Origin of the sequence: Thioclava electrotropha (assembly GCF_002085925.2) — a bacterium.
Lineage (GTDB): Bacteria > Pseudomonadota > Alphaproteobacteria > Rhodobacterales > Rhodobacteraceae > Thioclava > Thioclava electrotropha.
This window is the reverse complement of sequence record NZ_CP053562.1, coordinates 3,185,260-3,242,930: the sequence shown is the minus strand read 5'-3', so window position 1 is coordinate 3,242,930 and position 57,671 is coordinate 3,185,260. Positions and strand designations below refer to the sequence as shown.

Below are 57,671 nucleotides of genomic sequence, written 5' to 3'. Positions count from 1 at the left end.
CCGAAGGCACGCTCAGAGGCTGCTAAGAAGAAGGAGACCACGGGGCATCGCGCCTTGGGCGAGAGCCCCGGCTGCGGTGAGTTGAATATGCTTAACCCGTGTCATGAGGGGCACTATAGGCGCCGAGTAATAAATGAAAAGCAAAAAAGGAACCGCTCGCGGCGGGGGCGCGTAGCCTTTGGGCGCATATGACGGAGGACAAGGTGGCGGGTCAGGCAATCGTGATCGGAGATACCGGCGGGATCGGCGCGGCGATCCGGGCCGAGTTGGAGACGCGCGGCTTCGCGGTGACGGGGGTGTCGCGGTCGCGCGATGGATTCGATGTGACGGATGAGCGTTCGGTCGAGGCGGGTCTGCGCGGGATCGCCGGGCCGGTCGATCTGATCTTTGTGGCTTCCGGCGCGCTTGGCACGCCGGAAAAGGCGCTGTCGCAGCTGACGCCCGAGGAAATGCAGACCCAGTTTGCCGTGAATGCGATGGGTCCGGCGCTGGTGCTGAAACACGCGGCGGGCCTGTTGCCCCGCGACAGGCCCGCGCGGTTTGCGGCGCTCTCGGCGCGGGTCGGCTCGATCGGGGATAACGGTTTGGGCGGCTGGTATAGCTATCGGACCTCGAAAGCGGCCCTGAACCAGCTGCTGCACGGCGCGGCGATCGAACTGGGGCGCTCTCACAAGCAGCTCGTTATCGCGGCCCTGCATCCCGGCACGGTCGACACACCCTTTACCGCCGATTACCCGCGCGACAAGCTCGCCCCTGAAGACGCCGCGCGCCGGTTGCTCGACGTGCTGGACGGGCTGACGCCCGCGCAATCGGGCGGATTTTACGATCACGCAGGCAAGGAGATCCCATGGTAACCCGAAACGCCATCGTCACCGGCGCCGCACGCGGGATCGGCCGCGCGATCACCGAGGCGCTGCTGGATCGCGGCTGGCAGGTCGCGGCGCTCGATTTGGATATCGATCCGTTGGAGGCACGCGAAGGCTTGGAGGCGATCCGCTGCGATCTTGGGAGCGAGGATGACATTCGCGCCGCCGTCGCGGAGGCCGGGTTCGAGACGCTCGATCTCTTGGTGAATAATGGCGGTCCGGCCAATCCCGAATGCGGACCGCTGGAGGAGCTGACGCTGGAGGCGTGGCACAGGTGGATCGATCCGCATCTCACCGGCACGTTCCTGATGACGCGTGAGGCTCTGCCCGCCTTGCGCAAGGGGCAGGGGGCGGTGGTCAACATGGCGTCGACCCGCGCGCTGCAATCCGAGCCCGACACCTTCGCTTACGCGGCGGCGAAGGGCGGCGTCACGTCGCTGACCCATGCGATGGCGGTGAGCCTTGGCCCGGAAGTTCGGGTCAACGCCATCGCGCCCGGCTGGATCAATTCGAGCGGCGAGGCCCTGAGCGAAGAGGATCACGCGCAGCATCCGGTGGGCCGGGTCGGCACGCCGAAGGACATTGCCGAGGCCGTCCTCTACCTCGCGGATGCGGGCTTCGTGACGGGGCAGGTGATGGTCGTCGACGGCGGTATGACGCGGAAGATGATCTATGACTAAGCTGATCGCGGTGCTGGGCGACCAGCTCAGCCATGATGGCGCGGCTTTGCGCTGTGGCGACAAGGAAGCGGATGTGGTCGTGATGGCCGAGGTGCGCGAGGAAGCCACCTATACCGGCCATCACAAGCAGAAGCTGGCGCTGACCTTCGCCGCCATGCGCCGCTTCGCCGACGAGTTGGAGCGCGACGGCTGGCAGGTTCGCTATACGAAGCTGACCGACGACGACAACGCGGGCTCGCTGGTGGGCGAATTCGCCCGCCGCGCCGAGGAGGAGGGGGCCGAGGAGGTCGTGACGCTCGCCCCCGGCGAATGGCGGCTGCGGCAGGCCTTCGAGAGCGCGCCGTTGAAAATCCGGCAACTGCCCGACGACCGCTTCATCTGCTCCGAAAAACGCTTCGCCGACTGGGCCGAGGGGCGCAAGGAATTGCGCATGGAATGGTTCTACCGCGAGATGCGCCGCGAGACGGGCCTTTTGATGGAGGGCGACGATCCGGCGGGTGGTGAGTGGAACTTCGACAAGGAGAACCGAAAGCCCGCCCAGCCCGACCTGTTCCGTGAACCCGCGCCGACCTTCCGCAAGGATGCGCTGGTGCAGGAGGTGCTCGAGATGGTCGAGGCGGAATTTCCGGACAATTTCGGATCGCTCGACGAATTCAACTGGCCGGTCAGCCGCGCGCAGGCCGAACGCGCGCTGGAGTATTTCATCGCCCATAACCTGCGCGATTTCGGCACCTATCAGGATGCGATGCTGGCCGAGGACCGGCTGCTGCATCACTCGATCCTGTCGTCGAGCATCAATCTCGGGCTGCTCTCTCCGCTGGAGGTCTGCAAGGCCGCGGAAGAGGCCTACAAGGCCGGCGATGCGCCGATCAATTCGGTGGAAGGCTTCATCCGGCAGATCCTCGGCTGGCGCGAATATATGCGCGGGATCTACTTCCTTGAGGGGCCCGATTACACCTCGCGCAATGCGCTCAACCACAAGCGCGATCTGCCGTGGTTCTACTGGTCGGGCGAGACCGACATGGCCTGTATGAAGGCCGCGATAGGGCAGACCCGCGATCTGGCCTATGCGCATCACATCCAGCGTCTGATGGTCACAGGCAATTTTGCGCTGCTGGCCGGGATCGACCCGCGCCAAGTGCAGGATTGGTATCTCGCGGTCTATATCGACGCCTATGAATGGGTGGAGGCGCCCAATACGGCTGGGATGAGCCAGTTCGCGGATGGCGGGGTGGTGGCCTCGAAGCCCTACATTTCCTCGGGTGCCTATATCGACAAGATGTCGGATTACTGCGCGGGCTGCGCCTATGACGTGAAGGCGAAGGACGGCGAGAAAGCGTGCCCGTTCAACAGCTTGTACTGGCATTTCCTCGACCGGCATCGCGACCGGTTCGAGGGCAATCCGCGCATGGGGCTGGTCTATCGCAACTGGGACAAGCAGCAGAAAGAGACCCGCGAGGCCAAGCTGAAGACAGCGGAGGCGGTGCTCGCAAAGCTCGACAGGGGCGAGGCGCTGTAAGCCAGCCTAGAAGAGCGGATCAGTTCGCGGAAGGCTCCGCCGTGGCCGGTTCGTTCGCCGGGGCCGGCGGGGTCTCGGCGCTGGCATCGGGCGTCGGCTGGGTCGCAGGCGCGCTGGTGTCCTGCAGCTTGTCATTCGACCATTCGCCGCTCGCGACATTCCCGGAGGCATAGGTCATCGTGCCTTGCCCCTCGCGTTTGCCATTCGAGAAGCTGCCCACATAGGTGTCGCCATTGGCATAGGTCGCGCGGCCTTGCCCGTCGATCGCGCCGTTGCGCCACTCGCCCTCATAGGTGAAACCGTCGGGCATGGTCAGCTTGCCGGTCCCGTCGCGCTGGCCGTTCTTGAACGCGCCCTCATAGGTCGTGCCGTCCGCATAGCGCGCGGTGCCTTGGCCCTCGCGTTGCCCGTTCACCCAGTCGCCTTCGTAGCTGTAGCCGTCCGGGTAGGTCATCTTGCCCTTCCCGTCATTGCGCGCGTTCTTGAACTCGCCCTCATAGACGAGCCCGTTCGCGTAGCGCGCGGTGCCGGTGCCCTGAATGACGCCATGCGCCCAGCCGCCCTCGTAGCTGGAGCCGTCGGGATAGGTGATCTTGCCCTGACCGTCGGGCAGGTCGTTCTTGAAGCTGCCCTCATAGACCGAGCCGTCGGGGTACTGCACCTTGCCCTGACCCTCGATGCGGCCCTCTTTCCATTGGCCGGTATAGACATAGCCGTCCTTGCCGCGGAACGTGCCGGTGCCGTGGCGCTTGTCGAGCAGGAATTCCCCCTCATAGGTGTCGCCATTGGCATAGGTGACCTTGCCCGCGCCGTGGCGCTTGCCGTTGACCATCTGGCCTTCGTAGACATCGCCATTGGGTTGGGTCAGCTTGCCGCGACCGTTCATCTGCCCGGCCTTCCAGTCGCCGACATAGGTCAGCCCGTCCGCCATGGTGAGCGTGCCGGTGCCGTCGCGCTGGCCATGCGCCATCTGGCCCTCATAGGTGGAGCCGTCGGGATAGGTAATCTTGCCGTTGCCCTGCTTGACGCCGCCCAGCCAGTCGCCCTCGTAGCGATAGCCGTTCGCGCTCTCCAGCGTGCCCTTGCCGTCATGCATCGCGTTGCGGAACTGGCCCTCATAGACCGAGCCGTTGGCGTAATGCGCGGTGCCGGTGCCGGTGATCTGACCGTTGAGCCAGTCGCCCTCATAGGTGCCGCCATCGGCGAAGGTGATCTTGCCCTTGCCGTTGGGTTTGCCGTGGTCGAACTCGCCCTCGTAGATCGAGCCATTGGGGAAGCGCGCGCGGCCCTTGCCCTTGATCTCGCCCATCACCCATTGGCCTTCGTATTCGTAGCCCGAGGGCAGCTTGTAGCTGCCATAGCCGTCCTGCTTGCCATCGGTGAAGGTGCCCTCATAGAGGCCGCCGTCATCGTATTGCTTGGTGATGACCTCTTGCGCCGGCGCGATCTGCGCGGTCCAGCCGATCAGAACTGCCAATGTCGCGATGCGAAGCTGCGCGCCTGCCATGCGTGCCCCCTGATGGTGCTGCCTGTGCTCCGGTCTCGCGAGCGCGTGGATTCGCGCTCTGCCGTGCTTGGGGAAAGGTTAATTGCGCGGGGGTAGCCTGACAAGCGGGCAGGGCGGTCCGTGTCGGGGGCGCGGAGGGGAAGGGTAGGTAAATGCAGGGCAGCCATCCCCTTTTCACCCCATCGTTTTCTGCTAAATGAGGGGCAATAACAGCCCGAGGACGCTTATGGCCGATCGTTTCCGCCTCACCATGGCCCAGCTCAACCCCACCGTGGGCGCGCTGGAGGCCAATGCCGAGAAGGCCTTCGCCGCTTGGGAAGAGGGTAAGCGCGCGGGCGCCGACATGGTCGTGCTGCCCGAGATGTTCCTGACCGGCTACCAGACGCAGGACCTGATCGCGAAGCCCGCTTTCGTGCGCGACGCGGTTGCCGCGATGGAGGCGCTTGGCGCGCGGATCACCGATGGTCCGGCGCTGGGCATCGGCGGGCCCTACTGGACCGAGCAGGGGCAGTATAACGCCTATTGGGTCTGGAAAGACGGAGCGCTGGTCGCGCGGATGTTGAAGCACGATCTGCCGCATCACGGGATTTTCGACGAGTATCGCATCTACGATACCGGTCAGATTTCCGGGCCCTACGCGATCAACGGCGTGCGGATCGGGACGCCGATTTGCGAGGATGCGTGGCACCCGGATGTGGCCGAGACGCTGGCCGAGACCGGGGCCGAGATCCTGATCGTGCCGAACGGCTCGCCCTATCACCGGGGCAAACTCGACGTGCGGATGACCCATATGGTCGCGCGCGTGGTCGAGACCGGGCTGCCGCTGGCTTATCTCAATTCGGTCGGTGGGCAGGACGATCAGGTCTTCGACGGGGCGAGCTTCGTGCTGAACCGTCACGGCCAACTAGCCGCGCAATTCGCGCCCTTCGACGAGATCATCGACCATGTCGATTTCGAGCGTGACGGCGAGGGCTGGGCCTGCGTCGCGGGCCGTGACGATCCGCAGCCTTCGGAATGGGAGCAGGATTACCGCGCGATGGTCGAAAGCCTTGGCGATTACCTGCGCAAGTCGGGCTTCTCCAAGGTCGTGCTCGGCCTGTCGGGCGGGATCGACTCCGCGCTGGTCGCGACGATCGCGGCGGATGCGCTGGGGCCGGAGGCCGTGCATTGCGTGATGCTGCCCTCGGAATACACCTCGCAGGGCTCGCTCGATCACGCCGCCGATCTGGCAAAGCGGCAGGGGATGCGTCTCGACACGGTGCGGATCGACGGGGCGCGCGATGCGGTCTCGGATGCGCTCGCCCATCTGATGGAGGGCACCGAGCCCGACGTGACCGAGGAAAACATCCAATCGCGCCTGCGCGGTGTGATGCTGATGGCGCTGTCGAACAAGTTCGGCGAGATGCTTCTGACCACCGGTAACAAATCCGAGATGGCCGTGGGCTATGCCACGATCTATGGTGACATGGCCGGCGGCTACAATCCGATCAAGGATCTCTACAAGACCCGCGTTTTCGAGACCTGCCGCTGGCGCAACGCCAACTACCGCGACTGGATGAAGGGCCCCGAAGGCGAGGTGATCCCGCGCGAGATCATCGACAAGCCGCCCTCCGCAGAGCTACGGCCCGACCAGAAGGACGAGGACAGCCTGCCGCCCTATCCGGTGCTCGACGGCATCCTCGAAGGGCTGGTGGAGCGCGACGCTTCGGTCGCCGATCTCGTGGCCGAGGGCTACGAGCGCGAGACGATCAAGAAGGTCGAGCATCTGCTCTATATCTCGGAGTGGAAACGCCACCAGTCGGCGCCGGGCACGCGCCTGTCGAGCAAGGCGTTCTGGCTGGATCGCCGTTATCCGATCGTCAATCGCTGGCGCGATCACGGCTGAGCGCGGCGTTCGAGCTACCGCTCAGTTTGCGTCGCTCCACGTCAGGCGGGCGACGCGCGGTCGGGTGACGATGAAATTGTCGAACGAGATCGCGTCGTGAAAGCCGACGAAATGCTTGGTCGGATCCTCGCCGATTGACGTCAGATAGGCCTTGTACGCTTCAGAAAGCTTGAAGGGGAGGTCATAAGCGTAGGAGGTCTCCACGATGAGCGCCTGGTCGCCCGCCGCGAGGACCGGAATGCGATCCGCCTCGAGATCGAGCGCCTCCTGCGTGTAGCTTTGCGCCAAACCGGTCGCAAAGGAATCGTCCAACTTCACCTTTTTTGCGTCGCTGCCTTCGGTGGGATCGTTGCAGGCGTGGTTCAAATCCTGCGGATCGTCCCAGCAACTCACCAAGGTTACACGCATCCAGCTGCGCGAAGGGTCGCTATTGCCGGTCGCAAAATCGTAGACCTGCTTGATGCCTGCGACGAATTTCGGGCCGATTGGATCCCGTTCGCGCGAGATCAGGTCCGAGACCGTTACATTGGCCCGTGTCGCGGCACCGCGAATTTTGAACACGTCATACATTTCGATCGACAGGATCAGCCAGCCCGACAGCATGATGAAGGCCATCAGCCCTTCGATCGGGATGGATCCGGTCTCGTCGTCGCGGAAGCGGCGGAGCAAATTGCGCATCTTTGCCATGACCATCGCTCAGGTCCCTCCTGCAGCAGAGGCGACTGCCGGTTCGATCACGATCGCGGTCGTTGCCACCAAGGCATAATCGCCATCCGCGCCGACCGGCGATGCTTCGAGGAAGGCTTGTGCAATGAAATCTTCCAGCAGCATCGGCTTTTCGCGCAGGCAGACACGCACGAGGATCAATTGATCCGGGGCGGCGGATTCCAGCGTGCCGGCAGGCGGTGGCTTGGTTACGTCCGAGAAATCCTCGCAGCGCACCGGGTGATTGGCGATCGAGGAGGTCCAGTTCGTCTTGTCGACCTGGAACATCTCGACCGAAACCCGGTTCATGCAGCTGCTCCCGAAGAAGCCCGCCTGTTTGCAGATTTCGTGGCGCAGCGTTTTCTCGTCGATGCTGGAGTAGTTCCCGATGCGGATGATCCGGCTCGTGGCTTCGGTCGCGCGGGTCAGCAGGGTCTGCTTGATGAAGATCACGCCCAGCTCGATGCCGGCGAACATGAAGAAGATCAGGAACACGATCCAGAGCAGGGCGGGGATCGTCACCGCGCCGTCCTCCGCCTTCAGGAAGGCTCGTTTATGTGTCAGCCTCAGTGCCATGCTCTGCGCTCTCCGGTCAGTTCGTCAGGCGCAGGGTAGAGATCTGCGTCGCGATCGAGGAAAACGCATCCGCGAGATTGGCGGAGTCGACGTCGTACTGGTAGCTCGGACCCGAACTGCAATCGGCGAGCGCCGTCTTGCCACTCTGGGGCGCATCCACGGCCACAGTGAAGACGATGATATCCTTGCTTTTCCCGGCCTGGCACACGTCGTGCAGGTTTTTGTCCTTCTCCGAGAACATCGAGGAGATCGCCATCTCGTCGTAGATCGAAGCCACGGATTCTTGCGGGTCTAGGCGCTGACGCGGCGGCAGAAGGAAGGTCTGGATCACATATTGCAGCGTCCATCCTTTGCTCCAGACGGTGCGCCAGTCGATCACATGCAGATCACGATGCTCGAACTTGTGTACATCTTCGCAGACCTCCTTCCACTTCCAGCCGTGCCGTTCATAATGGCATTCCTGCGTGGTCGTGTAGGCACCGATGTCCTCCGGTGCGTACCAATTGCGATCCGCGAAGGAATAATAGGGGGGCTCGCCCAGATTCGCGCGGTCCTGCGAGAACCAGTACATGTGCGACATCGTCGTGCTGTCGTCATTGAAGGCCGTCGAACTGTCGACAGAGAACAGGCCGGAATCGCCCGTCCGATACTGCATCCGCATCGAGAAGGTGCGTGTGTTCTGACCGTCGGTCATCAGGATCATCACCTTCATCGAGCGTTCGTCGATGCTCTGACCGGTCGCGGGATAGGGCAGGGGGCGGTCGTCCACATCAGCGGAGATCGTCCCGTTTTGGACCAGAGCAGCCGAGACCGGTTTGGCCGAAGGGTCGAGCAGCGCGAAGCCCCAGCGGGCGCCGATGTCGATCGCTGTGTCACCTCCTGCACGCAGCGACGCAATCTTGTTCACGACGTCGTTCTGGTTGTCCTCGAAGGCCATGACGTCGGAATAGCTGTGCTCGTAGCAGTTCTCGCCGGAGTTGCTGAGGTATTTCCGGACATACATGTTCTGGCCGATAAAATCGTAGCTCCAGCCATACATGGTGCGCTGCAGGCCGGTGGTCGGCAGGCTCACGCTGTTGAACCCCTGAAGCTGCACGTCTGCGCAGGTGTTGTAGCTGTGATCGGACGACAGGTTATAGACCGAGGCCAGATCCGGGCCGAGCGAGACCTGCTGATTGTACGGCACGATCGAGATCGAAAGGCGTCCGGGAGGCGCGCCCGGGGGTTGGACATTGTCGAACATCTTGTTGGTGAAATTCGTCGCGGCATCGCGCAGCGAGGCGATCTTCGTCTCGCCGTAATAGGAGCCGGAATCCGTTTGACCCATCGAGCCGGAGACGTCGAGAACCATCGAGATTTCGACATTGCCGATGGATTCCTCGGCTTGGGCGTGGGTGTTCGAGCGGAAGGATTTGACGCCGAAGCCGATCAGGTCGCCGAAGATCGTCGGCATGTCGTCCTGCGCGGTCATTGCCACGCGGCGGTATTCCTTCTGCTGGCCCTCTTCGACCACGGGCTCAATATTGAGATAGTCGAGGCCGCTGGTGGAGAGGTAGTCTTTCGCCACGGTCGCGGGATCGAGCGTCTGATCCAGATTGGCCGCGGCGAGCGCGGCTCGGTCGAGCGAACTTTGGATAAGCGTACGGCGTTCGTCTTGGCGGACGAAATCAATCGCGATGCCGCCAATGACCATCAGCACGATCAAAACCTGCAGGCTGAAGATGAAAACCGCTCCATCCTCATCCTGCGCGAACCGCCCCATTCGGGCGCGCGCGGCTTCGATACGGCGTGCCAAGCCGTTTTGTTCGGTTTTGTCCCTCATCCCCGACCTCCTTCTCCTTGTCCCATGGCCTCGCCGCCAGCGGAGAAAACTCGTAAAAAATCACCGGATGAAACTGCATAATTCCTGAGGCGAAATTAAGGCAAAAACTTGTCTAACTTCATGGAATTGTTGTGCTTTAAATGTGGAATGCCGCAGTGTGTGTGAGATAGTTTCCCAATCGGCCACCAATCTGAGGGGCTTCTGACGCTGGGTGCCGTCTTAGAAACTGAGTCGTTTAAACTAGGTTAACTCGCCTCAAGGGGCGGATTTCTCACCTTCGGCTGACGCGAAGTTCTTGGCGCGCGCGAGGCCGAAAGCTGTGGGTAGCTCCGCGGGTCCTCTCGACTCTGCCGCACATGGAGACAATATAGAGAGCATGAGCCTGCCACCCGGATTTCTCGACGAATTGCGCAGCCGTTCCTCGATCGCTCAGGTCGTGGGGCGCAAGGTCATTTGGGACATGCGCAAGTCGAACCAGGCCAAGGGCGACATGTGGGCGCCGTGCCCCTTTCATCAGGAAAAATCGGCCTCGTTCCATGTCGATGACCGCAAGGGCTATTACTATTGCTTCGGCTGCCACGCGAAAGGCGACGCGCTGAGCTTCGTGCGCGAGACCGAGAATGTCAGCTTCATGGAGGCGGTGGAGATTCTCGCCCGTGAGGCCGGGATGCAGATGCCCGCGCGCGATCCGATGGCGCAGGAGAAAGCCGATCTGCGCACCGAACTGGCCAATGTGATGGAAGAGGCGGTGAAGTATTTCCGCCTCCATCTGAACACGCAGGCCGGGAGCGCCGCGCGCGACTATCTGGCCGGGCGCAGCCTGAACAAGCCCGCCATCGACCGCTTCGAGATCGGCTTTGCCCCGCCCGGTTGGCAGGGGCTGCGCGATGCGCTCAAGGCGAAGGGGATTTCCGACGAATTGATCAAGGGCGCGGGGCTTGCGAAGGACAGCCAGAAGGGGCGCGAACCCTTCGACGTCTTCCGCAACCGTATCATTTTCCCGATCCGCGATCCGCGCGGGCGCTGCATCGCCTTCGGCGGGCGGGCGATGGATTCGAACGATCCGGCGAAATATCTCAACTCGCCCGAGACCGCGCTCTTCGACAAGGGGCGCTCGCTCTATAACCATGGCCCCGCGCGCGAAGCCTGCGGCAAGGGTGCGCCGCTTGTGGTCTGCGAAGGCTATATGGATGTGATTGCCATGGTCGAAGGCGGCTTCGGCGGGGCGGTCGCACCTCTGGGCACCGCGATCACCGAAGATCAGCTGCGCCTGATGTGGCGCATCCATGACGAGCCGATCATCGCGCTCGATGGCGATACGGCGGGTCTGCGCGCGGCGCTGCGGGTGATCGATCTCGCGCTGCCGCTGCTGGAGGCGGGGAAGGGCGTGCGCTTCGCGATCATGCCGCCGGGGCTCGACCCGGATGACGTGATCCGCAAGCAGGGCCGCGAGGCGATGGAGACGATCCTCGCCGAGGCGAAGCCGATGGTCTCGCTGCTGTGGCAACGTGAGACTGAGGGGAAAGTCTTCGACAGTCCCGAGCGCCGGGCGGCCCTGGACAAGAGCCTGCGCGCCGCGATTGCGCGCATTCAGGATCCCTCGATTCGCGGCCATTACGGGGACGAGATCAAACGCCTGCGCTGGGAGCTGTTCGGCACCGGTCCGCAGGCTGGCCCACAGGGCGGCGCGCAAGGATCCCGCGGGGGCTTCACGCCGGGCGGTTTCGGCCCCGGCGGCAAGCGCGGCAAGGGCCGCTTCGGTGCGCCGCCGCCGGCCTTGCCCGAGACGCGCTCCTCGCTTCTGGCGACCGCGCCGAGCGACGTGGCCGAGCATCTGCGCGAAGCGATGATCCTCGGCATCTGCGTCACCCACCCGGCGCTGATCGCCGAATTCGAGGCGGAACTGGAGGCCGTGCCGCTGCGCGATGCAACGCATGATCAGCTGCGCCACCGGATGCTCGCCCATGTCGCCGCGCCCGCCCCGGAAATCGCGAAAAACCTTTACGCAGAAATGGCGACCGACCTTGAAAAACTGTTGAACCTGCCCCATTTGCGCTCTGCCCCTCCGGTTCGCAACGCTGAGAACCTCGATTTGGCGCGGATGTGCCTGACCGAGGAACTGGCTAAGCTGGACGCCGCTCGCGCCGTGCGCGAAGAGGTCGCCGATGCGATGGAGGATCTGGCGGGGCTTGCCGACGAAGGCGTGACATGGCGTCTGGCGCAAGCAGCATCGCTTCGCCATCGCGCAGAGAGATCGAAACTGGAGGACTCCTCCGATATGGGCGAAGATCAAGCGGCGCTGTCCGCGACGCTTCAGGCCATGATCGACGGGGAAATCTGGCGTAAGAAACATTGAGCCGGATGGCTGCGGGCCAACGGATTACGGAAAAGCGAATTGTTGCGGACACATTCAGAATCAACTTTCTGTCCACAGCCCTCGCGCCCCTGTGATTCGCCGCCGCGATTCGATACACAGACGAGATATGATTCGCTTTCGTCATAGCTTGAGCCCAACCAAGCCCTGACCGAGGAGCCCACATGGCCGCCAAAGACATCGACGACAATAAATCCGACACCCCGAGCGACGACGCGACGTCCTTCGATATGAGTCAGGCCGCCGTGAAGCGGATGATCGCCGAGGCGAAGGAACGCGGGTTCATTACCTATGACCAGCTCAACAAGGTGATGCCGCAAGATCAGGTCTCCGGGGACCAGATCGAAGATGTCATGTCGATGCTCTCCGAAATGGGCATCAACGTCATCGAAGCCGAAGAGGCCGATGAGGAAGAAAGCAGCAGCCAGGGCGGCGAAGTCGCGACGACGGCTTCGGGGTCGCGCGAAGTCGCGGTCTCGACCACCAGCTCGGAAACGCTCGATCGTACCGATGACCCGGTGCGGATGTATCTTCGCGAGATGGGCTCGGTCGAGCTGCTGTCGCGCGAGGGCGAAATCGCCATCGCCAAGCGCATCGAGGCTGGTCGCAACACGATGATCGCGGGCCTCTGCGAGAGCCCGCTGACCTTTCAGGCCATCACGATCTGGCGCGACGAACTTCTCAACGAAGAAATTCTGCTGCGCGACGTGATCGACCTCGAGACCACCTTCGGCAACTCGCTCGAAGGGGTCGAAGGCGAAGAAGAAGAAATCGCACCGCCCACCGTCGGAGCCGAGGCGACGACAGAGGGCAGCAAGAAATCCGAAGATAGCGGCAATTCGGAGCCCGAGCTCGACGCGGACGGCAACCCGATCCAATCCGACGATGACGACGAGGACGAAGGCGCGAACCTTTCGCTCGCCGCGATGGAAGCCGCGCTGAAGCCGCGTGTTCTCGAGACGCTCGAACTGATCGCGCGCGACTATGCTCAGCTTGCCGAAATGCAGGACCTGCGGATGTCGGCGACGCTGAACGAGGATGGCTCCTTCTCGGTCACCGAGGAAGCCGCCTATCAGAAACTGCGCTCCGAGATCGTCGAGCTGGTGAACTCGCTTCACCTGCACAACAACCGGATCGAAGCGCTGATCGACCAGCTCTACGGCATCAACCGCAAGATCATGTCGATCGACAGCGGCATGGTGAAGCTCGCCGATCAGGCGCGCATCAACCGTCGCGAGTTCATCGAAGAGTATCGCGGCTACGAACTGGACCCCAGCTGGTCCGAGCGGATGCAGGCGAAGTCGGGCCGCGCTTGGCAGTCCCTGTTCGAGCGTTCCGCCGACAAGGTGGAAGAGCTGCGCGGGGAGATGGCTCAGGTCGGACAGTATGTCGGCGTCGATATTTCCGAATTCCGCCGCATCGTGCAGCAGGTCCAGAAGGGCGAAAAAGAAGCCCGTCAGGCCAAGAAAGAGATGGTCGAGGCGAACCTGCGTCTCGTGATCTCGATCGCGAAGAAATACACCAACCGCGGCCTGCAATTCCTCGATCTCATTCAGGAAGGCAATATAGGCCTCATGAAGGCCGTGGATAAGTTTGAGTATCGCCGCGGCTACAAGTTCTCGACCTATGCGACGTGGTGGATCCGTCAGGCGATCACCCGCTCGATCGCGGATCAGGCGCGCACCATCCGTATCCCGGTCCACATGATCGAGACGATCAACAAGCTGGTCCGCACCGGTCGCCAGATGCTCCACGAGATCGGCCGCGAGCCGACGCCGGAAGAACTGGCCGACAAGCTGCAGATGCCGCTCGAGAAGGTCCGCAAGGTGATGAAGATCGCCAAGGAGCCGATCTCGCTCGAGACGCCGATCGGCGACGAGGAAGACAGCCAGCTTGGCGATTTCATCGAGGACAAGAACGCCGTTCTGCCGCTCGACTCCGCCATTCAGGAGAACCTGAAGGAGACGACGACGCGGGTTCTGGCCTCGCTCACCCCGCGCGAGGAGCGGGTTCTGCGGATGCGCTTCGGCATCGGCATGAACACCGACCACACGCTCGAAGAGGTGGGCCAGCAGTTCTCGGTTACCCGCGAACGTATCCGTCAGATCGAGGCGAAGGCGCTGCGCAAGCTCAAGCACCCGAGCCGGTCGCGCAAGATGCGTTCGTTCCTCGACCAGTAAGCTTGCGAAGTAAAAGAATCGGCGCATAATTCCCTTATTTGGAGGGGATTATGACGTTTAGTTATCGCGAAACTCAGATTGTAAAAGGCATGCTCGAAAGAGGCGATAAGCAGCATGATATCGCGTCTTACTTCGGCGTAAACGGCGGTCGAGTCGCGGAGGTCTCGACTGGAAAATGTGATTATCCTAGTGCGCCAGCTGCTCCAACAGACAAGCTGCCTCCTCCCGGTCCATACGTGGGTGCAAAGACTGTCTTTGAGGTTCGAGGGATTCTTGATGAAGCGATTGAGCTTTTAGAGGGAGCAGGTTCCAATAGCTCTGAAACTCAAGTCGCTTTGGATGCGCTTCGTGAAGCTCACAGAAAATTAGCGTGAAGCACGCAGGAAGCTGGGGAAGAATGATGAAAGCAAAGTTTTTCACGACAGCTTTGATTTTGCTGGTCGCTGGGTCCGTCAGCGCCGCCGAGCGCGCGCAATTCTACATTCCCGACAAGCCCGCCAAGCTGGTCTATCTCTTCACCTGCGAAGGAGAGAGCCAGGAGGCGATCGCCGAGAATTGGGAGAAGGCCAAGGCCGTCTTCGCCAGCGATCATCAGGTAGAGGCTGCGCGTCTGGAGGCGAAAACCACGGCGCAGCGCGAGTCCGGCCATGCCCCGAGCCAAGAGGCGATCGACGCCCATAACGTCGAATTCAACGCGCATAAAGCCGCGGTCGAAGCCGATCTTGCTCCGCTGGGCTGCAAGATGAATGGTCTCGTTCACGTGCCGTGACGGAGGGCGGTCCGCTTGCATTTCTGCGTCAAGGCGGCGGCCCCTAAACCGCATATTTCGCACATTTCTTGAGCATTTCGGGGGGTGGAACGGCTTTTTCGTCCCTCAAGTTGCTGGAAAGTTTGAAATTCCCCTGATCGTGTTATCGTCACCTTACGGACAATTGGGGTGTTCGTTGGGGGGAGTTAAATGCGGCTGCGCAATTACGCGCCAGCCCTGCTGAAACCGTTCAATGACGAGTTAACGCGAAAGTTTCTGTTCGCTTTGCTTTTCGTGGATGCAGTGCTGCTGGCTATTTTCATCACTTACAACGTCTTGGGGCTCAATCATGGCGACGGGCCGATCGCCGAACAGTTCTGGCGGTTCGATATCGGTCTCGACCTCAGTTTTTCCGAGAATTTCGGGTTCTTCAAATGGACCGCGATCATGGTGTTCATGCTCGCGTCGTTCCTGAAAAAGCCGAACGCCATGAGCGTGTTCATATTTGCCGTCTTCGCCATTCTGCTTGCCGATGACAGCAAGCAGTTGCACGAACACGCAGGCCGGTTTCTGAGGGAAGGGGTGTTCGGGCAAGTCATTGCCGATCCGCATGCCGCGCAGACGATCGGAGAGCTTGTGTATTTCGCGGGACAGGGCGTCGTTGTTGTCGCGCTTCTGTGGCTCGCTTATCGCTTCGGGTCGCCGGAGCAGCGCCTCTATGTGCTTCGCTTTTCCGCTTCGATCTCCGGTCTCATCATCTGTGGAGTGGGGTTCGACGCAATCCATAGCGTGTTCGAGGGCGCTCCGCTCTCATGGCTTCTCGGCTTGATCGAAGATGGCGGTGAGATCATCTTCGCCTCCATCGCCTGCGGCTACGGTTTCAGTTACCTGCTCGCGCAGTTCCAGAGTGCGGAGGTTTCCCACGCGTAGTGGCGGCCTAATTCGTGTGGCGCGCGTGGGCAAAAGGCGTTGCCTGTCGTCTTGCGGCGGTCCAAATTGAAGCGACCCAATAACTGGAGATACCATGTTCAAGTTTGCGCCTGTCTTGCTCGCCCCTCTCGTTCTCGCTGCCTGTCAGGTCGGCACGATGCAATCGGGCGCGCCGCGCATGGATCAGGCGGGCACCTGTTTCCTCTATGTGCAAGAAGAGGCGGGCGGCACCTATTCGGTTGTCTCGGGCGTCGGCGACGGCACGCCGCAACCCAAGGCCATGGTCAAGCGCGGGCTGAGCGGCGTGCAGGCTGACGCGGCTTGGGCGAAAGAGCGCAAGATCATGGACATCAACCCCGAATGCCTCGCGATCGTCGCGACGGATCGGTCCGAGGCGCGTCCCGCGCCGAAAAGCTGATGCATCGCCGGTTCGAGATCGCGACATCGGGCCCGGGTCTTTACGAATTCACCGGTGACGTGGCGGCTTGGGTCGCGGGCGCCGATGCGGAGGAGGCGTTGCTCACGCTGTTCATCCGCCACACCTCGGCAAGTCTCGCGATCCAGGAAAATGCCGACCCGGAAGTGCGCAGCGATTTGACTGAATTCTTCCATCGGCTTGTGCCGCCCACGACCGATCCCAGCATGTCTTACCTGACCCATACCTATGAGGGGCCGGACGATATGCCGGCCCATATCAAATCGGCGCTTTTACCCGTCAGCTTGCAGATTCCTGTCATTTCGGGGCGTATGGCGCTCGGAACGTGGCAAGGAATTTACCTTTTCGAACATCGCAGTCGCGCGCACCGTCGCGAGGTCATGGCGCTCCTGCGCTGAGTCTCATTCGCCACAGGCAACCGCCACATCTGGGGTCGAAAGATTTTTCCTACCCAAACCATCGACGCTAGGCTAAGGTCTTGTGGATAAGAGGGGCATGCAGACCCTATCGTGAGGCGGGACAACGAACGGGGGAAAGCGAATGCGCTGCCCATTTTGCGGAAATGTCGATACTCAGGTGAAAGATAGCCGTCCGGCGGAAGATCACGTCGCGATCCGGCGACGTCGGTTCTGCCCGGCCTGCGGCGGTCGTTTCACCACTTACGAGCGCGTCCAGCTGCGCGACCTCGTGGTGATCAAGACCTCCGGCAAGCGTGAGGATTTCGATCGCGACAAGCTTGAACGCTCGATCCGGATCGCGATGCAGAAACGCCCGGTCGAACCGGAGCGGATCGACCAGATGATCTCTGGCATCGTGCGGCGTCTGGAAAGCATGGGCGAGACCGACATCTCCTCGAAGGTGATCGGCGAGATCGTGATGGAGACGCTCGCGCGGATCGACACGGTCGGCTACGTCCGGTTCGCCAGCGTTTACAAGAACTTCCAGGAAGCGGACGACTTCGACAAGTTCGTCTCCGAATTGCGTCCGCCGGGGGCGGGCGATCCCGAGTGACCCAGAACGACCGGCGGTTCATGTCGATGGCCCTGACGCTTGCGCGCCGGGGCCTTGGCAATGTCTGGCCGAACCCGGCCGTCGGCTGCGTGATCGTGAATAAGGGCCGGGTCGTCGGGCGCGGCTGGACCCAGCCGGGCGGGCGGCCCCATGCCGAGGTGCGTGCGCTCGCGCAGGCGGGGGAGGCGGCGCGTGGCGCCACGGCCTATGTCACGCTGGAGCCTTGCGCCCATTACGGCAAGACGCCGCCCTGCGCGATGGCACTGCGCGAGGCCGGGGTGTCGCGTGTCGTCTCGGCGATGGAAGACCCCGATCCGCGGGTCTCAGGCGGCGGTCATGCGATGCTGCGCGACGCGGGGATCGACGTGGAGACCGGGCTCATGGAGGCGGAGGCGCGCGATCTGCAGGCCGGGTTCCTGAGCCGCGTGACCCGCGCGCGTCCGTGGCTCGCGCTGAAGCTTGCGAGCAGTTTCGACGGGCGCATCGCGACCTCGACTGGCGAGAGCCAATGGATCACCGGGCCGCAGTCGCGCGCGCTGGTCCATGCGATGCGCGCAGAGTTCGATGCGGTCATGGTGGGCGGCGGTACCGCACGGGCCGACGATCCGCTGCTGACCGTGCGTAGCTTCACGCCCTTGCGCCAGCCGCTGCGGATCGTGGCCTCGGCGGGGCTGGATTTGCCGCGAAAGCGGCTTGCCGGGTCGCTGGACGTCGCGCCGCTCTGGCTGATCCATGGGGCCGAGGCTCCCGATGAGGCGAAAGACTACTGGCGCGAAGCGGGCGCGGAGCTGATCGAGGTGGCCGAGACGAGCGGCGGCGGTCTCGATCCGCTGGCGCTGATGGAGGCTCTGGCCGGGTTCGGCCTGACCCGCGTGTTCTGTGAAGGCGGCGGCAAGTTCGCGGCCTCTCTGATCAATGCGGGGCTGGTGGACGAGCTGATCGGCTTCACGGCGGGCATGATGCTGGGCGCGGATAGTCGCGCCGGGGTCGGCGATATGGGGCTGAGTGCGCTCGCCTCTGCGCCGCGCTACAAGCTGGTCGAAAGCCGTCCCATCGGCGACGACCTGCTTCACCGTTGGCGGCGCCAGAGCCACGCGTAGGACGCGAACACGCCTTGCAGCTTTGCGCCGGTCCGGTTGAGCGGGCCACGGGGCAGCGCGCGGCCTTCGCTCAGGCGATCCAGCGCGACCTCGACCGGGCAGGGCAACCCGCTGACCGGATCAAGATAGCGCGGATAGGCGATCAGCGCGGCATGGGTGAGCTGCAGCAGATCGGGGTGCGCCGTCCTGCGCGCCGGAACAGGCCCGAGATCGCGCGTCAGCCCCCAGCCTGCATAGAAGGGCGCCCCGAGCGTGGTGACGGCTTTGCCGCGCAAGAGCGCCTCGAAGCCGAGGCCGGAGGTCATCGTCCAGACCTCGTCCACCGCGTCGATCAGCGCAGCGGTGTTGGTCTCGGGCAGGATCATATCGGCGTATTTCTTCGCCACCTCCGCGGGCACCGCGCCGGGACGCAGACCCGCGACGACATCGGGGTGAGGTTTGAATAGGATAACTGCATCGGGGTTTTCGGCCCGGGTCTTCTCCAAAAGCATCGCATTTGTGCAAGTCTCTCCCGCGCCGAGCCGGATTGAGGCATCGTCTTCGACCTGACCGGGCACGAGGATCTTATGGCCCTGGGGCAGTTCGGGAAGCGCGCCGCCCAGATTGTATTTCGTCAGGCCCTCAGTCGTGATCCGTTGGATGAGCTTGCGCGCCCGCACCTCGCCGCCCGGCGGTACGGGCCGCGCGATCAATGCCTCCAGATCGCTGGGCCGGGTCGGGTCGTAGAAGATGCCTGTGCGATCCGCGATCAGCGAGAGCGGCGGGACGAGTTCGGCGCCGAGACCGCGTGAGCGCAGAAACCCGTCTTCGACGCGGATAGGGGCGCGGTCGTCGTCTGGGGCCGCGCGCGTGGCCCAGTAAAGAAAGGGCCGCGTGGGGTCGGGTGTCTCGCTGAACCGCAGCGATCCGTGACGCCCGAAGAACTTGCGCAGATGCGGGCGTTTCCACAGGGACATGCCGCCCGCGACATAGCCCTGCCGATCTTCGCGATAGGCGCGGGTTTCGGCCTCGAGCTGATCCACCGCCTCCTCGAAGCTGCACAGGCGCGTGCGACAGGGATCGAACCAGATCGGCGCGAGGATATGCGACACCGCGAAAATCTGCGCGCGGGTCAGGCTGCGCGATCTGCGGGGTACGGGGTTTTCGTCCTGCGTGAGCCCCCAGCCCCCATAGAACGGTTGGCCGAAGACACGCGGCTTGTGATCTGCGAGGATCGCTTCGTAGCCCATGAGCGACGACACCGTATAGACCGCGATCGCGCCTTCGAGCAGTTTCCATGGCGAGACCGGCGCGTCGTAAATCTCGGAATTCGAGTCGCAGTCTTCCGGACCGTAATGGCCGCCCCGCAGCCCGGCGCGGGTTTCGGGATGGGTCTTGATCAGGATGCGCGCGCCGGGGTTCTCGATCCGCGCATAGGCCAGCATTTCGCGGAATGTGGCGGCGCTCGCCCCGCCATGGGTGATCGAGGCATCGTCTCGTGTCTGGTCGATCACCAGAACATAGCCCGGATCGGGGACGGGCAGGTCCGGGTCGAAATCGTTGTATTTCGAGAGCTCCGAGGTTTTCAGCCGGGCAATCCCGTCGCGGGCCCGCTGCAAGACGGCGCTATCGTCGAGCGGCTCGGTCGCAAGGAGATGTTCGAGCCGCGAGGGCTGGGCGCTGTCGAAATGCACGCCCATCGGGTCGAGGATCAGGCCTAAGGGCGGCGCGCCGGTTCGGCCCGGATGGATCGAGCGCAGAAACGCATCCTCCACCCGGATCAGCGGCACGTCGCGCTTGACGGCCACCGCCTCACCGCGCGCCGCATAGGGCGAGCGGCCCCAGACCATCACGCCATCGTCGGGGCCGGGCAGGCCGAGGCGCGGCGCATGGCCCGCGGCGCGCAAAATCTCGCGCAGGCGCGTCTGGCGCAGCACCCCGCCATTGTAGAAAAAAAGCCGCCGGGGGATCGCCCCGGCGGCCTTCTGGTCTCTGTCGCGGGGCATCAGTTCCCGGCGAGCGTATTGAGCGTGTTGACCGTGCCCAGCGGCTGGGTCAGAGCCGAGAGCGTCTTCTGCCACTGCACGAAGGGCGCCTCGGTGACATAGACCGTGTCTCCGTCGCGGATCGCGAAATCGCGCGCCATGAACATGCCGTTGGGCTGGGTCAGGTCGAGCACGTAGATCATGCGCTGATCGCCGACGAGGTCGGTGCGACCAAGCACCTTCATCGCGATATCGGCCGGCTCGTTGCGCAGCACGAAGACGCCGGTCGGATCGGCGAGGTTCGACTGCAAGCCGCCCACCGTTGCGATGGCCTCCAGCGCCGAAAGCGTCTGGGTCTCGAAGGGCACGCGGGCCTGCTTGCCGGTTGCGCCGAGCGAGGTGAAGGCGCGCTGGTCCTTCTCGACGAGGATCACGTCGCCATTGCGCAGCGCGATGTCCATCTTGGGGTTCTCGTAGAGATCCTTGAGCCAGATCGAGCCCGACATGCCGCCGCGCGTCACGGTGATCTTGGCGACCTCGGGGGGGATCGAAACGCCGCCCGCCTTGGCGATCATCGCCGAAAGCGTCCGGGTCGGCCGCTCGATCGGGTAGACGCCCTGACCGTTGATCGCACCCATGACCGACACCGTCGCGCCATCGCCTGCCACGCGGGTCACGAGAACCTGCGGGTCCGGCGTTTGCGCGTCGAGCTTGGTGGTGATGATGCGGCGCAGCCCGTCGGGCGTGTTGCCAGCGGCTTTGATGCGGCCCGCATAGGGGACGAAGATGAAGCCCGCGCCATCGACCTGTACCTCTTGCAGCTGGGTCGCGTTGGCGCCCTTGCTGGCGAGCAGCCCATCATCGACGTTCTCCCAGATCGTCAGCGAAAGCGTGTCGCCCGGGCGGATCGTATCGGAGCCGATCTGACCGGCATTGATGAAACTGGAGGTAAAGCCGAGCGCCGGTTGCACGGCGGTTGCGCGGGTGACGAAGTCGTTCACCTTGACGACGAAGGCATCGCCCTTGCGCATTACGGAGCCTGCAAAGAGTTCGCGCTTGTTGGGGCCAGAGCGCGGAAGACCACAAGATGCGGTCAAAAGCGTGGCGGAAAGGCCCGTCAAAACGGCCCTACGGGAAGGGGTCATGGTCACTGCTCGAGCTCCTCGTTCGGGATGCTGCTTATCGTTTTGCGACCAAGCTACCGAAGCCTCGGGAAAAAAACGAGAAAAATTATCGTACCACCTGCAACTGTTGCCGTGGGGCCGCGTTGCCTGCGACCAGCGCATCATAGGGATCTTCGGCGGCCAGCATCATGTCGACCACCTGTCGCAGCAGGGCGCGGCGTCCGCGCGCGGAGTAGAAGCCGCCCGGCACCTGGCTCGTTTCCAGAAGGTAGTGACGGTAGTCGCGATAGGCGCGGCTGTCGGGGCGGGCCGGGCTTGCGAAGAAAGCCTCGAGCGGTTGCGCGGAGGTGAATTCCGGCTTGTCGAAGATCGCACGACCCAGCGATTTCAGCGGCAGCCCGCGCCACAGCGCCTGCTGCGCGGCGGTCGAATTGACCGTGACGGCGGAGCGCGCCTGCGCCAGAAGCCCGGCCAGCTTGCCGCCGCGCACGAAATGCACGCGCGACGCCAGGCCATGCGCGCGGGCGGCCTTGCGGATCGTTTCGCGTATCGGGGCGCGCCCGTCTTCGAGCGGATGGGCCTTGAAGACGAGGTGATGATGGGGCGGCGCGCCTTTCGCGAAATTCTCCATCACCAGATCAATGAACTCGGTCTGGCTGGTGAAAGGTGAATGCATCCGGAAGCTGGAATCGTGTTCCAGCTGCAGCAGCACGAGGTGATATGGAAAGCCGCCATGCCGGATGCGCCGCGTCGCGCGTTTACGCTCCAGCATATGCAGCGGCATCAGCAGCAGGCGGCGCAGCCAGAGGCGGAATTCCTGAAACACGGTGATGTCGCGATGCGGGCGGAAGCGGCGATAGGGGCCGGGGCGGAGCATCACGAAGAAATGGTAGAGCGCGCCGTAGAAAACGTGGTGGCGCATATCGCCCCAGCGGGGCGGGGCGTCGGGAAACTCGATCTCGGACTGGGCAAGCGCCGTGCGCATCTGCGCCACCGACATCTCCATCAACCGGGAATGCCCGTTCGAGCCGCCGCGCTCGTAAGTGACCCAGTAGGGGCGGACGTACCCCTCTTCGAAGACATGCACGCACAGGCCCATCGCTTTCGCGATCTCGACAGCCTGCGCATGGATTGGGCGGGTGTCGCCATAGAGCACGAGATCGGTGATGCCTTTCTCGGCGATCAGGTCGCGCAGGTGATCGGCCCAAGCCTCTGGCGGGGCGTCGAAGCGCAGGTAGGAGGCGCGGTCGAACCAGAACACCTCATCCCCGCGGTTGAAGCCCACGCGCCAGACCGTCGCGCCTGCCTGCCGGAGCATCGCGCCAAGCTGATGAAAGAAGGGGCCGTGGGGGCCCTGCAGCATCAGGAAGTGGCGATTTTCGAAACGGTTCATCCAGTCGTGGGTCCTTGGCCTGCCTCCGTGATTGCGCAGGATGCGCGCGAAGTCACGGAGTTTGTGGGGTAATCCCTTAAATATTGGACAATTTTAGGGCAGGCGCTGTGCGGGGCTGCGCAGAGTGTGACGGGACGGCGGGGCGCTCATCTCTTGCGAAGGCGCGCCCTGCGGGCTAGCTAGGGTCCGAAATCTGAGGGGATATGCCATGTTCACCGGGATCGTGACCGATATCGGAGAAATTCTGGAGCTGGAGCAGCGCGGCGATCTACGCGCGCGGATCGGCACAAGCTATGACGTTGGCAGCATCGAGCTGGGCGCGTCGATCGCTTGCGACGGCTGCTGCCTGACCGTGATCGCAACCGGCACCGAGCCGAAAAAATGGTTCGATGTCGAGATCTCAGCCGAGAGCCAGACCAAGACCAATATCGGCGGCCGCGGCAATGACGCGAGCGGCGGCTGGCAGGTGGGTCAGAAGATCAATCTCGAACGCGCGCTGAAAGTGGGTGACGAGCTGGGCGGTCACATCGTGTCGGGCCATGTCGATGGCGTGGCCGAGATCGTCGCGATGGTGGATGAGGGCGACAGCACGCGCTTCACCTTCCGCGCACCGGAGAGCCTCGCGAAATACATCGCGCCGAAAGGCTCTGTCGCGCTGAACGGCACCTCGCTGACCGTGAACGAGGTCGATGGCGCGACGTTCGGCGTCAACATCATCCCGCATACCAAGCAAGTCACCAACTGGGGCCATGCCAAGGCGGGCGACCGGATAAACCTCGAGATCGACACGCTCGCGCGCTATGTCGCGCGGCTGCAGGAGTGGAACGCATGACCACCGACGGCAAACCACTGACCCCGGTCGACAAATCCGGCACCCATGACGTGCCCGGCGAGGTCGAGGAAAGCCTGCGCCACGTGATCGCGCCCGCTGAGGACATTATCGCCGAGGCGAAGGCCGGGCGCATGGTGATCCTCGTCGATCACGAGGATCGCGAGAACGAGGGCGATCTGTATATTCCGGCCGAGAAATGCACCCCCGAAGCGGTGAATTTCATGGCGACCTACGGGCGCGGGCTGATTTGCCTGCCGCTCACCTCGGATCGCGTCGATCAGCTGGGCCTTGCGCCGATGGTGCGTGCCAATTCGATGCGCCACGAGACGGCCTTCACCGTCTCGATCGAGGCGCGCGAGAACATCACCACCGGGATTTCCGCCCATGACCGGGCGCAGACGATCAAGGTGGCAATCGACCCGAGCAAGGGCCCGCAGGATATCGCGTCGCCCGGCCACATCTTCCCGCTGCGTGCGCGCGACGGTGGCGTTCTGGTGCGCGCGGGCCATACCGAAGCCGCCGTGGACGTGGCGCGTCTCGCGGGCCTCAAGCCCGCTGGCGTGATCTGCGAGATCATGGGCGATGACGGTCACATGCTGCGCCTGCCGGGGCTGATCGAGTTCGGCAAGAAACACGGGCTGAAGATCGGCACGATCTCGGATCTGATCGCCTACCGCCGCCGTCACGACAATCTCGTGCGCGAGGGCCTGCGCCAGATGGTCACGTCGAGCCATGGCGGCGAGTGGGAGATGCGTGTCTTCACGGACATGGCCGAGGGCGTCGATCACATCGTTCTGGTGAAGGGCGACATTTCAACGCCCGAGCCGGTTCTGGTGCGCACCCACTCGCTCAACATTCTCGACGACGTGTTGGGCATCGGCCCCGGTCCCGCCGACGAGGTACGCCGCGCGATGGAGATCGTGGCCGAGGAAGGCCGCGGGCTCGTCTGCCTGTTCCGCGACCCGTCGAACCGCCTTCTGCGCGAAGAGGATCAGGGGCCGCGCACGATCAAGCAGATCGGTCTGGGCTCGCAGATCCTGTCCTCGATGGGGTTACATGACATGATCCTTCTCACCGACAATCCGCAGACGAAATATGTGGGCCTCGACGCTTATGGGCTGCGCATCGTCGGCACACGCCCCATCACGGAGTAAGACATGGCCGGAATCTCGCATTACACGCTCGACCTGCCGAAATTCGACAGCGCACCGCGGCTGCTGATCGTGGTCGCACCGTATTACAAGGATATCGCGGACAACCTGATTGCGGGCGCTAAAGCCACGGTCGAAGAAGCAGGGGCCCATGTCGACGTGATCGAGGTGCCCGGCGCCCTGGAAATCCCGACCGCGATCGCGATGGCCGCGCGCATGGCCGATTACGACGGGTTCGTGGCGCTTGGCTGCGTGATCCGTGGCGAGACCACCCATTACGACACCGTCTGCAACGACAGCTCGCGCGGGTTGACGCTGATGGGGCTCGAGGGGATTTGCATCGGCAACGGCATCCTCACGGTCGAAAATTACGAGCAGGCGGCCGTGCGCGCCGACCCTGCCGATCAAAACAAAGGTGGCGGCGCGGCGGCTGCGGCCTTGCATCTCATCTCATTGTCGCGCAAATGGGCGCGCCGGACGAAGGGTATCGGGTTCAAGCCCGCCGAATCCTTCCGTATCGCCGGCGACACTGACGGATCGAACAACGCATGACCGACGACGCCTCCTCCGACGCGCCCCAAGACGCCCCGAAACCGCGCAAGCTCACCCAAGAGGAGAAGCGCCAGATGAAATCCGCCTCGCGTCTTTACGCGGTTCAGGCGCTGTTTCAGATGGAAGCGGCGGGGCAGGGTGCCGACAAGGTGCGCCGCGAGTTCGAGGATTTCCGCTTTGGCGCCGTGGATGAAGACGGCACCGAAATGGCCGAGGGCAATCTCGACCTGTTTCGCCGTCTGATCGACGATGCGGTGACCTGGCAGGCGAAGATCGACCAGGCGACCGACCGTGCGCTGGTCGCGAAATGGCCGATCGACCGGATCGACCCGGTGCTGCGCGCATTGTTCCGCGCGGCCGGGGCCGAGCTGATCACCCCCGCGACGCCGCCGCGTGTCGTCATCACCGAGTTCGTCGACGTGGCCCGCGCCTTCTTCCCCGAAGGCAAAGAGCCGAAATTCGTCAACGCGGTGCTCGATCACATGGCGCGCGCGCTGCAGCCCGACGCGTTCTGAGCGCGCTCACTCGCGACACCATGCCACGGGCAAACACCCGCTTATCTCGCAATTGCCGCCCGTTTCCCTGTTTGAAACTTGGGAATATGCACTAGATTGTGAGGTAAGCAGGAGGATTTTTCATGCCCGAACTGGTCCGGCTCTACATCAAGAACGTCATCATTGGCTTCTTCATCGCGCTCGCCTTCGTTGGCCTTCTTCTCGGCTTCAATGTCGGCAATCTGCGCCACCTGATTTTCACGTCCGATATCGGCTATATCGCGATGGCGCTGCTGGTCGTGTTCAACACGATCGTCTTCTCTGGCGTGCAATTCGCGATCGCGGTCATGCGCATGGCCGAGGATGACGACAGTTCCGGCGGCGGTAAACGCGACGGCATCCCCACCAATATGGCGGCCGAGCATCTGGCGATCCCGGTTCCGGTCGATACGCCCAAGTCGCGCCAGCAGATGCAGCTTCGCCGCTGACCGCATCCGCTTCCCAAGACGACAAAAGCCCCGACCGATCCGGCGGGGCTTTTTGCTGTCTTGCGAAGGGTAGAGTGACGGAAACCGCAGCAGACGTGTAGACGAGAGTTCCCGGAGACCTGAAAAGTCAGGTGGGCGCCAGATACCGAGGCCAGGACCCCGGCAGAGCCAGCTCCCTCAGGAATGGTATAGGCCACTGGAAAAGGGTCTTTCACAGAAAGAGCAGTAACCGTCAGACCCCCAGATAGGGGTGAAATCGGGTTCCGACAAGGGGGGAGAATGAACAGCGCGTCTCGCGCGCCCCAGGTGCGGCGGGTAAGGTCGCGCGTGCCGGGCGACTGGACTTTTGTTCACACTTCGTTCATGTTTGTCCGCATGACGCAGATTCCGCTTTCCGAACTTCAGCCGGGCCAGGTGCTCGCGCGTGGCACGGCCCGCGCGCTGTCCGAGCTGGGGCTCGACAGTTTGCCGGAAATGGTGCTGCGCCCAAGGCTGCGCGCCGATCTGATGGCGATCGACCGGAAGGGCGAAATCTGGATTGTGGAGTGCAAGTCGAGCCGCGCCGATTTCACCTCGGATCGGAAATGGGACGGCTATCTGGAGTGGTGCGACCGCTATTTCTGGGCGGTGGACCAAGATTTCCCCACGGATCTTCTGCCCGAGGGGACGGGGCTTTTCATCGCGGATGGCTACGGGGCCGAGATGATCCGCGAGGCGCCGCTGTCCAAGCTCGCGCCAGCGCGGCGCAAGGCGCTGACGCTCGATTTCGCGCGCGCGTCGGCGCGGCGGTTGCAGCGATTGTGCGATCCGGGCGCGATTCCGCCCGGATTTTAAGGCTCAGCGCTTCTTGCCCTTGCCGCCTTTGCTCATTTCACGCGCAGCTTCCGCGGCTGCCTGCAGTTCTTCGGCGATTTCCATCGCCTCGTCGGGATCGAAATCGAGCGGCAGCTCGACGCCTTCGCCCTCGACATAGATCCGCACCATTCCGAGCGAGGTCGGGCCGATTTGCAGATTCGCGGAGATGTCGCTTTCCTTGTCGATGCTCATCGAAAACTCCTGAGAGGTTGGATGGAAAATGCACCTAACCCCCGCGACGTGCGCAGGCAAGACTTGGTGCGAATTTCTCGTCATCGGACACTTGCATTCCGCGCGCGAGGGGGCTAAATCCCGCGCCAGTGCCGCCTTAGCTCAGTTGGTTAGAGCGCTGGATTGTGGATCCAGAGGTCCCCCGTTCAAGCCGGGGAGGCGGTACCATCCCCCCCCTTCAAATCGGTTATCGGTGGTATTTCGCCTCGCGCGCTGGACTTTTCCGCGCAATGATCAATCTTGTTTTCTCAAACGCAGCGGAGGCTTCATGCCCGTTTACACAGATTACGATTTGCCAGATGCGCTGGTCAGCTATTGCGACAAGTCGAATGTCGCGCTGACCATTGCCGCGGCCGATCGTGAGGATGTGCCGCTTGTCTACGTGAATCAGGCGTTTCTCAATCTGACCGGGTATTCCGCTGAAGAGGTGCTGGGGCAGAACTGTCGCTTCCTGCAGGCGGGTGCCGCGACCGAGGAAGAACGCTCTGCGATGCGGGAGTTCATCGACGACGAGAACATCTCCGCGGGCCGCTTCCGCGTCACCAACAGCCGCGCGAATGGCGAGACCTTCCAGAACTTCGTGTTCATGACGCGTCTGCGCGAACCCAATGGAGAGACGCGCTTGTTTCTCGGGTCGCAGTTCGACCTGACCTCCGCGGCGGAACGTCAGAACGTGAAGGTCGACATCGCTGCGCATGACGAGAGCCTGCTGCGCAATGCCGACGATCTCGCCGCGATGTCGCGCGGATTCGGTCTCGCGATGATCGGCTCCGCCAAGGTGCTGTCGGAGAGCCTCTCCACAATGGCCACGATTATCTACCGCGAGGGCTAAGAATGGCTGCGGCCACGGTTATGTGTTCAGTACTATGTCAAATGTTATTGCAGGGCCCTGAGGCTAGTGACACCGATCTCCGGATGAACTGCAAAGAGAACTATAGAGAAGGGCGCGCAGGCCGCGCCCTTTCGGACGCGCGCTGCGCGGATCGGCGGGCCGTGCAGTGACGGACGCCCCCGAGGATCTATACGTTGTCGGCATCGGCGCCTCCGCCGGTGGGCTTGAAGCGCTTCGCGATCTTCTGGAGCCCGCGCGGGTGGACGATCCAAGCGCCTATGTCGTGGTTCAGCATCTCGATCCGAACCACGAGTCGCTTCTGGCGGAATTGCTCGGCCGGTCGACCTCGCTCGAAGTGTTGCAGGCCGAAGATGGCGCGAAGCTGGAGGCCGGGCATGTCTACACGATCCCGCCGGGTTACGGGCTGGAGGTCGAGAACGGGCGCCTGAAGCTTTCGGAATTCGCCCAGCCCCGCGGTCTGCGCCGTCCGATCGACGATTTCTTCGTGTCGCTGGGCCAGGATCTCGGGCGCCGCGCGGTCTGCGTGATCCTGTCGGGCACCGGCACGGATGGCTCCGTCGGGCTGCGGGCGGTGAAGGAGCATGGCGGTTTCTGCATCGCGCAGGATGCAACGGCGCGTTACGATTCCATGCCGAATTCGGCGGTCGCGACCGGGATGGTCGATGTGGTCAGCGCGCCCTCCGACGTGATCGCGCGGATCACCGAGTTCCGCAATGTCGATCCGGATCAGGTGAACACGGCGCCGCCGGTTTCCGGAACGCTTGATGAGATTTGCGCGGCGCTGAACCGTCTGACGGGGCATGATTTCGCGCAATACAAGCGCTCGACCCTCGAGCGTCGGATTCAGCGCCGGATGCAGGTCGTGGGCATTCTGCACCCGCGCGAATATCTCGAACGGCTCGAGCGCGAAGAGGACGAGCCTCTGGCGCTGCTGGGCGACCTGCTGATCAATGTCACTCGCTTCTTCCGGGACAGCGCGCATTTCGAAGCGCTCAACGAGACGGCGATCAAGCCGATGGTCGAGAAGGCCGATGATGGCGGCGCGCTGCGCATCTGGGTGCCGGGCTGTTCGAGCGGAGAAGAAGCCTACACGCTGGCGATGCTCATCGACCGGGCTATCCATGCGAGCGACAAGGAAATCGATTTCCAGATATTCGCCACCGATATCGACGAGCGGATGCTCGCGATCGCGCGTGAGGGGCGCTATCCGGTCTCGGTCCTGCTCGACCTGCCCGAAAGGTACCGCGATCTCTACACAATCGGGCGCGAGGGCAATTTCCAGATCACCGCCGCGCTGCGTGACCGGGTGCGCTTCTCGCCGCATTCGCTGATCAAGGACCCGCCGTTCTCGCGGCTCGACCTGGTGTCGTGCCGCAACCTGCTGATCTATTTCGGCGAGAAGTTGCAGGCGCGGGCACTGCCGATCTTCCATTACGCGCTCAATCCGGGTGGCGTTCTCTTCCTCGGCCCATCCGAGACGATCGGGCGGCATGAGGAACTTTTCGATCCCATAGATGGCGCGATGCGCATCTTCCGCAGCATAGGGCCCCGGTCTCCTTATCCGACCGAACTGCCGATGCGCTCCGACCCTCATGCGCGACTTGCGCCACTCCGACCGAAGACGACTGACAGAAGAACCAAAGACTGGAACACGACCTTGGCCAGTAATCGTATCCTCGATCTTTATGCGCCCGCGACGCTGAATGTCGATCGCGATGGGGCGATCCTCGCCGCGACGGGGCGCTTGGGCAAGTATCTTGAGATCGACCCGTCCGAGACCGGGCAGGGCTATGCACAATCGCTCGCGCGGGCGGGCCTACGCGAGGCGCTCTCCGCGGTGATCCGCGAGTCGGCGGAGCTTGGCACGCGCAAGATCGTGCGCGACGTCGAGGTGATCTCGGAAACCGGGCGGCAGCGCGTCGATGTGCTGGCCGATCCGCTCTCCGACGATACGCTGCTGATCGTTTTCCGCGACCGTGGCCCGTTCGAAGCGCTGGACGAATATGATTTCGACGAGATCGCGCCGTCTGAAAGCCATGTGCAGGTGCTGGAAGCCGAGTTGCGCGCGACCCGCAACCGCCTGCGCACGACAGTCGAAGAGTTGGAGACCGCCAACGAAGAGCTGAAATCCTCGAACGAGGAAATGATGTCGATGAACGAGGAGTTGCAATCGACGAACGAAGAGCTCGCGACGGTCAATGACGAACTCAAGACCAAGGTTGAGGAACTTTCGACCGCGAATGCCGATCTGCGCAACATCTTTGATTCCAAGCTGCATGCGCTGGTGACGGTCGATCGCAAGCTGCGCCTGCGCAACTTCACCGATGGCGCGAGCGAGATGATCCGCCTGCGCGGCAGTGACCGTGGGCGTCCGCTCGACGACATCCAGAACCTGCTCGACACGCCCGAGGTGATGATCGAACTGATCAATGTGGTCCTTGAGGGCGAGTTGCCGCGGCCGCGCCGGGTCAAGTCCACCGAACTCGGCAAGGTCTGGTCGCTCTCCGCGACGCCGTATCTGAATTCGCGTGGCGAGGTGGAAGGCGCGACGCTCGTCTTCACCGACATCACCGAGGCGTTGCGCCTCGAAACCGAGCTGACGCTGAAGGGCGAGCGGCTGCAACTCGCACTGGAAATCGCGCAGATCGGGGTTTGGTCGATCACTGAGCCCAATGGAGATGTCGAAGTCGACGAGGCTGTCGCAGCCTTCTTCGAATTCGAAGCGGCCGGAACCTATCCGATCGAGCGGTTCTTCGAACGCATCGCAGAGCATGACCGTGAGCGTGTCGAACAAGCGGTGCGCGAGGCCCGCGAGACTGGTTCCGAATTGGAAGTCGATTACGAGCTCGACCTCCCCTCCGGCACGAAGCGCCATCTGCGCGCAACGGGTCGGACGATGGGCGAGGGGAATGAAAACCGCCTGCTTGGGCTCAGCGTCGACATCACCGCGGATGAAGAGGCGGCGCAGATGCGCGAGCTGATGCTGCGCGAGATGAACCACCGGGTGAAGAACCTGTTCTCCATCGTCTCGGGCATGTTGCGCATCGCGGGGCGTTCGGCGGCCAGCCCACGCGAGTTGGTCGAAGATGTCGGCCAGCGGATCAACGCGCTGGCGCGCTCGCATGATCTGGCACGCACCCGAACCTCTGGTGCGGCGATCCCGCTGCGCGAGGTGATCGAGACGACCTTGGCCCCCTATGACGACCCGTCGAAATTCCTAATCGATGGGCCGGAGGTTGATGTGCCGACGCATCACCTGACGGCTCTTGCGCTGATTTTCCACGAATGGAGCACTAACGCCGCAAAATATGGGGTATTAGGGCCGCGAGAGGGTGATCTCGAGATCAAATGGTCGATGGAAAACGACGATACCGTGATACTTTCGTGGAACGAGCGGTACCGTGAAGCGTTGCAACTCGACACGAACAAACAGGGCTTCGGCTCGACGTTGGTCGATATTTCCGCGAGCCAGATATCGGCGCGGGTCGACACGCGTCAGACACCGGAAAGCCGTTGCAACAGGATTATCTTCGCGCATGAAATCGATGGCGACGCTGACTGAGAAAGCACCGAGCGAGGTGCTCCTTGTCGAAGATGAAGCCGTCGTCGCGCTTGATCTTCAGTTCATGCTCGAGGATCTCGGGATGGAGGTCTGGGGGCCGTGCGCCACCGTGCGCGCGGGGCTGGACCTGGTCCGCGATCGTTTGCCGGGCGCTGCGATCCTCGACGTGATGCTGGCCGATGGCGAAGTCTACGAACTGGCCGATCATCTTCACAAGGCGGGCGTGCCGCTGCTGTTCCATTCCGGCCATGCCGAGGCCTCGCAGTTGCGCGAGCGGTATCCCGGCGCGGCGGTCTGCCCGAAGCCCGCGCTTCCCTCGGAGATCGAGTCGAAGCTCGCGAATTGGTTCATTCCGTCTGAGTGAGGTCGTCCAACTGGGATTGATCGATCCGTGCCAGCAGGTCGCGCGTGGCGTGGCTGACATGGTGGTCGCGGTGACGCAGCGCATAGAAGGGCCGCGGCGCGAGGTGCAAATCCCAGTCCTGGACCGTTCCAAGGCTTAGCGACCGCGCGACGACATGGGCCGAGAGAATGGTGATTCCGGCCCCTGCCTCGACCGCGCTCAGCACCGCCTCATTCGAGGGCAGGACCAGCGCCTTTGAGAGCGCGTGCGGCGCAACGCCAAGATCAGCAAGGGCCGCTTCCGCGGTAGAGCGCGTGCCAGAGCCCGGCTCGCGCAGTACCCAACTCGCCTTGCTCAGCGCGCGCGCATCCAGCTTGCCGGGGGGCGGCGCGGCGCTGACCAGCATCAGCCGATCCGCCCCGATCTGAACCCGCTCCAGCTTCGCATCCTCGACATCACCTTCGACCAGCGCGAGGTCGTGCAGGCCCGCGCGCAGACGCTCTGCCGCTTCCTGCGTGTTCCCGATCTCCAGCGTCACCTCGATCCCCGGGCGGGCTTGCCGGAACGCGGCGAGGTAGGGCGGCAGCCAGTAGCCCGCGATGGTCTGGCTGGCGATCAGGCGGATATGCCCGCGTTCGAGGCCGCGGGTCTCGGCCAGCATCGCCTCCGCCTCGGCAAACCGTGCCAGCACCGCGCGCGCCTCGGGCAGAAAGGCGCGGCCCTCCTCGGTCAGCGAAATCCCCCGCCCGATCCGGTCGAACAGCGCGATCTCATGACGCGCCTCGAGCGCCGCAATGGCGGCTGAGGCCGTCGATTGCGTCATGTTCAGCCGGGCGGCGGCGCGGGTCATGTGCTGCTCTTCCGCGACCGCGACGAAAACGCGGAGTTGTTCGGGGGTCATGCGTGTCTCTGGCTCAAATGATCGATAAAGCCGATCATATCGATAAAAACATTTCGTTTGAAGGATGAATTGGCGCGGGCAATTACAGGACAAGACCAGACGATAGGAGGCCGCCGTGCCGCACCATTCGACCCTTGCCTGCAGCCTCACCCGCCCGCGGCTTGCGCTTCGCGCGTTCGCGCCGGGGCTTGGGTTGAGCATCGGCGTCGCCGCGCTCGCGGCCTTGGGCGGTTTTGCTGAGCACGCGCTGTTCGGCGCGGCTTGGCTGGAGCCGCTGGTGTTGGCGATCCTCATCGGTGCGGTGGTACGCTCCCTCTGGACGCCGCCTGCACGGTTCGAAGCCGGTATCCGATTTTCCGCCAAGACGGTGCTGGAGATTGCGATCGTTTTGCTCGGGGCCTCGGTCAGTGCGCAGACGCTTCTGTCGGTGGGGCCGGGGCTTCTGGGCGGCATCGTGGCGGTAGTCGCGCTGATGGTGCCCGCGGCCTACCTGCTGGGGCGGGCCCTGCGCCTGCCGGCCCGCATGGCGCTGCTGATCGCTTGCGGCAATGGCATCTGCGGCAATTCCGCCATCGCCGCCGTCGCCCCGGTGATCGACGCCGATAGCGACGATGTCAGTGCCGCAATCGCGTTCACCGCCGTGCTGGGCGTCGCGGTGGTGCTGTTGCTGCCCGTCGTCGGTCATGTCGGAGGTATGAGCGTGCATGGCTATGGCATCCTGTCTGGGATCACGGTCTACGCGGTGCCGCAGGTTCTGGCGGCCGCAGCGCCGATGGGGGCCGCGGCGATCCAGCTCGGCACGCTGGTGAAGCTGGTGCGCGTCCTGATGCTGGGGCCGATTACGGTGGTTCTGTCGCTTCTCGCGCCGCATCTGCCGACCGACGGGCGCTCTGCCGCGCCGGAGGGACGTGTGCGGCGCGGGCTGATGCCGCCGCTCTTCATTCTCGGGTTCCTCGGGATGATCGTGCTGCGCTCTGCCGGGGCGCTGCCGGAGGCTGCGCTCGTGCCGATGGGGCAGGGGGCGTCCATCCTGACGGTGATCGCGATGGCGGCGCTGGGGCTTGGCGTCGATGCGCGGGCGGTAGCCGCCGCCGGGCCGCGTGTGATCGCGACGGTGACGCTGTCGCTGGTCATGCTGGTGGGCGCTGGTCTCGGTCTTGTGACCTTGCTCGGTGCCTGAGCGCTCGCGCTGAATGCGCAGCGCGATCCCAGCGGCTTTCGCAATTTCGCACGGCCCCCTGTGCGGGCTGCCTCTGTTGATCCTCGCGACCCAGAAGATATGTGGGATGGGACGAAAACGTTAGCAGGCTAACTTTATTCCCGAGGCCCCCATGTCCGACCGCGCCGCCATTACATCCGCGCCCACCGAAGCCGCCCGCCGCGATCGTGCCGAGTTGACCCGCACGATGATGCTGACGGCGCGGTCGGTGCGCGCGATGTTCGATGCGCAGGCACGCGATATGGGCCTGACCTTCGCGCGGGCGCAGGCGATCCTTGCGATCTCCCGCGACGAGGGGCTGAAGCAGACTCAACTGGCCGAGACGCTGGCGATTGAGACGCCGACGCTGAATCGGACGCTCGACGGGCTGGAGAAGCTCGGCTTCGTGGAGCGTCGCGCCGATCCCGACGACAAACGCGTCCGCCAGATCTTTCTGACCGAACATGCCCGCGCAAATGCCTCCGAGATCGAGACCTTCGTCGAGGCGCTGCGTGCGCGACTCTACGACGGTATCGACGCAGAGGAGGTCGCCCGCGCCCGCAAGACGATGGAGCGGATGCAGGCCAATCTCGAGAGGATGCGCGGCCAATGAATTCCCAGATTCGCGACATCAACGGCCCGGATGCGCGTCCGACGGCCGATGGACCGGTATCGCCGCGCGAACCGGCGCTGCGCGAGCACGCGCGCCCCGAGGTGGCAGAGCCGCGGCCCGAGGCGGCCCCGGCCAAAGAGGCTGAGGTCACGCAAAACGAGTCCGCAGCGGCAGAGACCGCCGAGCCGGAGACCGCGCCCCAGCCCGCCGCGCCTGCGGAGCCTGACCATTCCGCGCCCAAGCGACTCGTCTATGCCAGCGCCGCCGTCTTCGTGGCGCTATCGCAATCGCTGGCCACCGGCTTCGTCTCGGCCAATCTTCCGCAGTTGGCGGGCGATCTGCACGCCACCACGAACCACACCTATTGGGTGATGGCGGCCTTCATGGCGCCGCGCGCCTCGATGCCGCTGATGCTGATCCGCATCCGCGACCAGTTCGGCCTGCGCCGCTTCGCCGAGGTCGGGATCGTCTGCTTCGTGCTGGCGATGGTGCTCAATCTCTGGGTGGACGATCTGCATTCCGCGGTCATCGTGGCCTTCCTGAGCGGCTGCGCCGCAGCCCCGTTGTCGAGCCTCGGCTTTCTTTACATGCTGGAGGCCATTCCCGCCGCTCAGCGCCTCAAGGTCGCGATCCCCGCTGTCCTGACGATGATCATGGTGGGCAGGCCCTTGGCGCGGGTGCTGCTGCCCGAACTCACCGCGAATGCCAGTTGGCACGCGGTGAGCCTGTTCCAGATGGGCATGGCGCTGGTGGCGCTGGCACTGATCTTCGCGCTGCCACTGACGCCGCGCCCGCTGCAAAAGGTTCTCAAGCCGCTCGATTTCGTCTCTTTCACGCTGCTCGCGGTTGGCTTCGGTGCATTCACCAGCGTCTTCATGTTCGGTGCGCTCGACTACTGGACGCAGACCGAATGGCTGGGCGTGGCGCTCGTCGCTGCGATCGTGATGGTCGCGGGCGCGGTGCTGATCGAAATGCAGCGGGCCAATCCTCTGATCGATTTTCATTGGTTGCTGAGCCCGCCGATCCTGCATCTGGCGGGGACCCTGCTGGTGTTCCGTATCGCGCTGGCCGAACAAAGCGCGGGCGCCGTCGGTTTCCTGCGCACGATGGGGCTGCAGCCCGGGCAGGAGCAACTGCTGTTCGGGATCATCGCGCTGTCGATGCTGGCCGCGACCGGTGTCCTGATGCTGACCAATAGCGGAGCGCGCGCGCCGCTGTTCCACGGGATCGCGCTGGTGTTGATCGCGGCAGGGGCGTGGCTCGACTCGCAATCGACTGCGCTCACCCGGCCCGAGCAGATGTATCTCAGCCAGGCGATGATCGGCTTTGCCGGTATCCTGTTTCTACCGCCTGCGATGGCGAAAGGGCTGGGAGCTGCCTTCGCGAAGGGGCCGCATTACCTGCTGAGCTTCGTCGTGCTGTTTCTGGCCACGCAATCCATCGGCGGGGTCATCGGCTCCGGTCTGTTCCGAAGCTTGGTGGTCGACCGCACCGCCTATCACATGGCGCAGCTTTCGCCGCAGATTTCGGCCGACAACCCGATGTTGAGCCAGACCCTCGCGCAGAGTGCCGCATCGCTTGGCAGTCAGACTGCAGATGCCGGGGCGCGGGCGGGGGCCGCGCTGTCTTCCGTCGCGTCTACGGTGCAGCAGCAGGCCACCATTCTCGCCTATGACGATGCGTTCCGCGCCGTGTTCTGGTTCGCGCTGGCGGCCTTGGCCGGGCTGATCGCCCATGTCGCCCTGCGCCAAAGCTGGCCCCTCCCGCACCTGCGCCTCACGCCCTCCACCCCTGTTTCCACGAGTTGATCCGATGTCCCAGACCCGCCGCTTTATCGCTTCCGCCCTGATCCTTCTCATCGCGCTCGCCGGTGTCGCGACCGTGCTCTACGCATGGCGCCTGCCGCCGTTCCGTTCTGACGTTGCCTGGACCGACAATGCCTATCTGCAGGGCAAAGTTACGCCGATCTCTGCGCAGGTCGCGGCTGAGGTCACGGCGGTGCCGGTCAGTGATTTCGAGGAGGTCAAGAAAGGCGATGTGCTTGTGCGTCTCGACGATCGCGCGCTGAAAGCGGCGGTCGAGCAGGCGCAGGCTGCGCTGGAGACGGCGAAGGCGGCGCAGTCGAACGGGGCGCAGGCGGTGAATTCGGCGAAGGCGACGCTCGAGGCGAAACAGGCTTCGCTCGCCTCGGCGAAGGCCGCCGAAGCCACAGCGCAGACCGCGCGCGACCGGGCGTCGAAGCTGACGAAGAAAAGCTATGTCTCGCAATCGGATGCCGATCAGGCGCAGCTTACGCTCGATCAGGCGAAGGCGGGCGTGCAGGAAGCGCAAAGCGCCATCGACGTGGCCGAGCAGGCGGTTCAGACGGCACAGTTGAACAAACACTCGCTCGCCGCGAAAACCGATGCAGCGCAGGCCGCGCTGGATGCGGCGCAGGTGGCGCTCGACCATGCCGTGATCCGTGCGCCCGAGGATGGGCGGCTGGGCCAGGTCTCGGCGCGAGTCGGCAAATTCGTCAGCGCTGGGTCGACGCTGGTTTCGCTCGTGCCCTCCGATCTCTGGTTGATCGCGAATTACAAGGAGACCCAGCTTGCCGGGCTGCAGATGGGCGAGCCGGTGACGTTTACCGTCGACGCGCTGGGAAAGACGCAGTTCAAAGGCCATATCGAGCGGTTCTCGCCCGCGACGGCGGGGCAGTTCAGCCTGTTGTCGGGCTCTAATGCGACCGGGAATTTCACCAAGATCGCGCAGCGAGTGCCGGTCCGGATCGCGATCGACCCCGATCAACCGCAGGCCCAACGACTGGCCCCGGGTCTGTCCGCCGAGGTCAGCGCCCCGCAGCACGGATCGTGATGCGCCGTCAGCTATGCGGAAGGCGCAGCGCGGCTATGTCGAATAAGCTGTTTCTGCGGCGCAGCATTTGTGCGAAAAAGATTTCAACGCAGCGAGCAAATCGTTGCAACAGTTCCTGAGGCTCTCTCCTCCTCCCTGAGCCTCGGAAATTGGCGGTGGCTTCTCTCCTCCTCCCTGAGGTCACCGCCTCCTCCTCCCCTTGGATGACCGACATGCGCCACCAAACGGCGCCGGCTTCAATCGTGAAAACGCGTGCGAGCTGTTGATCGGCGCGACCACATGAAGGTCCGGTTGGAATAGTTGGTGAGCGTGATTCCGGCGGCGAAGTGAAGCCGTTCGACCTCGAGCGAAAGGTGCTGCGATTTGTGGCCTTGGATTGAGGCGAGAGAGCACAGCTCTGGAAACGTCCCGTCGCCGCCTCGTGTTGCCAAGCCAGCCAGCCGCCGATCTCACGGCCTGAGCGGCCAGAGAAACCTAAAACAATTCAGTTCTACTGAGAAAAGTGGCTGGGGCGGTAGGATTCTGAGCTAAGTTATTGATACATATTATGTTAATAGCAAACTATAGTATATGATGTCAATCGGGGAGACGCGGAAATCTGAATGTGCACCATCTTGTGTCTACATGGGAAGTGCTGGCAATTGGGCTTCGCTTCCGACAGCTTAGTCGGCGGAGGGCAGCTTTGTATCTCGAATGTGAGCGACGGCTTTAGGGCAGATTTGCGCTGTGCCGAGTAGTCATTTCGCAACCGACTTTTTCGGTAGTTAGACTGACCTCGACCATGTGAGCCTAATGTCCGGTTTCCCCTGCGCGAGTTTTATCACCTCAATTCTACTTTAGGTTGCCAAATCAATATCCTGCGATTTTGCCGACAAAGTTTTGTTGACAGATTGATATATGATTTACTAAGCGTAAACTGTCTGAAGCCGCACGGTGCCGGTCATCACCGTGGATATGCCGTAAATCCGGTCCAGGCGTTTTGGCCCTTTTGTTCAGACAGGCGCTGATTTTCATTCAGGCCAGCGCTGATTTCAAACGGGTGTCGCGTGGGTATTTTATTTCGATCAAGTCGATCTATTCCGATTTTGCGAAGTCGTATCACCGCGCCTTCTGCATTTCCCGGAAACCGTACTTTCATTTTAAGATTTACTCTGTTTCTCGTTCTCTCTCTCAGTGCAAGCGCCGCACCGGCAGAGGCCGCGCCGCAAAGCTGGACCTTTCGCGACTGGAAAGTGAGCTGTCCGCAGGCCGCAGAGCCCTGCATCGCTGCTACGACGACCCTGGCGGCAGACCGGACGTGGCTCGCGACTCTACGGATGCAGCCCGAACATGATGGCGGCGCGCGGTTGCAAGTGCTCTTGCCGCAGCAGATCCATCTCGGATCGGGCGCGTTCGCGAAGCTTTCGGGCCGTTCCGAACAGCGACTGCGACTGATCCGCTGCGTTCCCGGCGCATGCGAGGCGCGCGTCGATCTTCCGCACACCGAGCTTGCCGCGTGGAAAGCCGCCCGTGTCGCTCAGCTAACCTATCGACCAGCCCCAAACGCACCGCCGATCCATTTCGACGTGTCGTTGATGGGGTTGACCAATGCCCTGGCGCGAGCCCGGGATGAGGAGGCGCAAAAGTGAAGTCCCTCCTGCTTACAATGCTCTTGGCTGGCGCGACATTCGCAGCGCCCCTGACGACCGCGCATGCCGAGGTGCAGGCCAAGCAGACAGCCGGTGCGGGCGCGGTCTCGGTCCAGACTTTCACGCTGTCGAAGATCGTCTTCGACCCGTCGAGCTATCTCAAGCCCGAGCAGCTGCAAAAGGTGGCCAATCAATATACCGGCCGCCCGATCAGCTTCGAAGACCTGACGACGATGATCAAAGAGATCAAGCGGCTCTACATCGTCGAAGGGGTGCCGACGGCGGAGCCCGTGCTGCCGCCGCAGGAGATCCGCAACGGCGTTCTGCATGTCGCGCTGGTCGAGGCCAAGGTCGAGTCGGTGCAGATCGAGGGCTTCCCTCGGACCAACCCGAGCTTCCTGCGCGACCGGCTCACGCTGCCGGTCAACGAGAAACCGGATTTCGACGAGATTTCCCGCGAACTGAGTGTCTTCGATCTGTCCTACGACATCCGCCCGTCGCTGAAATTTTCGCCCGGCACGGCACCGGGCACGACCGTGGCGACGATTTACGGCGAGTCTCCGAAACGCTTTGCCGTGACCCTGTCGGCGGATAATTACGGACGTCCCGAGACGGGCCGGGCCCGGGCCTCGCTCTTCGTGCGCTGGTCGAGCGTTACGGGCGTGCGCGATGCGCTCTCCTTCCAGGCGCAGAAGTCGGACGGGGCCTCGGCCTATTCGTTGGGTTATTCGCGTCCGATCGGGCCGAATGGCGGGGTCGTGACGGCAGCGATCAGCCGCTCTAACAGTTCGATCATCGGGGGCGAGTTCACCCCGGTCCAGATCACCTCGGATTCCACCGATTTTACGGTCAACTACCGCCGCCCGTTCAAGATCGGGCCGGATCGCTATTTCACCTTCGAGGGTGGTTTCGATACCGGGCGCGACAAGTCAAAGGCGGGGCCGCTCGCATTTTCGGATATTTCGCTGAGCGAGGTCTACGCGATCGGGCGGTTCTACCGGCAATGGCCGAAGGCACGGGCGAGCGTCGGGCTCGGGGTGCGGCTCGGTCGGGCGGATGCCAAGGGCACCTCCGAGACCGAGGGCGCCTATCAGCTGCTCTACGGCGATGCGAGCTTCAGCACGCCGCTGGGCAAGGCGCTCCAATTCGACGCGACCGCGAACTTCCAGATCGCGCCGGGGCAGAACCTGCCCGTGTCGCGCCTGATCACCGCAGGCGGCGTGGGCAGCGTGCGTGGCTATCCCAGCGAGGTGCGCGGCGGCGATTCCGGCGTGGTGTTGAACCTGCAGATTTCCAAGCGCGAACCTTTCTCGTGGATGAAGGGGCGCCTGAACGTGCGGCCCTTCGCCTTCGTGGATGCGGCGGTCGTCGTACCCTATCGCGCGTCCGGCGGCTTCGATTCCAGTCAGGACGTGCTGGCCTCTTTCGGGGTCGGCGCGGCGACGGAGCTTAACCGGAGAGTGGCGCTGCTGACGAGCGTGGGCGTGCCGCTGAAAAAGACACTGGGCTTCACCGATGTGGGCAATCCAACATTCTATGTCGGGCTGGATTACAAATTCTGAGGAGACGAGAGCGAATGACCAAGATGAACGAGATGGCAGGGCTGGGAGCACGGATCACGAAGGGGGCGGTGGTGGCCGCTTTCGCACTGGGTTGCCTCGCGCCCGCAGCCTTTGCCCAGACCTCCGCGCAGGACGGCAAGACCAAACCGGTGGAGAAGCCCACCGCAGTCGCGCAGAACGCGACCCCGGCCCAGACCGGCGCGCAAGAGGATATCGCCAACAACACCGCCTTTGGCGACTGGGTCGTGTCCTGTCAGGCCGCGACGGTGAAGAAGACGGTGTGCCGCCTCGTTCAGGAGCAGCGGGTCAAGAATTCCAACCAGCTTCTCGCACGGTTCATCGCGATGCCGGCGAAGGAAGGCGCGGTGCTGATCGCGCAGGTGCCGATGGGCGTCTACCTGCCGGGCGGCGCGGTTTACCGCTTTGAGGGTAAGGACGAGCTCAAGCAGCGCGACATGGTCTGGCAGACTTGCCTGAACAACGTTTGCGAAGCCGCCGCGCCGCTCTCGGCGGACGAGCTGAAGCTCTTCGGTGAGAACAAGGCCATTCTGTTCGGCTACAAGCCGACTGCCGATGGCAAGCCGATGGTTCTGCGGGTGAACATCGAACAGTTCAACAAGGCGCTCGACGTGCTGAAAAAAGCGGAAGGCTGAGACGCAGCCTGACGACAAGGCGGCCGCAGGGGGCCGCCAAAAGCGGCGTGGGGCCGCTTCGAAGATGGGGACATAGCGATGACGTATCGCCGGAATGACAAAATGAACGCCACCTTTCGCCGCGTGGTCCGCAGGTTCGGGTGGCTGAGCAGTGTCTCTTCGGCGGCGATCTTCGCCGTGCTCCCCGCCTTCGCCGATGTCGTTGCGGACGGGACGACGAGCACCAACGTCACCACCAGCGGCACCACCACGAACGTGACCGCCGGGACGATCCAGAATGGCACCGCATTCAACACGTTCAGCCAGTTCAATGTGAACGCGGGGACCACGGTCAACGTCTATCAGCCAGTCAATACCGGCGCGCTGGTCAATATCGTGAACGGCGGACAGAGTGCGATCAACGGCACCTTGAATGCAGGCCTCGGGGCGCCCGGCGCTGCCCCCGTCGCGACGGGCAGCAACGTGTTCTTCGTGAACTCGGACGGGTTCGTGGTCAGCTCCACCGGCACGATCAATGCCGGGCAGTTGACGATGAGCGCCCCCACCCCCGGCTTCGTCAACGATCTGACGAACGAGGCGAAGGGCAATTTCACTGCGTCTGTCGACACGCCCACCGCGCAGCTTTTCGCGGGGTCGGAGCCTTTGAGTGACGGTGGTCAGATCACGGTGGACGGCCAGATCAACGCAACCCGGCTTGCGTTGCGGTCGGGCGGTCTCGGCATGATGCTCAACGGGCGGATTAAGGTGGAGGATCCGACTTCCGTGGATCCGGTCTCGGTCGGGGTGAATACAGACGGGACGCCGCAGGCAGCGGGGCTGGTCACGCAGGGCGGGGTGATCCGGCTCGTGTCCAAGGGCACGCTGAAGACAACTGCAAGCAGCGATATCACAGCCAAGCGCGGCACCAATCTCGTGGGGTCTCAAGGCGGCGGGGTCGTGCTGGGCCAGGCCAAGGGTGACGTGACCGTGGACGGCAAGATCGACGTCTCGGCAAGCGGCACGACGCTGGGCGCGGGCGGCACTGTGTTCCTGTTCACCGAAGGCTCCGCGGCGATGGGCAGTAGCCTCGACGTGAAAGCCACCTCCGTGGCGGGCGACGGCGGTGCCTTCGTGCTGCGCGCGGGTGGTGTGACCAGCCCGCTGCAGGCGGCGCAGGGCGATCTGAGTGCGCGGGGCAGTTTCGACATGTCCACCTCGAGTGCGACGGGCAAGGCGGGCTCCGTCTTCCTGCGCGGGCAGAATGTCTCGACCACCGGGCAGATCACGACCAAGGGCGGCGATCTGGTCTTTGCCGCCGACAAGAACGTCACGCTGAGCCACGATATCTCGACACGGGCGGGCGATGCGGCCTATCCCCTCACCGGCGATCCCGGAGCTGGCACGGCGGGCTCGATCCTCGTGGCCGCGCAGGACATCAATGTCGAATCCGGCACCACCCTGCGCGCGGACAGCACGGCCGCGGATGGCGGCGGGCTGATCCTGCTTTCGGCACGCTCGTTCAACACGGGTATTGCCTGGGCGATCAACCCCGACAGCGAAAGTGCCTCGATCACCATCGACAATGCCGATCTGAAATCGGGCTCGATCGTCGTGAATTCGGTCGCGACCGTCTCGAACACGCTGGGCAGCACCGATCAAACCGTCGAAGAGCAGCAGGTCGACAATCTCGAAGGCGGCACCACCGAACAGCAGATGACCGATCAGATCAACAACGGTCTGACGGTGATGAGCAACCTGATCCAGCAGGGCGCCACGACGATCAACAGCATGATTCCGTTGCAGGTGCAGCTTCTCGATGCGCAATCGCATGTGAAGATCAACAACAGCAAGCTGACTGCGGATGGCAACTGGAAGAACACGGCGATCACGCCGACGGCGCTTTCGAGTGGTACGCCCTCGAACAATGGCCAGCTCGGTTCGACGGGCCTTCTGGAGGACACCTACAGCTTCCTGTCGACGCCGCAGCTGAATTTCAACAGCAGCGCGCAGGACGTGGTCGACAACATCACCGGCAGCCTGATCGGCGGCGGCGCACCCTATAGCCTGACGCTGAAGCTGCCCTCCGCTTGGGATCCGTCCAGCGATGCGCTCGTCGTGCAATCGCATGCCCAGACCACCTATTCGATCTCGCCCAAGGCCTACGCGCTTGGGGTCGTGATGGCCAACAGCAATGTCGAAAGCCAGGTGCTGCTCGATGGTAGCTCTCTGACGACCAAGGCGGGCGATATCCGCCTCGCCAGCACGGCATCCGAAGATCACACGGTCTCGATTGCGGCGAGCAAGGTGAAGGATTACGCGGGCGCACTCGTGGTCACCACGCGCGAACTGAAGAACCAGCTTCTGGTCAAGGGCGGTTCGCTGACTTCGGCCGGCGCGCTCAATGCGGGCGCGTTCACCGGCAAATCGCATTCTATCACTACCGGGGCCAATGCCGGGACCGAGGGGATCGGGGCCGTGGCGATCAGCGTCGATGTCTCGCAATCGACGACCGAGGCCGCGCTTGGCGGCACGATCAAGACCGGCGGCGCGCTCAACCTCGATGCCGAGACGCTGTTCTTCAACAAGGTCCATGCCACCACCGCGACGATGGGTGTGGCCGATCCGAGCAAGCTGATCGGAAAGAAACGCGCGGCGAACAACCCGATGGTGCAAGCGATCCCGAGCGCACAGGGCCAGCTTCAGGGTAAACCGGTCGATCCGAACCGCCCCGCCCATATCGGCTTCGGCGTCGCGATCGACGTGCAGGTGGACAATGACAACACTTTTGCGACGCTGGGTGGCGATTACCACGACTTCAGCAACGTCGATGCGCTGACGGCGCTTGGCACGACTCTCGTCACTGCGACCGGGCAACCCGTCTCGGTCAATTCGGCCTATCGCTTCGCAGGGCCGACCGAGGGCGGCAGTTCGCTGTCGCGTTCGGTCTCGGCGGCGTTCGGGAAGCTGAACTTCGCGGCGCAGCGCGCGCTCGACAAGTACAATGCGAAGCATCCCAGCAGCCAGATCACCCAGGACGAGCTGATGGGGAAATATTCCCAGGCGCTGATGCTGACCGGGTCCGTCTCGACGATGAGCGGCAAGACCCAGGCCGAGATCGGCAAGGATGCCACGGTGAACGCAGCGGCCGCGACAGTGCAATCGGTGACGCGTTTCCCGCATGCCGATCCGTTGGGTGATATCCGTGACAAGTGGACCCAGTTCGTCGGCCAGATCACCGACTATACCGAACTGCCCAGCGATCCGAGCGATCCCACCCAGCTGACGCCGCCCGACGCGCCCGGCCTGATCGACACGATCAACCCGCTGAACTTCATCACCACGGACGTGAAATCCAAAGCGACGGCGCCGATGCCGAAAGACGGTTCGCGCCCGGTCGTGCCCGAGGATCAGCAGAAGCTCGCGATCGGCATCACCGCCAATGTCTTCAACACTGACAACACGACCGATGCGGTGGTCCGTAACGGCGCGGTGCTGAACCTTTCGGGCGATCTCAACGTGCTGTCGCGCCAGGAGAGCCTGTTCCTCCATCTCGCGAACCTGCCCAAGTCGAACCCGCTCAAGGGCGACGCGGAAGGGGCGATCGGCGTCGGGATCAATATCGACCGGATCGGCAGCGAAGTTTCCTCCGTCATCGAGTCCGGCGCGGAGGTGAATGCCGTAACGAACGGGGTCAATGTCGATGCCTATACCCGCAACATCGCGGGCATCCTGAGCTTCTCGGGCGGTCAGGGCACGAAAACGGCGGTCAACGCCACCGTGGCCACGAATATCGCGCATGCGCAAACCGTTGCCCGGATCGGAGATGATGCGTCGATAACGGGCGGCGCGGTCGCGATCTCGGCGAAGGACGAATCCGTCGAATGGGCGGCCGCGGGCGCGATTTCGGCGTCGGAGAACCTGGGCGTCGGGGCCTCGGCGGGCCTGAATATCTCGGGCCGCAAGGTCTGGGCCGGGATCGGTCCGGCGGATGAAACCTCCGCCCTGAGCGGAACGGGGAATACGGTCATCGATGCGGAGAGCCTGGCGATCACTGCCGAAAACGCCACGACCGATGTCGTGGTCGGCGTCGCGGGCTCCAAGGTGCAGGGCAAGCCGGCCCAGCAGGACGATCCGCAATCGACGGGCGGCACGACGAACCAGGACGGCTCGAACGAGGACGACATGATCATCCCGTCCTGGCTTTTTGCCGATGACGAGGATCAGGCGGTCAACGATCAGCAGAACCTGCAGACACCGGCGGACAGTGAGGGCAATCAGCAGAAAACCGGCTGGGCGGTCACCGGGGTCGCTTCACTCAACCTCTCGCTCGGCAACGAGACGGTCGCGGCGCTCAACACCGCAGGCAAGATCGAGCTGGGTGCGGAGCTGACTCAGACCGCAAAGAACACGGCGCTTCAGATCGCGGGCGGCGGGGCCGTCTCGGCGGGTCTCGGCAAAGCGCAGGATACGAATGCACTGGCGGGCGCTTTCTCGGTCATGGTCGACACGCGCGAGCTGCGTTCGGAAGTGACCGGCGCCACGATCAACGCGGGTGGCGCGGTCACCATCGGCGCCGAAGATCACGCGACGGTCGTCAACGTGGCCGTGGGCGGCGCGGGGACATCGCGCGGCGATATCGCTCTGGCCGGGTCCGTTGCGGTCGCGGTGCTCGACGGGGGCTCCACGGCGACGGTGAAGGATGCGTCGATCACCTCGGACGCGCTGAGCGTGAACGCGACCGACGGCTCGACCACCGTGTCCGTCGGCGGCGCGGTCGGCATCAATATGGACAAGACCAAGGGGTCGGGCGTGGGGATCGGCATCGCCGTGAACACCGTGACTCGCAGCGCGGGTGCCTCGATCACCGGCGCAAGCACCATCGACACCGGCGCCTTCGGCATCACCGCCGACAGCACGCAGTCGATCTATGGCTTCGGCGTCTCGGCCGGGAAGGGCAAGACCGGCATCGCGGGCTCGATCTCGGTCAACAACATCACCGGCGGCGCGCGCGCGGACGTGACCGGGAATGGCGCCGGATCTGACCGGATGGGCATCTCGGCCAGTTCGATCAATGTCGACGTGACCGAAGCCAACACGATCTTCTCTCTCGGCGGGGCACTGGCCAATGGCGACAATGCCGTGGGCGGGGCCGCGACGGTGAATGTCATTACCTCGACCTCCGGCGCGACGCTGACCGATGCGAAGGTGAACGGGCAGGGCGGCACCGGCGGCACGGGTGCGATCACGATGGTGGCTGACGGGTCGAGCACGATCTCCTCGATCGCGGTGGCGGGCGGGGTGTCCGACCAGCAGACGGCGGCGGGCGTGGGCCTGTCGGCGAACAACATCTCGGCCACGCTGGAAGTGTCGGCGGCTGGCACCGAGGCGCTGGAGGCGCAGAGCATCGCGCTCACGGCCACGAATTCGCGTGAAATCAACAGCTTGGGCGGTGGTGCAGCCGCCTCGAACGGCAGCGCGGGCGGCTTCGCGAGCACGCTGAACCTGCTGACCGCGAACACCACGAGCATCAATCTCGCCAATGCGAACCTGAGCACGATCGACACCGGGGCGATCTCGGCCACGGCGACGGCGACCGGCACGATCCGGTCGGCGGCGGTGGCGCTGAGCGCGTCGCGCGATACCTCGCTCGGCGGCGCGGTGACGGTGAACGTCTCGACCGCGACGACGCAGATCTCGAGCCTCGGCGCGACGCTCGACGCGGGTGGCGCGCTGAGCCTGAATGCCGACGATACCGGCACCATCGAGAGCCTCGCGGGCGGCGCGGTGCTGAGTGCGAACGGCAGCGGCGTCGGCGGCGCGATCTCGGCCAATTTCATCGCTCATGACACCGGCGTCCTGACGAATGGCGCGACGCTATCGGGCGAGGGCGTGACGCTGGGCGCGACGAACGGCTCGACGCTCAAATCGGCCGCGGTCGGCCTGACGCTGACGGGGGCAGGTCCGACGGCCGTGGCGGGCTCTCTCGCGATCGGCGATATCGGCAACACGACCGCCGTGGATGCGACCAACACCGCGATCGACGCGGGCACCGGGGCGATTTCGCTCGGCGCGACGCGCACGGGGCAAATCTCGATCCTCTCCGGCTCCGCTGCCGGAGCGGGTGACGCGACCGCGGTGGGCGTGGCGCTGAGCGTGGCCTCGATCCACGGCGGCACGACCGCCGATCTGATCACAAGCGATGCGGTGACGGGCGACACCCTGAGCGTCACGGCGGAGGATACCGCCGGGATCGACGCGATCGCCGTTTCGGGTGCGGCTTCGGGGCAGGCCGCGGTCGGTGGCTCGGTGGTCTATGCCCAGATCGGTCAGCCCGGCACGGATGGCCCGAGCGTCGATCCGCTGCCCGGACCGGCGAGCGAAGATCCGGTCGGTGGTGCGCAGAGCGAGGTTGCGAGCCTTCGCGATAACGCGCTGACGAAACTTGCGACCAGCGTCGCGGACACCACCAACGCCCCCGATTTCGACGCAAGCCAACTGGCGCTGACGCTCGATGCGGATGCGGTCACGCGTGCCCGGGTCGAGCTTTCGGGCGCGCCCCCCGCGCTTCCCGCGACCACGATTGACGCATCGACCACCGGCACGATCCGTTCGCTCGCCGGAGCGGTCGCGATCGGCGGCTCGGGTGCGGGCGTCGGGGCCGGGATCGGCGTCAACCTGCTGTTCGCCAAGACCGAGGCAGAGCTGGTCCTGCCCACCGATGCGGAGACCCAGGCGCCGAGCCTTGCGGTCGGCGCGACCCAGACCGGCACGATCGAGACGGCGGCCGTTTCCGGCGGCTTCTCGGGCGGCGTCGGCGCGGCGGGGTCGATCCTCGTGAACGTGATGAACCGTCAGGCCGACGCCCATATCCGCGGCAATGGCGGGTCGGGCACGCGCGCGGCGCTGCGCACCGATCGCGGCGATGTCTCCGTGACCACGACCCAGACCGGCACGATCAAGGCGCTGGCGGGCTCGGCCGGGATCGGCGGGCAGGCGGGCGCGGGCGGCGCGATCGTCGTCAACGTGATGTCGGACGATACGGAAGCCGCGGTCGAAGACGCCGCCATCCTCGCGCGCAAACTCGATGAAAGCGCAACGACGAACGCGCCGCTCTCGCTGGCGGGCACCCTGACGATCGATGCCGATCAGCAGATGACGCTCGAGGCGCTTTCCGCCGCGGTCGGTGGTGGCGGCTCGGGCGCCTTCGCGGGCAGCTTCGCGGTCAATGTCGCCAACGGCGAGGTCTATGCCGGACTGCGCCGCTCGGAGGCGCAGGTCGGGACGATGGCGCTGGCGGCCCATTCGACCCCCTCGCTGACCGCAAATGCAGGCTCCATCAGCGCATCCGGCGGGGCCTCGGTCGGGCTTGGCATCGCGATCAACAATTCCGCGCAGACGGTGCGCGCCGATATCACCTCCAGCACGCTGCGCGCGGGACATAACGCCTCGCTCGGCGCCTATCAGAATACCACTTTCCACGGCAACGCGATCTCGGGCGCGGGTGGCACCGTCGGCGTGACCGGCTCTGGCGTGAACAACACGGCCGCGAATACCGTCGAGGCGGTGGTGCAGGGCGGGCCGATTTCGCTCGTCGATGCGACGAGCGGTCTGGCCGCGCCGACGCGCTACGGCTCCGACATCGCGACGCGCGGCTCGCTGCTGATCGACGCGCAATCGACGACGTCGATCACGCTGCTGGGCGGCTCGGATGAGAGCAAACCCGCCGATTCCACCGATGCGCGCAACGAAGCGCCCGATGTGAACCTCTCGATCTCGGGCGGGGCGACGGCGGGTGTCGGCGTCTCGGCTTCGGTCAACACGATCCAGAACCGGGTGAAGGCCCGCATCCTCGACGATGCGCGGGTTGTCGCACTTGGGCAGGAGGCGATCGACTGGACCGATGTCGGCGGCACCGCGCAGACGACCACCGGGCTTGCGATGAATGCGCAGGCGCGCAGCGGCATTTCGATGCTGACCGCGAACGGATCGGTCGGTGGCGTGGCCGGTGTCAGTGCGCTCTTCGGGATGAACCTGATCGATGACGAGGCACTGGTGCAGCTTGGCTCCGAACAGGGCAGCGATCTGGTGCGGCTCAACCCGCGCTACGACACCGATTTCTCCGGTGATATCGGCAGCGACACGGCGGCGAGCGCGCAGGATGTGACGCTGAATGCCGACACCACGAACGACTCCGCGCTCTATACCGTCAATGTCGCGGCGGGTGGTGCCGCTGGCGTCGGCGCGAGCGCGGGCACCACGGTTGTCACCTCGGCGGCGAAGGTCGAGACCTATGACGCGCAGGTGGCAGCGGCCCGTGGCATCGCGGCGAGCGCGACCAGCAAATCCACTCTCACGAGCTTTGTCGCGGGGATCGGTGGCGGCTTCGTCGGCGTCTCCGGCAATGCAAATGTGAATGTCCTCAACTCGACCGCCGAGATCGGCATCAACGGCGGCTCCTTCGATGCGGGCCGCGACCTGAGCCTGAACACGCTGATCGATAATGATCTCTATTCGATGACGGGCGGCGGCTCGGGCGGCGCGGTGGCTGTCGGCGGCGCGATTCAGGTGACCGTGGCAGACGGCACGTCGAAAGTCTCCGTCGGCTCGGGCCGTGCGGGCAGTATCGCGCGGCTGGATGCGGGTAATGACCTGACCGCCAAGGCGGATACGCAGCTTCTGCAAAAGGGCTATGCCGGGGCCGGCGCTGCCGGCGGTGCGGGTGTCGCGCTCTCGGCCAATCTCGTGGTGGATCGCGCGACGACGGAAGTTGCCGTCGGCGACGATCAGGAACTGACTGCGGGCGGCAAGCTGAGCCTGACCGCGAATGAGACCGCCGATCTGACCGGTGTCGCGGGCTCGATCGGCGGCGGGGCTCTCGGCGTGGGGGCGAGCCTCGATTTCGCGAGCCTTCAGGGGACAACAAAAGTCACCGTCGGCGATGGCGCGGTGCTGAAGGCAAATGACGCGTCCAACGGCGCGCGCGGCGTCGGGCGTGATGGGATCACGCTATCGGCGACCTCCGAGCGGACGCTGAATTCGACGGTGGTCTCGATCGGCGCAGGCGCGATTGCGGTCGGGGCTGCGATCTCGGTGACCGATCTGGGCGGAGCCGCCGATGACGAGAGCGGCAATCTCTCGAAGGCGATGGCGTCGATCAACGATGAGCTGACAAGCGATCAGAGCGGCAGCGGCGGGCTGGATTCGAATGCGACCGAACAGGATCGTCAGAATACCGGAGGCTCGATCATCGGGTTCGCCGGCGCCAGCGATACGCAAAGCCAGATCGTCAACGCGCGTCAGCATCTGAACCCGGACGCGACGGGCAGCGATCAGGTCGGTGTCGAGATCGGCTCCGCGACCTTGCTGACCAATGGCGACCTGTCGCTGACGAGCCATGCAAAGACCGATCTGTCGCAAGTGGCGGGCGCGGGGGCTGGTTCGATCTTCGGCGGCGCCTCCAGCGGGATCGTGGTGTCCAATGTCTCTACCGGCGCGGCGGTGACGCTGCAGGATGGCGCAACGCTCAGCGCGGGCGGTGCGGTGACGCTGGGGGCCAAGACCTATGGCGGCGACGATGGCAACGTGATCGACGCCTCGGCGTCTACCGTGGCCGCCTCGGGCGGCTATACCGGTGGCGCGGGCGTCACCGTGGCTACACTCAATGCGGGCGCCTCGGTGCAGATGGGCGCGGGTGTCTCGGTCTCGGGCTACAGCATCGGGATCAATTCCGATCGTGCGGGCGAGGTGAAGACCGTCACGACCAATATTACCGGCGGTCTTGTCGGCGCCGTGGGCGTCGCAGTCTCGAGCGCGAAGAGCGAAGGGACGAGCGCGATCACCATCGGCCGGTCGGGCGCGAGCCTGAACAACCTGAAAAGCAGCGCGGGCAAGATCTCGCTCGAGACCTCTGACGGCACCTCGGCCCATGCCGAGGGTTCGGGCAGCTCGGGCGGGCTTGCCGGATCGGGCAACTCCGTCGTCGTGAGCGGCACCAATCTGGGCAATAGCGCCGTCAGCGTCCTGCGTACGACGGTCAATGCGGGCGGGGCCTTCGACCTGCAGAACACCAATGGCGGCGCTGCGTTCGCAGAGGCGCATGGCATCTCGGTCGCGGCAGGCGTCTCGATCGGGGCCGGGGTCGCGACCTCGCGCGCCGATATGAACGTGACCACCCTGTTCGCCGCGAATGTCACTGCAAGCGACATCACGATCAATAGTGAGATCAAGCGCACCGATGGCCGCATGACGAGCCAGGCGAAGGCGCAATCGACATCGGGCGGCTTGTTGAGCGGCAACGGCGCGGCGGCACATGCCTATTCGAGCTACGGCATCACCTCGACGCTGACCGGCAACCTCACCGCCACGAACGCGATCTCGCTCAGCGCGGATGCGAGCGCCGTGAAGGTGGACGCCTTCGCGACCGGGCGCAGCGGCGGCGCGGTGGCCGTCGGCGTGACGCTCGCCTATGCCGGGCAGGATACGGCAAATGGCGACAGCGGCGATGTGGCTTTCTCGATCAACAACGCGGTCCTCAAGGGCAAAGTGGTCACCCTCGGCGCGGGCAATGCCCCCGACATCAGTGCGGGCGCGGATTCCGGCTCGGGCGGTCTCGTTTCCGGCTCGGGCGCAGAGACCCATGTCACGACCGATACGAAATCGACCTTCGACATCGGCACCGCGGGCACGACGGTGATCACTGCGACCGACCGGCTCCAGATCACCTCGGCGCAAAACGCCACTTTTGCCAGCTCCGTGGATACCGTGAGCGCGGCGGCGGTGGGCTATTCCGGGGCGCTGAGCCGCAACACGATCGGCGCTGCGACCGCGCTGACGCTGGGCGGGAACACGACGATCGCCGCGCGCAATATCGAAATCGGCGCGGATACCACCTTCAAGCGCCCCGATAACGGCTACAATCTCGTGTCGGGCTCGGGCGGCGCGATCGACGTCGCCGCGATGCGCAGCTTCGTCACCGTGAATGCGTCCACCGATCTGAACATCAGTGACGGCGCGATGCTGCTGCAGAGCGGCGTCGCCGATGGCGGGCAGACCTTCGATCTGGGCGCCTCGACGAACATGGTCTTCTTAGACCGGCTCAAGCTCGATTCCGGTGGCGCCATCGCCAGCCCGAACGGCAACAGCACGGTCGATATTCAGACCAATACCGCCCATGTCACCATCGGCAGCGCAAAGTTGCTCGCGATGGACGATCTCGACGTCTATGCCGGGGGCGACGCGAACATCAAATCCGAGGTCGATACCACCTCTTACGGCCTGTCAGGCGCGGCTTCGGGCAACACCGTGGCAACCTATAATGCCGACAACAAGATCAGCCTGACCTCGGGTGCCGATCTGCAATCCTTCACCGATATCGGGCTGCGCGCCGGCTATACCTCGAAAGGGGCGCAGAAGGTCGATGTGAATGCCGAAACGCGGGTCTTCAACAAGACCGCTTTCCCGATCAACGGCACGCCGGGCGCGGATGCGACCGCCAACATGAACCAGCGCGTCAGCGTCGGCACCGGCGCCAGCGTCGCGGCCGTGCATGACGTCTATGTCTTCGCCGAGCGCGGGGGCGGAGATGTGCTGGGCTATGGCCGCGGCAAGGATCTCTATCGCGAAGTCGCCGCGGCAATCGGCTCGGCGCTGAGCGAGGCCTTCGGCGGCGATCCGGTCAGCCTCGATATTGAGAGCGGCACCTCCACCGACAAGGGTGCGAACATGATCGAGGTGAACGGCTACGTCCGCGCGGGATCGCGCAACAAGCAGATCCTGATCCTCGATGAGAACAACCATCTCGACAACGGCTCGGAGAGCTACGTCAATTCGCAGGGCCAGACAGTCAATTACACGAACGAGAATGCAGACGGCATCCTGAACGACCCGAGCAATCCTGATCCCGAGATTCAGGCAATGATCACGCAGGGCACGGTGCAGAACGAGCTCGCCTCGCGGATTGCGGAGCTTCAGGCGAAGATCGATGATCCGATCCTGGGCAAGGACACGCAGGCGGTCACCGCGTGGAAAGCGGAAATCGAAGCGCTGGCGAGCCGTCTCGACTCGACCAACACCGGCACGGTCGATTTCATCAACCTGCCCGATATCCGCGCCTCCGGTGGCAGTATCTACATGCGCGCCGATACGGTTCAGGGCAGCTCTACGGGCACGCTCGACGCGCCGGGCAACGCGCAGATCGTCGTGCATGTCTATTCCGACGCCTTCGTGAATGCCGGTAGCATGGAGATTCCCTCGTCCGACGGGGGCCGGATCTATTTCAACGATGTCTCGGTGACCACGCCTGACGATGTGCAGAGGCTCGCAAATCCCAAGGGCACTCCGATCGACTACAAGATGATCTCGGGCAATGACGCCGGGGAATCCAAGATCGAGCTCGTCACCTACGGCAACGGCTCGATCACGCTGAACGGTGCGATCACCAACCTCGACGGCAGCGTTCTGGTCAACTCGAACTTCGGGGACCTCGACGTGCGCGCCGATATTTCGGCCAAGACGATCAATCTGAGTGCCGGGGGCAACTTCACCCAGGGCTACACGCCCGGACTGCGCAACGAGGGCGGCGAGCCGCGCTCGATCTATGCCGGTTACTTCAATAAGGTCGACAATGTCGTGCGGGACTATCTGGCAGGCGGCTTCGACGTCAGCGGCTACGACGGCGGTTCGATGACGGCCAGCTATGGCAGTTCGATCAGCCTTCCGACACCTTCGGTTCCCGACTTCACGATCGAGCCGCGTCAAAGCTCGATCAAGGCGGGCGCGAATGTCTACATCACCGCCGATCAGCTTAACATCAACGGTCTCATCCAGGCGGGTGTGGGCAGCTACGACGTCACCATCGACGACGGCCTCCTGTCCGATCTGTCGAGCTTCTCGACGACCCAGCCGACGGTGCTGTTCAATCCCTCCGAGCCGGTGAACAACAACATCGTGCGCAAGCCCTATGTGAGCGCCAATGATGTCTGGGTGAAATATGACCCCACCGCGACGAATGCCGAGGGCGTGCAGACCGGCGCAATCACGATTTCTCCGATGATCGTCAAGGGGGGCACGGTGGAGATCACCGGGCAGATCCTCTCGACCGGCGCAGGCAGGATCGAGTCGCTTGACGGATTCGGCAATATCAACGTGACCAACAAGACGTCGCTCCCGGTGGTGTTCGACCGGGTCGATACCGGCGAGGCGGGTGCGAACGGGCAGGGGCTCGAAGGACTTGTGCGGATCACTGATACCGACCCGCTCAAGAAGACGGCGGCGGGCAACAATCTCATCACCGAATATCGCCGCATCGGTCAGACGCTGAAGGTCTATGACAACTCCTCGACCTACGACTCCGTCACGAAAACCTATGGCGAGGGGGCGGACGCCGTTTCGGTGACGCGCATCGTGCCGACGACGCTGGTGAACTCCAGCACGGTCGATAGCGGGCGCAGTGCGAGCTACCAGCCGGTTCTGAACCGCGACATGGTGCTGCTGCAATCCGAGATCATAACGCAGGTCACGAACTACACCCAGAAGACGTTTTACTTCTGGGCGCCGTTCTCGAAGGACATCAAAAGCAAGTCCGACCCTGCGAAGGTGACCAAGCTCGACCCGGACGTCGTGTTCGGCGCGAGCGGCGCCTACGTGACCTCCGAGAACACCTCGATCAACGGCGGCGATTACAGTTACGGCTTCACCGGCGAGCGCACGAGCTACAGCAACGTGAAAGGCGCCGTGACGACCGACGACAAGCGGGTTTTGGGGATCGGGGACGTCTACAAGACCTGGTCAGAGACCTCCACGGCGAACGTGCTCTACAAGCATCGCTTGCGGGCCGATTACCCGATCGACATCGTCTTCAGCGGGTCTGATTCCGGCGCGCTGAACATCACCTCGGGCGGTGATGTGATCTTCAAAAAGACGGTCTCGAACCTCGTTGGTGATACCAATATCACGTCCGATAACGGTTCCGTCGTGACCGCCAGTCCCCAAATTACCGCGACGCTCGGCAATCTCGATATCAGCGCCGAGAACGGCCGGATCGGGGGCGTTTCGGGCGCGTTCCGTGTCGATCAGTCCGAAGGGTCGAGGCTGACCGCGGTGGGCGGCAGCGCCGTGAATATCCGCGAGATGTCGGGCTCGATGACGATCGGCAATGTCGAGGCGAAGGATCGCCCGGCCAATACCGATGCGGCGATCACCGGCACCGTGAAGCTGTTTGCCGATGGCGATATCAAGATGGCGGATCAGAGCACGGGCGCGGTCACCGCGACCTCGGTCGACCTGATCTCGCTTAATGGGAATATCGGCAGCTTGGATAGCGCATTCGCCCCGGTCTGGGTGTCGCTGAATGGTGGCGTGCTCGACGCGACGGCGAACAAGGACGTCGTGATCGGTGCTCGCAGCGGCGATCTGCCGGTCCATAGCGTGACCGCGCAGACCGGATCGGCGACGCTGGCCGCGTTCAACGGTTCGATCCTCGACCGCAACAATATCGAAGTCCGCGATATCCGCTCCGAAAGCGAGCTTGCGAAGCTCTGGACCCAGGACATGGGCCTCGACGACACGGTCGCGCAGGATGCCCGCGCCCAGCAGCAGCTCGATGCGCTCGCCGCGAGCCGCGAGCATGACTACAGGGCCTATTGGAAAGCGCGTACCGACGCGGGTGGCGGTTCGATCAGCTACACGATGGACGCCTCCGATCAGACGGCGCTGCTCAACAGCGGATGGACGCAGGCGCAGCTCGACGATTACATCTCGCAGCAGCAAGGTCTCTATGCCGAGTGGAACAACGAGACCGTCGAGCAGACCAGCTTCACCTACACGCCGACGGCGGATGATCGGGCGGCGGTGCTTCAGGGGATCGGCTGGACCACGGATGAACTCAAGCACTGGATCCGCGCCGGGCTGATCAAGGGGACCGGGGATACCAACACCCGGATCGAAGACCCGAACATCAATGCCTACAAGGACATCAACCTTCTGGCCTCGGATACGATCGGCGAGATGCTCGATCCCTATACCGTCGGCGCGGGCAACGATCTGACGCAGGACCTGCTGGTTCTGTCGCAGGCTGAACCGTCCGATCTCACCTTCACCTCGGATGGCAAGGTCGTGGTGCGCCGTGCCGAAGATCTGAACTTCGCCTTCACCGGGCTGGATACCGCCGGCGCGCCGGTCGGCACGCTGAACGCCGACGCGCTCGGGACGGACGTGTTCCTCGGCGCGGAGACTGCGGCGGCGATCAAGGAAGTCAACGCCGCGGGCGATGTCACGATCAAGCTCGACGGGACGATGTCGGACGCTCATTCGGGCAATCCGGCGGTGACCGGGCGGATCATCGTGCTCGAGAGTGGCAACACCGCGCCGATCGCGACCGAAACCAACCCGCTCACCGTGCAGGTGCGCACCGGCGGTATGCTGACCGCACGCTCCGGCGTCGAGGTAAATATCGCAGCGACGGGCGACCTGCCGCTGGCAGAGGCCTATGCGCCCGGCCCTGTGCGGATCAGCGCGACCGGTGCGATTACCGATGCACTGGCCACCGGCGCTGTGCGGATCAGTGCGGGCAGCCTGAAGTTGACCGGCAGTTCTATCGGCACCAGCGCGGTCGCACTGCCCTTCACGCTGACCGATACGGCGAATGGCGGCGCGCTCGACGTGACCACCACCGCAGGCGACGCCTGGCTGAGTGCGACCGGCGATCTGCCGATTGCCTCGGCCCGGATCGCGGGCGGCGGCAAGATCACGACCGACGGGCTCATGTCCCTCACCGGTACCGATACCCTTGGTTTCGGCACGGGCTCGACGCTGGAACTCGAGACCGCGCTTGGCCTCGACACCTCCGCATCGAGCGGCACGGATGCGAAGGGCGGCACGCTCTCGCTCGTCACCGGCGGGCCGGTCGGCAGCGCAACCAGGCGCTTCGAGACCGCGCTCGGCACGTTCAACTACACAGCGACCGGTACCGATCCGACGCCGCTATGGATGCGAGAGGCGGATGATCTGACCATCGCGTCGCTGACACAGATGACGGCGGATTCGCCCACCGACATCACTGTGGGCGGGGCGCTCACCATCGGCACGATCACCTCGCCGGACGAGGT

Annotated in this window: 39 protein-coding genes and 1 tRNA gene (1 of these 40 running past the window's edge); 31 read left to right on the top strand and 9 right to left on the bottom strand. The window is 63.9% G+C overall.

Annotated elements, in window-relative coordinates:
* Positions 1-203: 203 nt before the first annotated feature.
* Genes AKL02_RS15340 through AKL02_RS15330 form a run of 3 tightly spaced genes read left to right on the top strand, consistent with a single transcriptional unit; the run spans position 204 to position 3,065 of the window.
* Entirely contained in the window at positions 204-854 is a 651-nt protein-coding gene (locus AKL02_RS15340) for an SDR family NAD(P)-dependent oxidoreductase (RefSeq protein WP_232621639.1), read from the top strand.
* Positions 848-1,546 (top strand): SDR family NAD(P)-dependent oxidoreductase, encoded by a 699-nt coding sequence (locus AKL02_RS15335; RefSeq protein ID WP_083076092.1) that lies wholly within the window; start codon positions 848-850, stop codon positions 1,544-1,546. Before AKL02_RS15340 ends, AKL02_RS15335 begins: the two co-directional genes overlap by 7 nt.
* Entirely contained in the window at positions 1,539-3,065 is a 1,527-nt protein-coding gene (locus AKL02_RS15330; protein ID WP_083076094.1) for a cryptochrome/photolyase family protein, read from the top strand. Before AKL02_RS15335 ends, AKL02_RS15330 begins: the two co-directional genes overlap by 8 nt.
* A gap of 19 nt (positions 3,066-3,084) precedes the next feature.
* On the opposite strand, the gene AKL02_RS15325 is transcribed toward AKL02_RS15330, so the two are convergent.
* Positions 3,085-4,572, bottom strand: a complete 1,488-nt coding sequence (locus AKL02_RS15325; RefSeq protein WP_083076096.1) for an MORN repeat-containing protein — start codon at positions 4,570-4,572, stop codon at positions 3,085-3,087.
* Between the two features lie 226 nt (positions 4,573-4,798).
* Between AKL02_RS15325 and AKL02_RS15320 the strand changes: the two genes are divergently transcribed.
* The gene (locus AKL02_RS15320) at positions 4,799-6,457 is read left to right on the top strand and encodes an NAD+ synthase (protein ID WP_083076098.1); all 1,659 of its coding nucleotides are present in this window, start codon (positions 4,799-4,801) and stop codon (positions 6,455-6,457) included.
* Positions 6,458-6,478: 21 nt separating this feature from the next.
* Here AKL02_RS15320 and AKL02_RS15315 read toward each other — a convergent pair whose 3' ends face one another.
* From AKL02_RS15315 to AKL02_RS15305, 3 genes are read right to left on the bottom strand one after another with little or no spacing between them, the layout of a single operon-like run.
* Entirely contained in the window at positions 6,479-7,150 is a 672-nt protein-coding gene (locus tag AKL02_RS15315) for a TadE/TadG family type IV pilus assembly protein (protein ID WP_083076100.1), read from the bottom strand.
* Between the two features lie 3 nt (positions 7,151-7,153).
* Complete coding sequence (locus AKL02_RS15310; RefSeq protein WP_078541939.1) at positions 7,154-7,738, bottom strand: TadE/TadG family type IV pilus assembly protein; 585 nt, start codon at positions 7,736-7,738, stop codon at positions 7,154-7,156.
* 16 nt (positions 7,739-7,754) lie between these two features.
* A complete protein-coding gene (locus tag AKL02_RS15305) occupies positions 7,755-9,560 on the bottom strand; it encodes a TadE/TadG family type IV pilus assembly protein (RefSeq protein WP_083076102.1) in 1,806 nt (601 codons plus the stop codon).
* Positions 9,561-9,936: 376 nt separating this feature from the next.
* Between AKL02_RS15305 and dnaG the strand changes: the two genes are divergently transcribed.
* From dnaG to ribD, 9 genes are all read left to right on the top strand, one after another.
* Positions 9,937-11,916, top strand: a complete 1,980-nt coding sequence (gene dnaG / locus AKL02_RS15300; protein ID WP_083076104.1) for a DNA primase — start codon at positions 9,937-9,939, stop codon at positions 11,914-11,916.
* A 182-nt stretch (positions 11,917-12,098) separates the two neighbouring features.
* Entirely contained in the window at positions 12,099-14,114 is a 2,016-nt protein-coding gene (rpoD, locus tag AKL02_RS15295; protein WP_078548183.1) for an RNA polymerase sigma factor RpoD, read from the top strand.
* Positions 14,115-14,164: 50 nt separating this feature from the next.
* The gene (locus AKL02_RS15290; protein WP_133051929.1) at positions 14,165-14,488 is read left to right on the top strand and encodes a hypothetical protein; all 324 of its coding nucleotides are present in this window, start codon (positions 14,165-14,167) and stop codon (positions 14,486-14,488) included.
* A gap of 26 nt (positions 14,489-14,514) precedes the next feature.
* Complete coding sequence (locus AKL02_RS15285; RefSeq protein ID WP_133051930.1) at positions 14,515-14,883, top strand: hypothetical protein; 369 nt, start codon at positions 14,515-14,517, stop codon at positions 14,881-14,883.
* Positions 14,884-15,072: 189 nt separating this feature from the next.
* On the top strand, positions 15,073-15,792 hold the full coding sequence (locus AKL02_RS15280; RefSeq protein ID WP_083076108.1) for a DUF8692 domain-containing protein: 720 nt from the start codon (positions 15,073-15,075) through the stop codon (positions 15,790-15,792).
* A 94-nt stretch (positions 15,793-15,886) separates the two neighbouring features.
* Positions 15,887-16,210, top strand: a complete 324-nt coding sequence (locus AKL02_RS15275; protein WP_083076110.1) for a hypothetical protein — start codon at positions 15,887-15,889, stop codon at positions 16,208-16,210.
* Entirely contained in the window at positions 16,210-16,626 is a 417-nt protein-coding gene (locus AKL02_RS15270) for a secondary thiamine-phosphate synthase enzyme YjbQ (RefSeq protein WP_083076111.1), read from the top strand. The genes AKL02_RS15275 and AKL02_RS15270 overlap by 1 nt, the downstream gene beginning before the upstream one ends.
* Before the next feature lie 142 nt (positions 16,627-16,768).
* On the top strand, positions 16,769-17,239 hold the full coding sequence (gene nrdR, locus AKL02_RS15265; protein WP_075774214.1) for a transcriptional regulator NrdR: 471 nt from the start codon (positions 16,769-16,771) through the stop codon (positions 17,237-17,239).
* Positions 17,236-18,339, top strand: a complete 1,104-nt coding sequence (gene ribD, locus AKL02_RS15260) for a bifunctional diaminohydroxyphosphoribosylaminopyrimidine deaminase/5-amino-6-(5-phosphoribosylamino)uracil reductase RibD (protein WP_083076113.1) — start codon at positions 17,236-17,238, stop codon at positions 18,337-18,339. The genes nrdR and ribD overlap by 4 nt, the downstream gene beginning before the upstream one ends.
* On the opposite strand, the gene AKL02_RS15255 is transcribed toward ribD, so the two are convergent.
* From AKL02_RS15255 to AKL02_RS15245, 3 genes are all read right to left on the bottom strand, one after another.
* The gene (locus AKL02_RS15255) at positions 18,309-20,324 is read right to left on the bottom strand and encodes a capsule polysaccharide biogenesis protein (protein WP_083076115.1); all 2,016 of its coding nucleotides are present in this window, start codon (positions 20,322-20,324) and stop codon (positions 18,309-18,311) included. The two genes, ribD and AKL02_RS15255, sit on opposite strands and share 31 nt — an antisense overlap.
* On the bottom strand, positions 20,324-21,448 hold the full coding sequence (locus AKL02_RS15250; RefSeq protein ID WP_083076117.1) for a polysaccharide biosynthesis/export family protein: 1,125 nt from the start codon (positions 21,446-21,448) through the stop codon (positions 20,324-20,326). Before AKL02_RS15250 ends, AKL02_RS15255 begins: the two co-directional genes overlap by 1 nt.
* Positions 21,449-21,533: 85 nt before the next feature.
* On the bottom strand, positions 21,534-22,820 hold the full coding sequence (locus AKL02_RS15245) for a capsule polysaccharide biogenesis protein (protein ID WP_083076119.1): 1,287 nt from the start codon (positions 22,818-22,820) through the stop codon (positions 21,534-21,536).
* Positions 22,821-23,028: 208 nt separating this feature from the next.
* Here AKL02_RS15245 and AKL02_RS15240 point away from each other — a divergent pair, with 208 nt between their 5' ends.
* From AKL02_RS15240 to AKL02_RS15215, 6 genes are all read left to right on the top strand, one after another.
* Positions 23,029-23,652 (top strand): riboflavin synthase, encoded by a 624-nt coding sequence (locus AKL02_RS15240; protein ID WP_083076121.1) that lies wholly within the window; start codon positions 23,029-23,031, stop codon positions 23,650-23,652.
* Positions 23,649-24,806, top strand: a complete 1,158-nt coding sequence (gene ribB / locus AKL02_RS15235) for a 3,4-dihydroxy-2-butanone-4-phosphate synthase (protein ID WP_078520343.1) — start codon at positions 23,649-23,651, stop codon at positions 24,804-24,806. Before AKL02_RS15240 ends, ribB begins: the two co-directional genes overlap by 4 nt.
* Before the next feature lie 3 nt (positions 24,807-24,809).
* Entirely contained in the window at positions 24,810-25,355 is a 546-nt protein-coding gene (locus AKL02_RS15230; RefSeq protein ID WP_078570053.1) for a 6,7-dimethyl-8-ribityllumazine synthase, read from the top strand.
* Positions 25,352-25,870 carry a transcription antitermination factor NusB gene (gene nusB / locus AKL02_RS15225; RefSeq protein ID WP_078548159.1) on the top strand — a complete coding sequence of 173 codons (519 nt, stop codon included), beginning with the start codon at positions 25,352-25,354 and terminating at the stop codon, positions 25,868-25,870. Before AKL02_RS15230 ends, nusB begins: the two co-directional genes overlap by 4 nt.
* Positions 25,871-25,992: 122 nt before the next feature.
* Positions 25,993-26,337, top strand: coding sequence for a hypothetical protein (locus AKL02_RS15220; RefSeq protein WP_083076123.1), 345 nt, complete (start codon positions 25,993-25,995; stop codon positions 26,335-26,337).
* A gap of 375 nt (positions 26,338-26,712) precedes the next feature.
* Complete coding sequence (locus tag AKL02_RS15215) at positions 26,713-27,171, top strand: MmcB family DNA repair protein (protein WP_078549754.1); 459 nt, start codon at positions 26,713-26,715, stop codon at positions 27,169-27,171.
* A gap of 3 nt (positions 27,172-27,174) precedes the next feature.
* On the opposite strand, the gene AKL02_RS15210 is transcribed toward AKL02_RS15215, so the two are convergent.
* The gene (locus AKL02_RS15210) at positions 27,175-27,384 is read right to left on the bottom strand and encodes a DUF6324 family protein (RefSeq protein WP_078520339.1); all 210 of its coding nucleotides are present in this window, start codon (positions 27,382-27,384) and stop codon (positions 27,175-27,177) included.
* Positions 27,385-27,514: 130 nt separating this feature from the next.
* Here AKL02_RS15210 and AKL02_RS15205 point away from each other — a divergent pair.
* The 4 genes from AKL02_RS15205 to AKL02_RS15190 all read left to right on the top strand — a co-directional run bounded on the left by AKL02_RS15205 (position 27,515) and on the right by AKL02_RS15190 (position 32,202).
* A tRNA-His gene (locus tag AKL02_RS15205) sits at positions 27,515-27,591 on the top strand.
* 100 nt (positions 27,592-27,691) lie between these two features.
* Complete coding sequence (locus AKL02_RS15200; protein ID WP_083076125.1) at positions 27,692-28,255, top strand: PAS domain-containing protein; 564 nt, start codon at positions 27,692-27,694, stop codon at positions 28,253-28,255.
* 166 nt (positions 28,256-28,421) lie between these two features.
* Complete coding sequence (locus AKL02_RS15195; RefSeq protein ID WP_232621638.1) at positions 28,422-31,838, top strand: CheR family methyltransferase; 3,417 nt, start codon at positions 28,422-28,424, stop codon at positions 31,836-31,838.
* Positions 31,813-32,202, top strand: a complete 390-nt coding sequence (locus tag AKL02_RS15190) for a response regulator (RefSeq protein WP_198453200.1) — start codon at positions 31,813-31,815, stop codon at positions 32,200-32,202. Before AKL02_RS15195 ends, AKL02_RS15190 begins: the two co-directional genes overlap by 26 nt.
* Here AKL02_RS15190 and AKL02_RS15185 read toward each other — a convergent pair.
* On the bottom strand, positions 32,186-33,082 hold the full coding sequence (locus tag AKL02_RS15185; RefSeq protein WP_083076138.1) for a LysR substrate-binding domain-containing protein: 897 nt from the start codon (positions 33,080-33,082) through the stop codon (positions 32,186-32,188). The genes AKL02_RS15190 and AKL02_RS15185 overlap by 17 nt on opposite strands.
* 115 nt (positions 33,083-33,197) lie before the next feature.
* Here AKL02_RS15185 and AKL02_RS15180 point away from each other — a divergent pair, with 115 nt between their 5' ends.
* From AKL02_RS15180 to AKL02_RS15145, 8 genes are all read left to right on the top strand, one after another.
* Positions 33,198-34,262: a YeiH family protein gene (locus tag AKL02_RS15180; protein ID WP_083076140.1), complete on the top strand. Its 1,065-nt coding sequence runs from the start codon at positions 33,198-33,200 to the stop codon at positions 34,260-34,262.
* Positions 34,263-34,413: 151 nt separating this feature from the next.
* Positions 34,414-34,893 (top strand): MarR family winged helix-turn-helix transcriptional regulator, encoded by a 480-nt coding sequence (locus AKL02_RS15175; RefSeq protein WP_083076142.1) that lies wholly within the window; start codon positions 34,414-34,416, stop codon positions 34,891-34,893.
* Positions 34,890-36,701: an MFS transporter gene (locus AKL02_RS15170; RefSeq protein WP_083076144.1), complete on the top strand. Its 1,812-nt coding sequence runs from the start codon at positions 34,890-34,892 to the stop codon at positions 36,699-36,701. Before AKL02_RS15175 ends, AKL02_RS15170 begins: the two co-directional genes overlap by 4 nt.
* 4 nt (positions 36,702-36,705) lie before the next feature.
* Positions 36,706-37,746 carry an HlyD family secretion protein gene (locus AKL02_RS15165; protein WP_083076146.1) on the top strand — a complete coding sequence of 347 codons (1,041 nt, stop codon included), beginning with the start codon at positions 36,706-36,708 and terminating at the stop codon, positions 37,744-37,746.
* A 1,046-nt stretch (positions 37,747-38,792) separates the two neighbouring features.
* Complete coding sequence (locus tag AKL02_RS15160) at positions 38,793-39,374, top strand: invasion associated locus B family protein (RefSeq protein WP_165756936.1); 582 nt, start codon at positions 38,793-38,795, stop codon at positions 39,372-39,374.
* A complete protein-coding gene (locus AKL02_RS15155; RefSeq protein ID WP_133051931.1) occupies positions 39,371-40,936 on the top strand; it encodes a ShlB/FhaC/HecB family hemolysin secretion/activation protein in 1,566 nt (521 codons plus the stop codon). The genes AKL02_RS15160 and AKL02_RS15155 overlap by 4 nt, the downstream gene beginning before the upstream one ends.
* Before the next feature lie 14 nt (positions 40,937-40,950).
* Positions 40,951-41,589, top strand: coding sequence for an invasion associated locus B family protein (locus AKL02_RS15150; RefSeq protein ID WP_083076150.1), 639 nt, complete (start codon positions 40,951-40,953; stop codon positions 41,587-41,589).
* 102 nt (positions 41,590-41,691) lie between these two features.
* Positions 41,692-57,671 carry the 5' portion of a leukotoxin LktA family filamentous adhesin gene (locus tag AKL02_RS15145; RefSeq protein ID WP_165756937.1) on the top strand. The gene runs 1,936 nt beyond the window's last position, so the window shows 15,980 of its 17,916 coding nt (coding positions 1-15,980); its start codon is at positions 41,692-41,694; its stop codon lies off the right edge, out of view.

What these genes read in the sequence shown, in the direction of transcription:
- AKL02_RS15335 (WP_083076092.1), top strand. Translation starts at nt 848, where the DNA reads ATGGTAACCCGAAACGCCATCGTCACCGGCGCCGCACGCGGGATCGGC.
- AKL02_RS15330 (WP_083076094.1), top strand. Translation starts at nt 1,539, where the DNA reads ATGACTAAGCTGATCGCGGTGCTGGGCGACCAGCTCAGCCATGATGGC.
- AKL02_RS15325 (WP_083076096.1), bottom strand. Translation starts at nt 4,572, where the DNA reads ATGGCAGGCGCGCAGCTTCGCATCGCGACATTGGCAGTTCTGATCGGC.
- AKL02_RS15320 (WP_083076098.1), top strand. Translation starts at nt 4,799, where the DNA reads ATGGCCGATCGTTTCCGCCTCACCATGGCCCAGCTCAACCCCACCGTG.
- AKL02_RS15315 (WP_083076100.1), bottom strand. Translation starts at nt 7,150, where the DNA reads ATGGTCATGGCAAAGATGCGCAATTTGCTCCGCCGCTTCCGCGACGAC.
- AKL02_RS15310 (WP_078541939.1), bottom strand. Translation starts at nt 7,738, where the DNA reads ATGGCACTGAGGCTGACACATAAACGAGCCTTCCTGAAGGCGGAGGAC.
- AKL02_RS15305 (WP_083076102.1), bottom strand. Translation starts at nt 9,560, where the DNA reads ATGAGGGACAAAACCGAACAAAACGGCTTGGCACGCCGTATCGAAGCC.
- dnaG (WP_083076104.1), top strand. Translation starts at nt 9,937, where the DNA reads ATGAGCCTGCCACCCGGATTTCTCGACGAATTGCGCAGCCGTTCCTCG.
- rpoD (WP_078548183.1), top strand. Translation starts at nt 12,099, where the DNA reads ATGGCCGCCAAAGACATCGACGACAATAAATCCGACACCCCGAGCGAC.
- AKL02_RS15290 (WP_133051929.1), top strand. Translation starts at nt 14,165, where the DNA reads ATGACGTTTAGTTATCGCGAAACTCAGATTGTAAAAGGCATGCTCGAA.
- AKL02_RS15285 (WP_133051930.1), top strand. Translation starts at nt 14,515, where the DNA reads ATGAAAGCAAAGTTTTTCACGACAGCTTTGATTTTGCTGGTCGCTGGG.
- AKL02_RS15280 (WP_083076108.1), top strand. Translation starts at nt 15,073, where the DNA reads ATGCGGCTGCGCAATTACGCGCCAGCCCTGCTGAAACCGTTCAATGAC.
- AKL02_RS15275 (WP_083076110.1), top strand. Translation starts at nt 15,887, where the DNA reads ATGTTCAAGTTTGCGCCTGTCTTGCTCGCCCCTCTCGTTCTCGCTGCC.
- AKL02_RS15270 (WP_083076111.1), top strand. Translation starts at nt 16,210, where the DNA reads ATGCATCGCCGGTTCGAGATCGCGACATCGGGCCCGGGTCTTTACGAA.
- nrdR (WP_075774214.1), top strand. Translation starts at nt 16,769, where the DNA reads ATGCGCTGCCCATTTTGCGGAAATGTCGATACTCAGGTGAAAGATAGC.
- AKL02_RS15255 (WP_083076115.1), bottom strand. Translation starts at nt 20,324, where the DNA reads ATGCCCCGCGACAGAGACCAGAAGGCCGCCGGGGCGATCCCCCGGCGG.
- AKL02_RS15250 (WP_083076117.1), bottom strand. Translation starts at nt 21,448, where the DNA reads ATGACCCCTTCCCGTAGGGCCGTTTTGACGGGCCTTTCCGCCACGCTT.
- AKL02_RS15245 (WP_083076119.1), bottom strand. Translation starts at nt 22,820, where the DNA reads ATGAACCGTTTCGAAAATCGCCACTTCCTGATGCTGCAGGGCCCCCAC.
- AKL02_RS15240 (WP_083076121.1), top strand. Translation starts at nt 23,029, where the DNA reads ATGTTCACCGGGATCGTGACCGATATCGGAGAAATTCTGGAGCTGGAG.
- ribB (WP_078520343.1), top strand. Translation starts at nt 23,649, where the DNA reads ATGACCACCGACGGCAAACCACTGACCCCGGTCGACAAATCCGGCACC.
- AKL02_RS15230 (WP_078570053.1), top strand. Translation starts at nt 24,810, where the DNA reads ATGGCCGGAATCTCGCATTACACGCTCGACCTGCCGAAATTCGACAGC.
- nusB (WP_078548159.1), top strand. Translation starts at nt 25,352, where the DNA reads ATGACCGACGACGCCTCCTCCGACGCGCCCCAAGACGCCCCGAAACCG.
- AKL02_RS15220 (WP_083076123.1), top strand. Translation starts at nt 25,993, where the DNA reads ATGCCCGAACTGGTCCGGCTCTACATCAAGAACGTCATCATTGGCTTC.
- AKL02_RS15215 (WP_078549754.1), top strand. Translation starts at nt 26,713, where the DNA reads ATGACGCAGATTCCGCTTTCCGAACTTCAGCCGGGCCAGGTGCTCGCG.
- AKL02_RS15210 (WP_078520339.1), bottom strand. Translation starts at nt 27,384, where the DNA reads ATGAGCATCGACAAGGAAAGCGACATCTCCGCGAATCTGCAAATCGGC.
- AKL02_RS15200 (WP_083076125.1), top strand. Translation starts at nt 27,692, where the DNA reads ATGCCCGTTTACACAGATTACGATTTGCCAGATGCGCTGGTCAGCTAT.
- AKL02_RS15190 (WP_198453200.1), top strand. Translation starts at nt 31,813, where the DNA reads ATGAAATCGATGGCGACGCTGACTGAGAAAGCACCGAGCGAGGTGCTC.
- AKL02_RS15185 (WP_083076138.1), bottom strand. Translation starts at nt 33,082, where the DNA reads ATGACCCCCGAACAACTCCGCGTTTTCGTCGCGGTCGCGGAAGAGCAG.
- AKL02_RS15175 (WP_083076142.1), top strand. Translation starts at nt 34,414, where the DNA reads ATGTCCGACCGCGCCGCCATTACATCCGCGCCCACCGAAGCCGCCCGC.
- AKL02_RS15170 (WP_083076144.1), top strand. Translation starts at nt 34,890, where the DNA reads ATGAATTCCCAGATTCGCGACATCAACGGCCCGGATGCGCGTCCGACG.
- AKL02_RS15165 (WP_083076146.1), top strand. Translation starts at nt 36,706, where the DNA reads ATGTCCCAGACCCGCCGCTTTATCGCTTCCGCCCTGATCCTTCTCATC.
- AKL02_RS15150 (WP_083076150.1), top strand. Translation starts at nt 40,951, where the DNA reads ATGACCAAGATGAACGAGATGGCAGGGCTGGGAGCACGGATCACGAAG.